Below are 57,671 nucleotides of genomic sequence, written 5' to 3' on the forward strand. Positions count from 1 at the left end.
CCGCGGCAAAGTCATCACCTCCCGCTGGCCCGAACCCACCCACGCCTCCGGCGCCTCCTACAACTTCCCCTCCAACTGAGAAAGATACTGCTGTCATGACTGACGTCGAGAACAAGCTCATTATCGGCACTGCCCCCGACTCTTGGGGCGTGTGGTTTGCCGATGACCCCCAGCAGACTCCGTGGGAACGGTTCCTGGATGAGGTGGCTGAATCCGGCTACAAATGGATTGAGCTGGGTCCCTACGGCTACCTGCCGAACGACCCCACCCGCCTGGCAGAAGAGCTCAAGCAGCGCGATCTCAAGGTCACTGCCGGAACGGTGTTCACGGCCTTCCACCGTGGTGCCAAGCAGTACGACGAAGCCTGGGAACCGGCACGCAAGGTGGCCGAACTGACTGCGGCCATGGGTGGTGAACACATTGTGGTTATCCCCGCGATGTGGCGGGACGACGTCACGGGCGAGGCCGTAGAGAACGGAGAACTGACCGACGAGCAGTGGGCTGATCTCTTCGCAGGCCACAACCGGATGGGCAAGGTCCTGTTGGAGGACTTTGGGCTGCACCAGCAGTTCCACTCCCACGCTGACTCGCACGTTGGCGCGCAACAGGACATCGAAACCCTCTTGGCCGCAACGGATCCGCAATACCTGAACCTATGCCTGGACACGGGCCACGCGGAGTACTGTGGCGCTTCAAGCCTGGAGCTCATCAAGAATTACCCGGACAGGATCGGCTACCTGCACCTCAAGCAGATCAACCCCGAGATCCTTGCGGAGGTCAACGAGAAGAACATGACCTGGGCTGCTGCCAACCTCGCCGGCGTCATGACCGAGCCGCCGAACGGCCTCCCGGACCTGCGCGCTGTTATTGAAGCTGTGGAAGGCCTCAACCGGCCGATCTTCGGCATCGTTGAGCAGGACATGTACCCGGTAGCGTTCGATGTACCGATGCCCATCGCCAAGCGAACACGCAACTACCTGCTTTCCTGCGGCTCCCGCACGCGGGTCCAGTAGCTCCCGCACGCTGGTCCAGTAACTAGAACCAACCTCACGAAGGATAGAAAAGTGACAAAGATTCTCCGCGTTGCCGTCATCGGCGCAGGCCGCATGGGTGCCGACCACATCAAGCGCCTGAGCACCCGCATCCACGGCGCTGAAGTAGCCGCCGTCGTCGATGTTGATCTTGCCCGCGCGCAGGCTGCCATTGAAGGAATCGACGGCGCTGCGGCGCTGTCCAGTGCCGATGAGGCGCTGAACAATGGAGACGTTAACGCCGTCCTGATCGCCACGCCGGGCTTCCTGCACGAGGAAATCCTGTACAAGGCGTTGGAGAAGGACTTCCCGATCCTCTGTGAGAAGCCGCTGACACCGGATGCGGAAAGCGCGTGGAAGGTTGTCCAGGCTGAACTGGCATTGGGCCACAAGCGCATTCAGGTGGGTTTCATGCGCCGCTTTGATGCCGAGTACTCGGCACTGGGTTCGATCATCCGCAACAGTGAATTGGGGGAACTGTTGATGCTGCACCACCAGCACCGCAACCCAAGCACGCCTGAAGGCTTCACCAACGAGATGCTGATCAACGACTCCGTGGTCCATGAGTTCGACGCCATCCGTTACTTCACCGGCGAGGAAATTACCTCGGTGCAGGTTCGCTTGGGTAAGCCCACGCGCAACGCCCCCAATGGCCAGCACGACCCCCAGCATGTGCTGCTTGAAACTGAATCGGGCGTGTTGGCCGACGTCGAGATTTACGTCAACGCCAAGTTCGGCTACCAGGTTGCCACTCAGGCGTCCTTCGAGGATGGCATCGTGAGCATCGGCGGTGACAGCGGCCCGTACATCCAGTCCGCTGGTAAGTGGGGCGGCAGCGTCACTCCGGGCTTTGAGGAGCGCTTCGGAGCAGCGTACGACGTCGAGATCCAGGCGTGGGTTGATGCCGCCCTTCGCGGCGAAATCGGCGGTCCCACCGCCTGGGACGGTTATGCCACCGCTGCTTGCTGCGAGGCCGGAGTCGAGGCACAGAAATCGGGCGAGAAGGTCAAGGTGCAGTTGAACACCAAGCCTGATCTCTACAAGTAGGGGCACTGACATGAAGATTGCCCTTGACCCCACTCCGTTCCACCACAGCCACACGCTGCTCGAGTTCCCGCGCGTGGCAGCAGATCTTGGCTACAAGTACCTGCAGATGACGCCTCACGCGGACCTCATCCCGTTCTTCTACCACCCGAAGGCTGATGACGAGCTTGTGGGCAAGCTGAAGGCAGCGTGCAAGGACGCCGGCGTCGAAATCGCCTCCGTCCTGCCCGTCCTGCGGTGGTCCGGACCCGATGAGGACGCCCGGGAAGCTGCGGTCCGCTACTGGAAGCGGGCCATCCAGATCGCGGTAGACCTCGGCGTTCAGACCATGAACACGGAGTTCAGCGGCCGTCCGGAGAAGGCTGAGGAGTCTGAACGCGCCTTCTACCGCTCGGTGGAGGAACTGCTGCCGATCATCGAACGCGAAGATATGGATGTGCTCATCGATCCGCACCCGGACGACTTCGTGGAAGACGGACTGGCTGCGCTGCGCGTGATCCGGGGCGTGAACTCCCCGAACATCGGCATGGTTTACGTTGCCTCCCACACCTTCCATATGGGCAACAAGCCGTTGGAGATCATGCGGGCGGCCGGCGACAAGCTCCGCCTGGTGCACGTCTCTGACACGATGAACCACCACGCCTCACACGGACTCAGGTACATCACCAACCCGCCGGGCAACGCTGTCCGCGTCCACCAGCACCTCAAGATCGGTGACGGGGATGTGAACTGGGACGAGTTCTTCGGCGGCTTGAAGGAGATCGGATTCCTGGACAAGGAGAACACCGTCATGGTTTCTTCGGTGTTCGCAGAGGACGAGAATGCCGAGGACGTTTCCAGGTACCAGCTCAAGACGATGAACGATTACATCGCCCAAGCCAAATAGCGCTCAACACCAAGAATGCCCCTGTGACCGAGAGTCACAGGGGCATTCTGTTGGTTATGCGTCAGGCCGTAAACGGAAGCCTCGGGTCCACGTCCTGGTCCTCCCAGGTCTGGCGGACCCAGCCGTGGTGGGGGTCATCGCTGATGAGCCAGTCGCGTACGCGTCCGGGGCCTGCCATGACGTTCAGGTAGTAGAGGTCATAGCCCGGGGCTGCCATCGCCGGTCCGTGCCAGCCGTAGGGGACCAGGACCACGTCACCGGTGCGGACCTCCGCTGAGACATCGATGGGCCGGTCATCGGAGGCGTAGACACGGGCGTAGCCTATTGCGTCTGAGTCCACAGGGGCAGGGGGGTCCGGGGCGACGCGCGTTTCGAAGTAGTAGATCTCCTCCAGGCTTGTCTCGCCTTCCTTCTCCTCGTCGTGCTTGTGGGGAGGGTAGGAGGACCAATTGCCGGCGGGTGTGATGACCTCGCAAACAATGAAGCGATCAGCTTCCAGCGCCGCCGGTGTGCCGAAGTTGTGGACCTGCCGGGAGCAGTTGCCCGCCCCACGCAGCTCTACGGGGGTCTCGGCTGCCGTGACCAGGCGGGTAGGGTAGCCGGCCTTCGCCGGTGCGGTTGCGACCGCCACCCTTCCGCCGTCGTGCGAACTGATGGTGACGGCCCTGTTGATACCCGTGTACAGGACGTCACTTGGCCCGTGGAAAACCGAATGCCGGCCCGCGAGGCTGTACGCGTCGTCGTCGACCGTTACGGTAAACGAACCACTCAGCGGAACCACAATGCGTTCCTCCCCAGTGGCAGGAAGCTCAACGGCGGCACCAGGTCCCAGCGTCGCAACCTTCAGTCCCGTATGGGCCCAGCCGTCGATCGCGAGGGTGGAATCGGAAGTGCCGAGCGAGATGTCCCATTTGCCGTCAGTGGCTGTTCCCAGCGGGTAGACCCAGTTGGCCATAAGTTTGTGTCCTTGCGTTAGCGCTGTACGAGTGTCATTTCAAAGCTGTAGGAATCGGCGCGGTAGACGTGGTGGCCCGTTTCAACCATGCGTCCGGTGTCGTCCACCGCAGTGCGTTCCATGGTGACCAGGGCCGAACCAACTTCGGCCTCGAGGAGGGGAGCCTGGTAGTCATTGGCGATCATGGCGCCGATGCGCTGGGATGCCAATCGGAAATTCACGCCGCCGCGTCGAAGGATGGAATAGAGTCCCTCGCTGGAGAGCTGGGCTTCGTCCATGCTGGTGATGTCGTCACGGACCCAGTTCTCCATGAGCGCCAGGGGCTTGCCGCCAACTTTGCGGAGGCGGGTGAAGTGGTAGACCTTGGACCCGGCCGGCAGCTGAAGCGCGGTGAGTGTGGCGGCATCGGCCTCCACGTGGGAGAAGCTAAGCACATCCGTGGTGGGCTTCTTGCCGTTATTACTGAGGTCATCGAAAAGGCTTGAGAGCTCCAGCGGCCGCCGGACCTGGCTTGAAACCACCTGCGTGCCAACGCCGCGCTTACGGACCAGGAGGCCCGAGCGGACCAGTTCGTCCATGGCCTTTCGCATGGTGGGGCGGGACAGGTTGAGCTGTGCAGCAAGGTCGATTTCGTTGTCCAACCGGCTGCCCGGTTCCAGGACGCCGCTGTGGATGGCGGCTTCGATTCCCTGGACCACTTGGTGATAGAGCGGCACCGGGGACGAACGGTCGATGCTGAGGCTGAGTTGGTTCGCCACTGGTTTCTCCTAGCCTGCGGAAGCCCGGCCAGGGAAACACTAGCCCGGTCGGATGGATGAGTATGTCCGCTCATGTTCTCTTGATAGGACATACTGCTTTTTTCTGATAATAGCAGGCGTGCTGGGCTGGTCAAGGAAGTTACTTCCAGGCATGCGGTGGGGGAATCTACTCGAGGAACTTACGTCAAAACATTCTAATGTCAGGACAAAGTATTGACAAAGTGTGAGGCGAGTCACCATGATCGAGGTAGCAGGCGATCCGGGCGCGAGTCCCCGGACGCCCGAAGCTGACATCAAAGGAGATAACGGTGGCAAAATTCTCGTGGCGCAAAGCGGCGGTCGTCGCAGCAGTGGTTCCATTGGTGGCCCTGAGCGCCTGTTCGAGCCAGGGCGGCAAACCGGCAGATTCCGGGGGAGGTGCAGGCGCCGGTCAGGCAGCCAGCACCGCACGCATCAAGGTGGCCCTCATTACCCACGCAGCGGCTGGGGACACCTTCTGGGATATCGTCCGCAAGGGCGCAGAGGAAGCATCGAGCAAGGACAACGTAGAACTCCTGTACACCAGCGATCCCGAAGCCGGACGCCAGGCCCAGCTTGTCCAGCAGGCCATCGATCAGAAGGTGGACGGCATTGCTGTCACACTGGCAACCCCGGACGCCTTGAAGGATGTCCTGAAAAAGGCCACCGCTGCGGGTATCCCCGTTGTGAGCCTCAACGCGGGTGAATCCGTTTCCAGCCAGCTGGGCGCTTTCACGCACTTCGGATCGAATGAGCAGCTTGCAGGCGAGGCGGTGGGCACCCGGCTCGCTGCAGAAGGCTACAAGCACCCCGTTTGCGTCATCCAGCAGCAGGGCCATGTGGGCCTGGAAGCACGCTGCGCCGGTGTGAAGGCCAAGGTGCCGGCAACGGAGATCCTCTACGTCGATGGCAAGGACATGACCGCGGTCCAGTCAACGGCCACAGCGAAACTCCAGGCGTCCAAAGATGCCGATGTGATCATCGGTCTCGGCGCCCCCATCACCCTCACCCTGCTCAAGTCCGTCACCGACGCCAGCAGTTCGGCCAAGGTGGCCAGCTTCGACCTCAATGCCGATCTCGCCCAAAAGATCGTAGACGGCCAAGTGATCTTCACGGTTGACCAGCAGCCATGGCTTCAGGGCTACATGTCCGTTGATGCCCTGTGGCAGGCAAAGCGCGGCGGCTTTAAGATCGGCGGCGGCCAGCCCGTCCTGACCGGCCCGACCATCGTGGACAAGGCCAACGCCGCCGATGTCCTCAAATTCGCCCAGCAAGGCGTCCGCTAGATCCAGGCATCCGGCTGCGCGGCGGGGAACCGCCGCGCAGCCTGACCAACAAGGAGTCATTCCTATGGCAAATACAACAACTCTGCCGCCGGCGGGGGCTTCGGCCCCTGGCGACGAACGGGTCGGACGCCGTAGTCCGGTCCAAAAGTTCCTGGCGAGGCCCGAAGTCGGTGCACTGGTCGGAGCGGTTGTCCTTTTCATCTTCTTCGCGTCTGTTTCCCAGACGTTTACGCAGCCGAACGCGCTCGCCACCGTGCTCTACGGTTCCTCGACCATTGGCATCATGGCGGTAGGGGTTTCCCTGCTGATGATCGGCGGTGAGTTCGACCTCTCCACGGGTGTGGCCGTGATCTCCTCCGCACTGACCGCCTCGCTCTTCAGCTGGAACTTCTCACTGAATGCATGGGTTGGTGTCACTTTGGCACTGGTTGTCTCGCTGGGCATTGGATTCATCAACGGCTGGATTCTCGTCAAGACCAAACTTCCGAGCTTCATCGTCACCCTGGCGACCTTCCTCATGCTGACCGGCCTCAATCTGGCACTGACCCGCCTTATCGGTGGCAGCGTCTCCTCGCCGTCGATCTCCAAGCTGGACGGGTTCGAATCGGCACGAGCGGTATTCGCCTCCTCCGTCAGCATCGGCGGCGTTGAAGTCAAGATCACCGTATTCTTCTGGATCATCCTTGTGGCAGTGGCATCGTGGATCCTGTTGCGCACCCGCGTTGGCAACTGGATCTTCGCAGTTGGCGGTGATGCCAATGCTGCCCGCGCAGTTGGCGTCCCGGTGACCAAGACCAAGATCGGCCTCTTCATGGCTGTTGGTTTCTGCGGCTGGATCCTGGGCATGCACAACCTCTTTGCCTTCGATGCTGTGCAGTCCGGTGAAGGTGTTGGCAACGAGTTCCTCTACATCATTGCTGCCGTCATCGGTGGTTGCCTCCTGACAGGCGGCTACGGCTCGGCCGTGGGTGGCGCTATCGGTGCCTTCATCTTTGGCATGGCCAACAAGGGCATCGTGTACGCACAATGGAATCCAGACTGGTTCAAGTTCTTCCTGGGCTTGATGCTCCTGCTGGCCACCATCGTGAACCTGATCGTCAAGCGCCGGGCAGAGCTCAAGTAAGGGGCCGGAACAATGAACGCACAACAGATCGACCAGCAGACATTGCTGAAAAACGAGAAGGACCCGTTGACGCACACACCCGTGCACCTGCTTTCGCTCGAGGGAGTAGGCAAGCACTACGGCAACATCATCGCCCTGCGCGATGTAACCATGGCCGTGGACAACGGCCGGGTCACCTGCGTCCTGGGCGACAATGGCGCCGGCAAATCAACGCTGATCAAGATCATCGCGGGCCTGCACCAGCACGACGAAGGCACCCTTCAGGTGATGGGTGATGCCCGGAAGTTCAATTCGCCAAGGGACGCCCTCGACGCCGGTATCGCCACCGTGTATCAAGACCTAGCTGTGGTTCCACTGATGCCCATCTGGCGTAACTTCTTCCTTGGCTCGGAACTGACCAGCGGATTCGGTCCGTTCAAGAGCATGGATGTCCAGAAAATGAAGGACGTCACGCTGAAGGAACTGGCCGAGATGGGCATCGACCTCCGCGATGTTGACCAGCCCATCGGTCAGCTCTCGGGCGGCGAGCGCCAGTGTGTCGCCATCGCCCGGGCCGTGTACTTCGGCGCGAAGGTGCTGATCCTGGATGAGCCCACAGCAGCACTTGGCGTGAAGCAGTCCGGCGTGGTGCTTCGGTACATCCTGCAGGCCCGCGACCGCGGCCTCGGCGTTATCTTCATTACCCACAACCCGCACCACGCCTTCCCTGTGGGTGACCGCTTCCTGCTGCTCAAGCGCGGCAAGTCGATCGGCTACTACGACAAGAAGGACATCACCTTGGATGAGCTGACGGCCCAAATGGCCGGCGGCGCAGAACTCGCGGAGTTGGCCCATGAGCTGGAGCAGCTGGGCGGGCATTCCGATGCGCTTGAGGAGGTCAAGGCCGAAGTAGCGGGTGTGGCTGATGCTGCGCCGGAAAGTGCCACGAAGCGGCACTAGGTTTGTTCGGCGGACTTCTGCCCGGAGCGACTAGTGGCTCCGGGCGGAGTCGTGTCCGGCGCCTCTAGCGCCCTCTAGCGAACGGCTCCCTCTAACGAACGGCTCCCTCTAGCGAACGGCCGACGTCGTGCCGCGGAGTACCAGCGTCGGTTCGATGAGCTTGCGCTCCGGCTCCAATGTCGGATCGTCGATACGGGCCAGCAGCCTTCGCGCTGCGTCCGCGCCCACAAGGTCGCTTCGGTTATCGATGGACGTGAGGTCCAGGAAGCGCGACTTGGCCAACGGGGAGTTGTCGTACCCGATCACCGAAACTTCGTTGGGCACGGAAAGTCCACGGGCTTTGATGGCGGCGAACGCGCCTAGCGCCATGGTGTCGTTGGCGGCGAAGATGGCTGTGGTGCCGGGGTGGTGATCCAGGAGCCAGCAGGCGGATCCGTACCCGTCTTCTTCTGACGTTCCTTCACTCTCACCGATCACGACTTCGACGCCGGCAGCCTCCAGCGCGCTTTGGTAACCGGCGCGCCGGTGCAATGACGCGCCGTCGGACCCGGAAAGGTGGCCGATGTGGCTGTGGCCTAACGCCAGCAGGTGGTCCGCTGCCATCATGCCCCCGCGGTCGTCGTCGTTGGTTATCAGGTCCGCACCTGCCGGGACGCCGTTCCGCCATCCCGCAACAACGGTGGGGACCCATGTTCCAGCGAGCATTGGTTCGCTGGGCTCGGCGGCCAGGACCAAGGCGTCCACGTGCATCGCCAGCAGGCCATCCGTGGCTTCCTTGATGCGGTTCGCCCCGGGCCTGGAGTCCGCGAGCGTGACTTGGTAGCCGAGGTCTGAAAGGACGGATTCCATCCCACGGAGGAGGTCTACAAACCAGGGGTTCCGGTAGTCGTCAATGACCAGCCCGATGCTTTTGGTGCGGCTGCTAGCCAGCGTGGTAGCAGCGCGGCTGGGCCTGTAACCCAGTTGGGTGATGGCCTTTTGGATGGCCTCCCGACGCTTCTCACTGATCCTCCCCGGATCCTTGAGGAACAGTGAAACCAACGACGGCGAGACTCCGGCCTGGGTGGCGACGTCGTAGAGGGTGGGGCGGCGGGTCTGTGCGCTGTTCAACGGAATCGGTGTGCCTTTCGTGTCTGTCCTCGAGGATAGTCGCTTAAGGATTGACAGGACATATAGACATAGTTACGCTCAAACCCAGTGCAAAAATTGTAGCGCTACAAAATGTCGTTCAGTGCCTCATGGCATGGTGAAATTTCAAAGGAGAAATCAATGGCTGAAAGCCTCGGCGTCGCCGTCATCGGTGCAGGCATGGCCGGTAAGGCCCATGCTGCCGCGTACCGCACAGCATCTGCCCTCTACAGCCCGGTACTGCCACAGCTCCGCCTCGTCTCCATTGGCGACGTGAATGCCGAATTTGGTTCCCTGGCTGCGCGGCGCTTTGGATACGAGCGCAACGATACGTCCTGGCAGGCAATCGCCGAGGCCGATGACATTGACGTGGTGAGCGTGGTCATCGCCAACTCCCTCCACCGCGAAGTCGTGGAAGGCCTGCTTGCCGCCGGCAAGCACGTGCTGTGCGAGAAGCCGCTCAGCGATACCTTGGAAGACGCCCGCGCCATGGCAGACGCCGCCCGGCAAGCAGAATCACGTGGAACACTTGCCCGCATCGGCTTTACCTTCCGTCGGACTCCGGGCATCGCCTACATCCGCGACCTGATCAAGAGCGGCGTTCTCGGGAACGTCCTGCACTTCAGTGGCCGGTACTGGACCGACTATGGCTTCAGCCCTTCGGCTCCGATGAGCTGGCGATACAAGGGCGGGCCCGGCTCCGGTGCGCTGGCCGACGTCGGAAGTCACCTGACGTATGTCTCCGAATTCCTGTGCGGCGATATCAAGTCCATCAGCGGCGGCCGCCTGACCACTGCCATCGACAAGCGTCCGCTGCCGCTCAGTGCGGTCATGGGCCACGAGCATGTTGCCGTGAGCGACACCTTCGAGGCAGTGGAGAACGACGACTATGCAGCCTTCAATGCGGAGTTCACCAACGGCGCCGGAAGCTTCGAAGTCTCCCGGGTTGCAGCCGGCCATGCCAACGGCCTTCAGTTCGAGGTCTTCTGCGAGAACGGCGCCGCCAAGTTCGATCAGCGCCGCCCCTCCGAGATCCAGCTGTTCCTTAATGATGGATCCGGCAATGAGAACGGTTACCGCCAAGTCTCCCTTGGGCCGGGACACCCTTACATCGCCGGTGGCCTGGCAATGGACGCGCCGGAAGTTGGCTTCGGCCAGAACGATGCCTTCGGCTACCAGGCCCGGGCATTCCTCGAAGAGGTCGCAGGCCTTGGCGAAGAGGCATCCCTGCCCCGCTGTGCCACCTTCGATGAAGGTGTTCGCAACATGGAACTCCTCAGTGCCGTCACTGAATCCGCCCTGAACAACGGAAAGAAGATCACGCTATGAAACTCGGCGTCTACAACGCGATCCTCCACGACCGTCCGCTCCCGGAAGCACTGAAGGTCATTGCCGATCTGGGCCTCACGGGCATCGAGATCAACACCGGCGGGTTCCTGCCCGCCGTGCACGTCCCCACCTTTGACGAGATTCTGGAAAGCGACGCAGCGCGCGACGACTACCTGGAGATCTTCGAGGGCACCGGCGTTTCCATCGCTGGCCTGAACTGCAACGGCAATCCACTGCATCCGAAGCGGGAAATCGGTGAGAAGCATGCCGAAGACATCCGCCGTTCCATTCGCCTCGCCCACCGCCTCGGACAGGACCGGGTGGTAACCATGTCCGGCCTTCCTGGGGGCGAGCCTGGGGCGAGCATCGTCAACTGGGTAGTCAATGCCTGGAACTCCGCCGCCTTGGACGTGCTGGATTACCAGTGGGATGTGGCCTCTGCGTTCTGGAGGGAAATGGACCGCCTCGCCGCTGACCATGGCGTCAAAGTGGCGCTTGAACTGCACCCTCAGAACCTCGTCTTCAACACCGCTGATGTCTACAAGCTCGTCGAGCTCACCGGAGCCACGCATGTTGGGGTAGAACTGGACGCTTCGCACCTGTTCTGGCAGCAGATGGACCCCGTCGCCGTGGTCCGCGAACTTGGCCCTTTGGTGTTCCAGGCGGCCGCGAAGGACGTCCGCGTGAACAAGGACAACGCTGCCCTGTACGGAGTATTGGACAACAGCTTCCGACGACTCTCAGCCGAGGAAAACCGCACCAACCTGGGCGGCGACGAGTGGGCGAACGAATGGCCCAGGAACTCGGCCTGGGACTTTGTGGCCTTGGGCCGTGGACACGATACGGCCTTTTGGACAGAGTTCCTCCGGGCCCTCCATGAGGTTGATCCCGACATGCTGGTGAACATCGAACACGAGGACGTTTCCCTGGGCCGCATCGAAGGACTTGAAGTTGCGGCAAAGGTCCTTAAGGATGCCGACGCGGCACTGAAGGCTTCTACCGCTAGTGCTAATTGACAGGACAAACTGACAAGGTTTAGTGTCGCCTCAAGAATCCCTCTTTAAGACTCAACTTCTGCTGCACTGACGGAGACAGATAATGATGAAGCAAGTGACCCTCGGCCTTGTGGGTGTCGGCCGGATTGGCGTAATGCACGCCAAGAACATCAGCGCGCTCAACCAAGTCCTGAACCCGGAGGGTGTCCAGGTCCAACTCAAGCTGACCGATGTGGCGGAGGAACACGCCCGATCCGTGGCCGCCGAATTTGGGGCGGAATTTGTGGGGTCGGTGGCTGAGCTGATCTCCTCGGGTGTGGATGGACTGGTGATCGCCACCGGCACGGCGACACACCCGGACCTCATCCGCGCCGGCGTAGATGCCGGAATTCCGGTGTTCTGCGAGAAGCCGGTGGCTGTGAATGTTGCCCAGTCCCTGCCTGTCCTGGAGTACATCCGGGAGAAAGGCGGAACCGTGCAGATCGGCCACCAACGCCGATTCGATGCCGGCTATCTGGAAGCCAAGCGGGCCTATGAAGCCGGGGAATTGGGCTGGATCCACTCCGTCCGCGCCCTCACATGCGACATGACCCCGCCGCCTGTCCAGTTCCTGGCAACCTCCGGCGGACTGTTCCGGGATTGCTCCGTGCACGATTTCGACATCCTTCGCTGGCTCACGGGCAAGGAAATCGTGGAGGTCTATGCCAAGGGATCCAACAATGGCGACCCCGCAATCGGTGAGGTGGGCGACGTCGATACAGCCTTGGCGGTAGTTACGTTCGACGACGGCACGGTAGGTACGGTCTCCGCCAGCCGATACAACGGGGCCGGGCATGATGTCCGGCTGGAACTCCAGGGCTCTGATGGCTCGGTGGTGGTGGGCATGGATGAACAGATGGCGGTCCGTTCAGCTGAGCCAGGGGTTGCCTTCCCGTCAGGGATCTCCCATCAGACCTTTGCCGAACGCTTCGACCAGGCATACCGCTCCGAGATGGCTGCGTTTGTGGAGTTGGTCCTCGGCGAACGCAAGAATCCGTGCACACCCGAAGACGCCGTCGCTGCTTCCAAGGTGGCCGACGCCGCCCAGGAATCCCTCGAAACCGGCGTCCCCGTCCGCGTCGCCCCCTGATCTTCTCTCACATCCTGCGGCTTTTTTCCTGATCTTCTCTCACATCCTGCGGGATTATTGGCGTTCCTCTATCCCTTGCTTCAGGAAAGCCACGACGCCGGCACTTGACCTGGGTGCCGACGTCGGGACCTACCGCGCGCGGGACGTGAGAGAAGAACGGTCAGAAAGGGCTTCGATGTGAGAGAAGACCGGTCAGAAAGGGCTTCGATGTGAGAGCAGAACGGCCGAAAAGGGCTTCGATGTGAGAGAGGATCGGACGTAGCTGACGCGGGCCGGATGAGTCTGGGGGAAAACTCCGACCCGCGCCAGGTAGAGGGGGCTGATCAGGCGATGACCTTCATGGCCTGCCAACCCGAGCCGAGGCTAACGGGCGGAACGTTGCTGAGCGTTCCGCTTCCCGATCCGGGATAGAGCCACAAAGTGTCTCCGATGCGGCCTACGACGTCGTTCTTACCGTCGCCGTCAAGGTCCCGTGGTCCGGCCAGCGCAGTGCGGGTTCCCCAGCCCGTCCCGATCTGCGTCCATTGCAACCAGCCCCCGGAACCATTGCCCGGATATAGCCATAATGCGCCTGTATCAGTGCGCCGCGCCAGTACATCTGCCTTGCCATCACTGTTGAAATCGCCAGTGCTGAAGATGGCGTTCATGACGCCCCAACCCCAGCCCACGGTGTAGGGAGTCCGCTGTCCTCCAGCACCATTTCCTTCATACAAACGGAGGTCGCCGTTGCTGCGCCGTCCCATGAAATCGGGAATTCCGTCACCGCTGAAATCCCCTGGGGAGAAGAGCTGTGTCATGGTGCTCCAACCGGTGCTGACCTGCTTCCGTGCGCCAAAGCTGCCAGCGCCGTCGCCGGGGTAGAACCACAGGACGTCCCCGGATCGTGCCAGGAGGTCGGGCTTCCCGTCGCTGTTGAAGTCGCCGGGGGTGATGGTGTCCGTGTTGGATGACCAGGCAGGCGCAGCCAAAGCGAGCTGCCTGGGGGAGAGCCCGCCCGCGCCGTTGCCCGGGTACAGGTACAGGTTGCCGGCGGTGTCAGCCGCCAGGACGTCGGCGCGGCCGTCGCCGTTGAAGTCATGGGCCGACGGCGGTCCGGCTACGGGAACGGTGTACGTCTGGGTACCGACGGACGACGTGTTGCCCGCCGTGTCCACGCCTATGTATTTCAACGTCAGGGTGGAGTTGCCCATCACGATCGGGGTGGAGTACTTGATATTGGAAGCAGATTCGGTGGCCGTGGGGGTGCTGCCGTCGGTAGTGTAGTAAATGGCCGCCCCAGTCTCGTTGGCTGTCAATGTGATCGTGGCGCCGCTGGCCAGTGCCCGTCCGGTGGGATTGGCCGTCACCACTGGAGCCGTCGTGTCCGGCGGAATCGAGTAGGTCTGCGTTGCGACGTCGGAGGTATTTCCAGCCGTGTCCTTCGCGAAGTACTTCAGGGTCATGGGACCTGGCCCATTGAACGTAATTGGCGCGGAATACAGCAGGCCGGCTGTGAGGGGATCTGTGCCGTCTGTCGTGTAGCGGATTTCCGCTGGCTCGTTGGCAGATAGGGTGATCGTGGTGCCCGCAGCGTACGCCCCGCCTACAGGGTTGGCTGTCACCACTGGCTTGGTGATATCCGGGCCCGTGGAGTACGTCTGGGTGGCCACGGCCGATGAATTGTTGGCGCCGTCAACGGCAAAGTACTTCAGCGTCATCGGGCCATTGAGCGGGATCGGACTGGCGTACTTGCTGCTCGCCGTCGTGGGGTTGCTGCCGTCCGTGGTGTAGTAGATCGTCGCCGTCTCATTGGCGGTGAGGGTGATGGACTGGCCCACCGCGTATGTTCCACCCGGAGGCGTCGCAGTGACCACGGGGGCAACGTTGTCCGTTCCCAGGTAGGCCTCGAACTCGGCCAAACCGGCGTTGGTGGTGGTGGAGCTGACTGAGGTGATGTTCATACGCACCGAACTCACGGTCTTCGCAGGGAAGTTGATGGTGAGTCCGGAGCCGTTGTTGGGAAGCGCTGGGACTGTCACCGTGCTTCCATCCGAGAACAGCAGGTTCCCTCCGGTCACTTGGTCAGTGAGGAGCGGCCGGTCGAACAAGGTCACCGAGTTGATGGTCCTTGTAGGGGAGAAATCATACTGAATCCAGCTGCCCGCCTTTTCGCCGGCCGTCACCCATTCACGCTTTGCGTCCATGGGGGCGCCCCACGCATACCCGTCCCGGGCTTTCTCCGGGCTCTGGGCGGTTGCTTTCTGGGATGACGCCGTGACGGTGGTCCCTGCCGACTTAGCGGCGTTGCCCACCCACTCGATGGCTGTGATGTATTGCCGTTTCAGCCACTCATCGTAGGGGGAATCGGGACATCCTTCGCCAGGACTGCTGCAGATATACATGTCGAAATCCGCGAACCGCACGAAGGTGTCCACCTTGGCGGTGAGTTCGGCACCCGTCACATTCTGGGGGTACTCGTCAATCACATATGCGTCGTAGGCCAGGGAGGTATGGGGGCCGGTGTAGCTGCGCGTAGCCAGTTGGGCGAACTTGGCGGTTGCCCAATGGTCGCTGTGGTCGTAGGGACTGTTGAAGTTGCCGGTCCAGTCCTGTGTGCGGAACGTGGTCGGTTGGAAGTTGGCAACCAGCCGATTCAAGGCAGTTTGGAACTGGGACTTTGTGAACGTGGCTGCGTTATCCACGGGCCTGATGGAGGAAAGCCGTCCATCCCAGAGTTTGAGGATGCTCTGGTCGTTGTACGCCGCACTGCCGTCACCGTTCGGGAAACCATCTGGGAGGCGCATGAAGACCACCGAGATGTTGGGTGCGCCATTGAGCGTTTGCATCGTCAGTGGGCGGTTGGGAACCCCTGCATCCGAGGTGGTCCACGAATCAGACACTCCTGCCATCTTGGAGTAGCTGGCCCTGATTCCAGCTTCCAGGCTCTTCCAGTACGCAGCCCCCTCACCGGCCTCGCCCGCGGTGGTGAACACCGTTTGGACGCAGCGTTTGGCCTGGATGTCCCTCATGAAGTCCGGGCTGAGGAAAAGCAGGTCATCGTCCGTGTGAGCCACTATCTGCATGGCCCCGCCGGTTCCTGCGCACGGCGGAACGGCCGCCGACGCAGGGGCGATGGAAAATGCGACGAGTCCCGCGAAGGCCAAAGCCGGAGCAAGGATCAAGCCCAGGAAGCTGAAGAAATGGGGTTGCCGATCCGGACGGCGGACGTATTTTGGACGGTCCACAACCATGCCCCTTTGAGCAGATGTTGGGCCCCCCAGCCGGCAAACTTACGACGCCCACGGGACGTCATTCGAATGGAGTTATGCGCTTGCCGGGCTTTCAGCTGAGCTGAAAGCGATGCAGTGAGCGTTACTGTACTCCTCCGGGGCCCGCCTGGGTAGGGTTCCGGCACACTTCCACGAACGCTTTAAAGGGCGCCAGTCGCTGGTTATCGGGAAGCTGGGACGCTTCCGGATGCCATTGCACCGAGGCAACCCAACGGGAAGGATCTTCAAGCGCTTCCACCGTGCCGTCGTCGGCGATCGCCGTGACCACCAGGCCTTCACCCACCCTGGCCACCGCCTGGTGATGCCCCGAGGCGATCTTGATGGAGGTCCCTTCCGGGGCGCCATAGAGCGCAGCGGTCTTCGATCCTGGTGCAAGTACAACGTCATGCCATGCCCACTCACTGGCCGTGGGATCGTCGGGATTCAATCCGTTGTGGTTGACGGCCGACGGTGCCATGTCCTGGATCAACGTCCCGCCGTAAAGGACGTTCAACAACTGGTGGCCGCGGCAAATCCCCAGCAGCGGAAGGCCGGCGTCGATCGTGGCCCGGGCGACGTCAATGTCCAGATGGTCCTGTTCCGGGTTGACGTCATACACCGAATCCTCCGGATCCTGGCCATAAAGACGCGGTTCCAGGTCCCCGCCACCGGGCAGCAGCACGCCGTCGAGCGTTTTCATGACGGAGGCCAGACGCCCGGCGCTATCAGCGGAAACGGGGGTCAGCAACACGGGCTGCGCGCCCGCTTCACGGAGCAAATCCACAATAAGGGTGAACAGTTGGTTGGCTTCGCCCACGCGGGCGTCAGGATTGTCCGAGCTGCTAAGGCGAACCGGAACTCCGATACGCGGCCGGGCGCCAGCGCCGCCCTCATCTGAAGTCTTCATGCTTCATCATGCAACGGAACATCGCCTTGCGCGTAAACGGGACTCAAGCCGTTGGGCACTACTACGCTGATGCCATGAATCCCTCCGGTGCCTTGAACCCAAGTCCACGGACGCTCGACGTCGAAAGCATCGTCCATTTCGACAAACTGGTTACCTCCGGGGCGGGATCCATGCACGGCTGGCATGCGCAGTCGCTGGACCTTCGCGGACGTTCGCGCGAACTGAAAATGATGGACCCGCAGGGCGCGATCTTCCTGGGATGCACTTTCGACGACGGCATCGAGGAGAGCCTGCGAAGCCGCGGCGCGCTCATCTTTCCCAAGATGCGCGGCGTGCCCTTCAACCCGTATCGCGGCACCCTCTACACGGCCAGCGAACTCTACGAGGACATTTCCACTACCGAGTATGAAGCCACCCTGGACGCGAGAATTTACCAGTGGAGCATCCTTCCGGGAAAGCGGGCAAGCCTTGACGCAACGCTCGCCGCAGCCCTCCACGACCACGCGATCGGCGACGCCCTGGACGAACTGCTGCAAGACGGTGACCTGGCAGGTACCAAACTCGTGGGCGTCATGGGCGGACACGCCGCGCAGCGCGGAACCAAGGAATTCGCCGACGCCGCGCGGCTGGGTCGCTTGCTGGCGCAAGCCGGATTCACAGTGGCAACCGGCGGTGGCCCCGGCGCGATGGAAGCGGCCAACATGGGCGCCTACCTCAGCGGACTGCCCGACGCCGATTCCACCGCAGCGCTGGAAACGCTGGCTTCCATACCGGGGTTCAGGCCCTCGGTGACGGCTTGGGCGCGGCGAGCAGCCGCCGTCGTCGAACGTTACCCAGAAGGCGCAGCGACGCTGGGCATACCCACCTGGTTCTACGGCCACGAACCACCAAACCTGTTCGCCACCCACATCGCCAAGTACTTCGCCAACGCGATCCGGGAAGCGATCCTCCTCGAGCTATGCAACGGCGGGATCGTGTTCCTGCCCGGTTCTGCCGGAACCGTGCAGGAGATCTTCCAGGACGCCTGCGAAAACTATTACGGAGCCCCCGAAACCATCACTCCCATGGTCCTGGTAGGCCGCGACCATTGGGAACACACCTACCCGGCATGGGCGATGCTGCGGAGCCTCGCGGCCGGGAGGCCCATGGCAGACAGGATTTTCCTGGTGGATACTGTGGAGGACGCGCTCGCAGTGGTGGCCGCGGGCTAGAAGTCCTTGCTGCGCGGGCTAGAAGTCTTTGCTGCAGGGACCCGAGCCGAGCTGGGCAAGGCCCGTCTTGTCCCCGGCGGCGTATTCGCGAACCCACGAGGCTTGGTCGTACATCAGCTGGCGGGGGTCATCCACATGGTCCAAACCTAGAACGTGTCCGAGTTCGTGCATGATCACGGCCGTGCCCACTTCCTTGCCCTGGGGTGAGTCCATGATCCCGGCAAACTGCGGTGCATCCAACGATACCGAGCCGGTCACGTAGGCCTTATAGCCGTTGCTGAGGCCGATGGAGGAACTTCCGCCCAAGCCCACTGTTTGTCCGGTCAGCCGCGGCACCTGCTCCGGCGTGGTCCAGGCAATCAGCACAGGCGCCCAGCGGTCACCGTAGGTGGTGGGCTGGTAGCCGGCCCTGTTGCTCGTGGGGATTTCGGACGTCGGACCGTCATAAATGAACTGCAGTCCGGAGGCGAGGCTGGCCTGCCGAACGGCGTCCTCCACCATGGAATACCAGCTCGTTGGGGCCAGATCTGCGTTGACCACGTAGTGGATCGGCCTGCAAGGGGAGTATGCCAGGGGAGTTCCGTCCTCCTTGACGGCCAGGAATTTGTAGGAAGTGCTGGTCCGCTGCAACGGCGCCGGCGTGCCCAGGGGTGCGTCGGCTTCCTCGAAGCCGGGCAGCGGATCCTGACGTTGGCCAAAGGGAACCAGCCCGGGCCGCGGCGCTTGGCTCTGCGTCGTGGAATCGGACCAGAACTGTTGCAGCTCGCCGCTGAAATATGCGCCGGCGCAGACCAAACCGAGAACGCCGAACAGGAACAGGATGGCCGCGATGCTGCTGTGCTTGATGGGGGGCCGGGGCGGCGGCTTGGCGTGCTGCTGGTAAGGCGGCGGGGGATAGGGGTCTGGCCACTCTGGCGACCCATAAGGTTCCATCGAACCCCCTCACGGGACGGCCCACTCGGACGGTGGGGCGCCGCCGTCGGCCGCTTCCGTCAGGATAGAGCCCATGGGGCCGCGAGTCCATGGCGATTCATGAGAAGCCGCGTTGCTTCAGATGTCCTTGCGGCAAGGAGCCGAGGCCAGGAGGTGAAGACCGTTCAGGTCGCCAGCAGCCAATCCGTCAGGAGCGCCGATCTCCGGGTACATCAGCTGAACCGGATCATCGACATGATCCAGACCCATGACGTGCCCCAGTTCGTGCTGCATGACTGCCAGCACGTAGTCCGAACCGCCTTCCTCGGCCAGAAGCTCAGCCACTTGCGGGGTGTCGAGCTCCAGGCTGCCCGTGATGTAGCTCTTGGGACCATTGTTGAGTGAGTACATGGTGCTGCCGCCCGTACCGATGACGGTGTCAGCCAGCGCCGGAGCCGTCTCGGGCGTGGTCCACGAAATCAGCAAGGGTGCCCACCGGTCACCGTACTTGGACGGTTGGTACGGTTCGCGTTTTGCGGTAGGCAACTCATCGGTGCTGCCATCGTTGATGAACTGGATTCCGGATGCCGCGGAGATATTGGCGATTGCGGTGGCAAGCAGGGCATCCGTACCCTCCGGTGCGGTAGCGGCATTCACGACGTAGTGCAGGGGACGGCACGGTGAGTACCCAACCGGAGTGCCGTCGTCGTTGGTTGCCAGGAACTTGTACGAATCGCTGGCGCTGGCTGGGGGCGGCGGCGATGCCAGCGGGGCGTCCGCCTCGTCGATTCCTGGAGGCGGCGCGTCCAGGGCCCGGGCCGGGGTCTGCTGGATCGGCGCGCTTTTGGGCGAATTGGGCAGGGCCACACCCGGAAACAGCCCGATGATTCGCGGATCGCCGTGGAGCAAACCGCTGACAAGGACAGCCACGACGGCGGCGACACCAGCCATGAGGACGCCGCGAAGAATTCGCAGCATTGTGCCCGCACGACGGTGTTTTGGCGCGCGCAACGGCGGCTGCTCCGAATCCACGGTTCTCCATTCCCTACGCCCCGGTCACGCGGGGCTGCGCGGAGGACGAACCAACATTACCGCCTAGACGATCAACGTTCCGAACGCGAGGCCAAGCCCATAAGTGGCGGCCGCGGCACCCAGGCCGATCGCCAGCTGCCGGAAGCCACGGCTCAGCGGTGAGGTCCCGGACAACAGCCCGACGACGGCGCCAGTCGCCAGGAGCGCGATGCCTACCAGAACACCGGCTACTGTCAGTGCCGCCACACCCGTCATGCCGAAAATAAACGGAAGGATCGGCACGATCGCACCCGAGGCGAAAAAGCAGAAGCTGGACATCGCAGCGCCCCAGGCAGAGCCGACTGTTTCGTGGTCATCGGCGGGCTGCTCCTTCTCGGGTTGCAAGGAGAGGCTGGGATCGCAGTCGCAGCTGAAGAGTCCCATGCGCTCGGCGGCGCGGTGCTCGGCGGCCTCGCGGGTCATGCCGCGGGCCAAGTACACCAGCACGAGCTCATTGTGTTCGATGTCCAAAGAAGGGGCCGCTGTGAGGGTAGCCTGCGTGGGCAGCGTGGCGTTAAGCAACTCCCGTTGCGAGCGGACCGAAACGTACTCGCCGGCACCCATGGACAGGGCCCCGGCCAGCAATCCGGCAACACCGCTCATAAGGACCACCGGGCTGGGAACGCCCGTTGCGGCCATGCCCATGACCAGTGAAAGGTTGCTCACCAGGCCGTCGTTGGCCCCAAAAACAGCGGCGCGGAAGGTACCGGAGAGCCTGTTGCGTCCACGGGTGGCCAGGCCCCTGACAACTTCTTCGTGGATTTGTTCGTCGGCAACCATGGCCGGAGTCGCGGCAGGTTCTGCACCGTAGGGGGAACGGCCTTCCGCTCGCTGGGCCAGGGCGAGCACGAACACCGAGCCGAAGTGCCGGGCCAGGAAGCCAAGTAGCTGGCTCCGGGTGGACGCCCCCTTCGGCATTCCAGCGTGCTCTCCGAGGAGCTTCAGCCAGTGTGCCTCATGCCTTCCTTCTGCCTCGGCCAAGGCGAGCAGGATCTGGCGTTCTTCGCCGTCACGACGTTGGGCGAGTTCCCGGTAGACGGCGGCTTCGGCTCGCTCGTCGGCCAGGTATTGACGCCAGCGCCTGATGTCCGCGGACGTGGGCGGGACCGGTTGGGGCGGTGTTCCGGATCCGGGGGCGGGGTCCGGAGCGGGGCTCGACGAACCGTGGGATTCCTGGTGCTTCTGCACTTTTTCTCCTGTGCTGGGTGGGGTAGTTGCGGCCCCATTGCACGCCCACTGTACCGCTTATTGGCGCGGATTTTTGGCCGGTATTCCTTAGTTGGAATGTTCGGCATGCCTTAATTTGCGAAGCTGCAATCCTCTGCTTCGAGCCTTTCCTTGGGTCCATGTTGGCCGCTGCCTTGACCCTCTTCAGGCACAGTGCTCAGATGGAAGGACAGGGGCGGGGGCCCTCCCCGCACTCGGTCAGCAGGCTGCTTGCCAGCCCACCAGACGGAGGTTGCAGCATGGACACCACCGAACCGCACGCCAACCACCCGGAACGGGAGACCATCGAGTCAGACCCCGCCTACGACTACAGCGAAGACCAGGAAGTCGACGAACCCTGGGTGGAGGAAATCGACGTCCCTGAAGACGACGAGCGGGTTGTCCCCCTGGATGAAACCGAAGAATTCCGCGGGGAAGAAGACGAAGAATTCTAGGACTCTTTTCTTCTAGGCAGGGCCCTCCTCATCCAAGGTGAAATGCCGCTCCAGTCCGGCCGGACGCCCCAGCGCTGCAACAGTCACCGTCAAAGTCCTCGACGATGCACACCACCGCGATGGACGCACAGCCTGGGCAAGAGCACGCGCCAACAGCTGCGCTTCAGGGTGCCGGAACCGGGTCAGGCCACCGTTCAGGAACAGGGTCACAGTCCCACGGACAAGGTCGACGCCGGGAATCACCGGAACGGTGGGCGTCTCGGATTTGGTGGGGGTCGTTTGAGTTGGGCTGACTACACCTTGGTACGGCAAGGACTGCTCCTTTAGGGAGTGCTCTTGCCCGCTCGGTTGTCTCTGGTCCGGGGCGGGCCGCTTCCTCATCCGAACCACCCGTGAACATGGGGTTGGTGTGTGGCCAGTCGGAGCTTTGCGCCACCTCTCTTGAAGCTGGGACCACTGTACTGGAGGAGTGCTGTCCTGAAGAACTGCGGGTGGGTTGTTGTGGGGCCCGGTGTGCGTGCCAAGGGGTGTGGATGGGGCGCAGAGTGGGCCTCGCAGCGCGCGAAGCGGGACGGCAAATGCAACGGCGACGCCGCCCCGGAAAGGGGCGGCGCCGCCGTCGAACATTACTCGGGGCTGGGCGTCAGCTAGCTGGCGTTGTGGCTGCTGACCGGGTGGGCCTCCAGCGGCAGTTCTTCCGAGACTGCCCCGGCCACGCGCTTGTCCCAGGCGGCCCGGACTTCGGGTTCGGTGGGCGGCGTGAGGAGGGAGATCACGACATAGGCCACGAACGAGGCCGCCAGGCCGTAGTAGATGGGTTCGTTGGCGTAGACGCCATCGACGCTCGGAATGACTCCAATCGCGAACAGAATCAACAGTGCCAGGGTCAATACAGAGCCCACTGCCATGGACCATGCAGCGGCGATACCGGTTCCGCGCTTCCACACCAGGCCGCCGAGAATCGCGACGAGGAGGCCGCCCACCAGGATGTCGTAGGCAATGGTGAGGGCAACAACCACGTCCTGCGCGGCCATGGAGATCACCACTGCAACGATGCCCAGGCCCAGAACCCAGTAGCGGTTGGCTTTGACGTCGTGCTCAGGGTTTTCGGTGTCGTCGGTGTTGATGCTCTTGCCGAACCAGCTGGCGACGAACGGAACAACATCTGCGCGAGCCACCGTGGCGGCGGCGATCAGGGCACCTGAAGCGGTGGACATCATGGCTGCAACAGCTGCGGCCATGACCAGGCCGCCAATGCCGATGGGCAGGATGTGCGTTGCCACTTCGGCGTACACCACGTCCTTGCCGAGGTTGGCGACATCGATGTTGGGGAGCGCCACCCGGGCGGCCAGGCCGATCAAGGCACCGGCTACACCGTAAAGGATGCAGTAAACGCCGGCGGTCGCTCCACCCCAGCGTGCAACCTTTGGAGTCTTGGCCGTGAAGACGCGCTGCCAGATGTCTTGGCCGATCAGGAGTCCAAGGGTGTAAACGACGAAGTACGTGATGATCGTCTGGACACCGATGCCGTCGATCTGGAAGAAGCTCGCACCGACGCGCTCACGGATACCATCGAGTCCTCCGGCCGCGTTCATGACGAAGGGGAGCATCAGGAAGAAGATGCCTACGGTCTTGATGATGAACTGGACCTGGTCGGCCAGCGTGATGGACCACATGCCACCGATGGTCGAGTAAACAAGCACAATTGCACCGCCGACGGCGATCGCCATCCAGCGTTCCCAGTCGAAGAGGACTACGAAGATGGTGGCGTATGCGCCGGTGGACGTGGCACAGAGCATGAGGGTGTAGGCGAGCATCACGATTCCGGAGGTCTGCGTGGCCTTGCTGCCGTAGCGAAGGCTCAGCATTTGGGAAACCGTATAGATCTTCAGGCGCTGGATGGTGCCAGCAAAGAGCAAGCTCAGCAGGAGGACGCCGGAGCCGATTGCGACTACCAGCCACATCCCTGAGATGCCGAACTTGTAGCCCAAGCCGACGCCGCCGACCGTGGATGCGCCACCAAGGACAACCGCGGCCATGGTGCCTGTGTAAAGGAAGGGTCCCAGGCGGCGGCCTGCCACCAGGAAGTCGCTGTTGTTCTTGGTGCGGGACTTGCCCCACCAGCCGAATGCAAGCATTGCAAGCAGGTACACCACCACAATGGCGATGTTTATGAACGATGAGTCCATGAGTGGCTCCTTGGAGCTGGTGCACGGAGTTTGGGGGTTTCGACGATACTCCTGGGAAGTGCCGAAGTCTCCGTGCTGATGATGGGAGATTGGGGATCGTGTTGTGCCTCACAGACAACACTTGTTGCCTATGAGGATATGTTGTGATGGGAGTAACAGTCAAGGGGCTTTGGTCATCCTCGGGCTGTTAAGGGCTCCGGAGGCCCGCGGTCCCGCTACTATTGCTGCAATGACAGGGCCCAATGACAGGCCTGAAAGGTTCGTGAATGAAGGCTCTCCCCGTTGAACCAAGCAACGTTCCCGTTGCGATTGGTTCCAGAATCCGCGCAGCCCGCCAGGCGCAGCGGCTCACCATCGAGCAAGTGGCGGACGCGACAGGCCTAACCAAAGGCTTCCTCAGCCGTGTCGAACGCGACCTGACCTCGCCGTCGGTCGCTTCACTTGTAACCCTTTGCCAGGTCTTGTCCGTGTCGGTAGGAGACTTGTTTGCCGCTCCGGAAACGCACCTGACCAGGCGCGACGACGGCCCCCGGATTTCCCTGGGTGGCCAGGGCATTGTGGAGCGCTTGTTAACAGCCCGATCGGAGCGGCGGCTGCAGATCCTTCAGGCCACCATCGAACCGCGGGGTCGTGGTGAAAACGAGCTCTACGCCGTTGACTGCGATGTTGACGTCCTCCATGTGGTGAAGGGACGCATCAAACTGATCCTGACCAACGAGGAGTACGACCTCGAAGAAGGGGACACCCTCTCCTTCCCAGGCAGGGAACCCCATACGTGGGTCAATCCCACGGACGAAACCGTCGAGGTCCTCTGGGTTCTGGTGCCCGCAGCGAGCCGCTAGACCTTCCCGCTGCTCCGCGGTCCGTCCCAGTTGCCCGCCGTTTGCCGTTCGGATTTGGTGAGTGGGCCCTGGAATCCCGTGGCCTGGCCGGGTTCACTGCGTAACGAACCGGGGAGGAGCGTCGCGTGGGAGGCTGAGGACTGCCCGAATTTCTGCAAGCACGCGCTCCGGTTCAAACCAGATGACCTCCGGCGGATACCTCAGCACCAAGAATCCGTTGACCATGGAGGCATTATTCCGTGCAAGGTCATTCCGTAGGGATTTCCTGCTTGAGTGATACGCGAAACCGTCCACTTCCACGATGAGGAAGTCCTCAATGAGAAAGTCGACGCGCCCGATTCCAGGGATCGCTACTTGGGAGTTGAAGGCGATGCCATGAGTGCGAAACAGGTGCTGTGCATCGACCTCCACAATGGACTCCGCACTCAGGTCCAGCTCATTGAGGGCGTCGAGAACAGGCCGCGACCTGTCTCCCCGTAACTGCTCCTTCAGTAGTTCCAATGGCACACCGTGCAAGCGAATCGCCGATGTTGCGATTGCCGTTGATGCGGGTGGTTCCAAGCACGCCATTGCGTGCAGCACGACGTCCTCGACGGCGGCAATGGGGAGAGTGGGATGGGGATCGAACCTGTTGGTTCTGTGTCTGACGAAGCCGAGACCGTGCCCGTGGTTGCAGGCCAAATGGTGGAGATCGGGTGTCTTCCGTAGCCACAGCCCATAAGGCGGGGCGGCGCTGGCGCAGGAGACGTGGGCGTTGTGACGGAGGGCCGCTGCCAACTCTGGTTTGTGTTCCCCAAGCATGAAGACGCCCCGCCGAGGCTGTCGTGCCCCTTGGCTTGAAAGGCGTGCGAGATCCGCGCGCGAGTAGCCTGCGGCCAGCAGTTGCCTGGTTCGGGCAACTCCGCCGATTTTCTGGAGGTACTGGAGGGCATCCATCGGGCCAGTTCACATGCTTCCCGTGTCCCGTGAAATGACCAATTTGCCGTATGTGGGCAACGCCGGATGGACGCCCTCTCCCAGTTCGTGCTCCGAGCCGCCGCGCTCCTCCCCGGTTGCCCCGGATCTCAAACCACCGCCCAAGCGAGGGGCCTGGAAATCCAGGGTTTGCCCGGGGCGTGCCTGGGACAAAAGGGGACGAAGTGGGGAGGAACGAGGCTGGGCGAGAGACCAACCGGGGAGGGGCGCGGCGGCAGGCCGGGAAGCCACGCGGGGCAATCAGCCCACGTGGACCCACGGACGGCGGGTGATGTCCGGCTCAGCCTCACGCAGTACCTCGCGGGTGACCGGCGCGATCTCGCCCTCGCCGAAGAACAGGAACCTGCTGAGGTTGGAGATCGGGTTGCCCTCGGTCCAGCGGAAGTAGATGTGTGGCATGAAACCCGTAACGTCGCGGATGTGAAGCAAGACGGCGGCAAGGGTGTTGGGTACGTTGTTGCTGTGGACTTCCAGGATCTTGAAGCCATGCCGTTTCTTGCCCACTACCTGGAGCTCCTGCTCGAAATCTGAGCTGTCTTCAACAATGATCTCGATGAACACCGCATCGCAATCCAGGGGCAGGTGGTTGGCCTGCTGCGCGTGCTGGAGCTTCTCCCGGTACCGCCCAGCGCTGAGGTGTTTAGGCTCGTGGGCGATGATCCGGACCGGTCCGTCGACGTTGTTCGCAGTGAATTCGAGTGCGGTCTGGTCCATCTTGATATGCGTGGCACGGAGCTCAAAGGCACGCCGGATCCGCGAAATAAAGCTCACTGCCATGATGCCCAGAATGAACAGTGCGGCGATCTTCAGGCCGTCCGGACGCTCGATTGAGTTGACCACGGTGGTGTAGACGAAGACCAAGGAAACCAGCCCGAAGCCGATGAACTGTGCCCGTTGTTTCTTTCGCCGGGCGGAGAGTGTCACAGCGATGGAGGCGGAGGTGATCAGGACGAGTACGCCCGTGGCATAGGCGCCTCCCTGCGCGTTGACGTCGGCTTGGAAAATAATCGTCACGATGAAGGCGATGAGCGTGAAGACCAGGACGAGTGGTCGCAATGCGCGGACCCACGCTGGAGCCATTCCGTAGCGCGGGAGGTACCTGGGGACCAGGTTCAGGAGGCCTGCCATGGCCGAGGCTCCGGCAAACCACAGAATAGCGATGGTACTGACGTCGTACACCGTGCCAAATCCGTCGCCCAGGAACTTGTGGGCGAGGAAAGCCAGGGCCCGCCCATCAGCCTTGCCGCCGGGTTCGAATTCCGCGGCTGGGATCAGCATGACGGTGGTGAAGCTGGATGTTATGAGGAACGAGCTCATGATGATGGCGGCGGTGGTCAGGAGCTTGTGGGCGCCCTTGATCCGACCGGATGGCTTGGCTTCAGTGTCGGAGGGGTCTCCCTTGATCTGCGGCATGACTGCGACGCCGGTCTCGAACCCGGAGAGGCCAAGGGCCAGTCGTGGGAACACCAGCAGCGCAAGGGCAATCATCAGGATGGGATCACCGTGGGATGTGTTCAGTGCGGTCCACCAGTCCGAGATGACCCGGGACTCCGTGAAGACATGGCTGATGGAGACGATGACGACCACAAGGTTCAGTGCCAGGAAGGCGCCAACCAGGACGACGGCCACGTTGATGGCTTCCTTGAATCCGCGCAGGAAGACGATGCCCAGTCCTGCAATGAGGGCCAGCGTGATGACAACCTGCTGGCCTTCCAGGAAGTGCGGAGCAAAGGGGTTCTCAATGAGGTGGGCGGTCGCGTCGGCGGCGGAGAGGGTAATGGTGATCATGAAATCCGTGGCCGCAAAGCCGAGGAGTGCCAGGACGAACAACTTGCCACCCCATCGAGGAAGCAAGCGCTCGAGCATGGCAATGGAACCCTCGCCCCGAGGACTTTCCCTGGCAACGCGACGGTATACAGGCAGTGCGCCAGCCAGGGTGACGAAGACCAGCAGCAGCGTGGCCAGTGGCGACAGTAATCCGGCAGCCAGGGCCGCGATCGCTGGCTGATAGCCCAGTGTTGAGAAGTAATCCAGGCCCGTAAGGCACATGACCTTCCACCAGGCCTGCGGTTTGTGGGCTTCCGCAGGCTTTCCGTGGGGACCCTGCCGCTTGCCCGAGGTATCCGGCATTCCTTCAAGCAGCCATGTTTTGAGGTGGAATGCGCTTTTGTGCCGGTCGGCAGGGTCGGCCGGCGGCCTCGTCAGGGTGGTCACGTTGTCCTTCCGGGCAGCAGTGTGCTGCTCATGCAAGGAGCGTATGGCCGCCTCCCGCGCCTGGACCCCGGTTTTTATGGAATCTTTACGCCTGATGTGACCGGCATCTCATGGGGGCTCGACCCTCAAGAGAACTTGTAAACAGCTGATGCTTATTAGGAAACTTTGAGTGTATGATGGGTGTCACACAGTTACTGATTCATCTCGACCTATCCACTAAGGAGTGGCGCATTTTGGAAGAGCTCCGTATTGAGGCCAACGGGAACCTTGGCCCCATCGATTCGTCCCGCATCCCGCGCTACGCCGGTGCTGCCACCTACGCCCGCCTGCCCCGCCTTGACCAGGTCTCCAAGGCTGACGTCACCGTTGTTGGCGTGCCCTTTGACTCCGGCGTTTCCTACCGCCCCGGCGCCCGCTTTGGCGCGAACCATGTGCGTGAGGCCAGCCGCCTGCTGCGCCCGTACAACCCTGCCTGGGATGTCAGCCCGTTCGAGAACATCCAGGTGGCGGATGCCGGTGACATGGCGGTAAACCCGTTCAACATCAACGAGGCCATCGAGACCATCCAGCAGAACGCCCTGGACCTTACGGCCAACGGCAGCAAGCTCGTCACCCTGGGCGGCGACCACACCATCGCCCTTCCGCTCCTGAGGGCAGCAGCAGAGCGCGCCGGTGAGCCAGTGGCCATGCTCCACTTCGACGCACACCTGGACACCTGGGACACCTACTTCGGGGCGGAGTACACGCACGGAACGCCGTTCCGCCGCGCAGTGGAAGAAGGCATCCTGGACACGGAGGCCATCAGCCACGTGGGTACCCGCGGTCCGCTGTATGGCAAGAAGGACCTCGACGACGACCACCGCTTTGGCTTCGGAATCGTCACCTCCGCTGACGTCTACTACCAGGGCGTCCTGGAGACGGTGGCCAAGATCCGCGACCGCATCGGAAACCGTCCGCTGTACATTTCCGTGGACATCGACGTCCTGGATCCGGCACACGCCCCCGGCACCGGTACACCTGAAGCAGGCGGCATCACCAGCCGCGAACTGCTTGAGATCATCCGTGGATTCCGTGGCATGAACCTCGTCGGTGCGGACATTGTGGAAGTTGCCCCTGCGTATGACCACGCGGAAATCACGGGCGTGGCCGGCAGCCACGTTGCTTATGAACTGGTAACCCTCATGGCGGACAATGCCGTGGAAGGTGACCGCCACGGTGCTCCCAACGGCTACGCCCAGCAGGCCCTCGGTGCACGCATCGTAGAACTCGCCCAGGCAACCGGCACCGCGGGAGAGACGCGATGATCGATTTCGATCCAGGCACTGCCGCGCCAACGCGCGGTACCGATCAGCGCAACGGTGGGGACCTCGTCGTCGAGACCCTTGAAGCGTTGGGTGCGAAGACCGTGTTTGGTATCCCCGGGCAGCACGCTTTGGGTCTCTTCGACGCCATGGGCCGCGGGAACCTGCACTTCGTGTCTTCGCGCGTGGAGAACAACTCGGCGTTTGCGGCCGACGGTTACTCCCGCGCCACCGGCGAAGTAGGCGTGCTGTTCCTGTCCACCGGTCCGGGTGCGCTCACCTCCCTTGCTGGTTTGCAGGAGGCTTATGCCACCGGCGTTCCGATGGTGGTTATTGCCAGCCAGATTCCGCTTGAGGGCTTGGGCGCGCGCCGCAAGGGCATGCTGCACCAGTTGGATGACCAGAAGGCTTCGGCTGCGAACGTCACCAAGAGCCAGCGCCTGATCCAGCATGCCTCGGGGATCCCGTCGGCCATCCAGGACGCCTGGACCGAGGCGATTTCCTCGCCGCAGGGTCCGGTGTGGATCGAGATTCCGCAGAACGTCCTGCTGGATCCGATCATGGTCCCGCCGGTGGAGGACGCGCTCGCCGAGGCAGCAGACAACCCGCCGCGCGTCGAGCTGATCCGCGAGGCCGTGAAGTGGCTTTCGACGGCGGAACGTCCGGCGATCATCGCAGGCGGCGGTACGCGCCGTGGCCGGGCTGAGAAGTCGCTGCTCTCCATTGCCGAGCAGCTGCGTGCTCCCGTCATTTGCACCCCTGGCGGCAATGGTGCGTTCCCGTGGAAGCACGAGTTGTCGTTGCAGTCGTGGATCGAGGACCGGTACATGACCGATGTCCTGGAAGACGCCGACGTGCTTATAGTGATCGGTTCATCCCTCGGTGAAGTGACGTCCAACTACTTCACGTTCGAACCCCGCGGCCGCATCATCCAGATCGACGCCGAACCGCGCGTCCTCGAATCCAACCGGCCAGGCTTGGGCATCCGGGCCGACGCCGGCCAAGCCCTGGCAGCCTTGGACGAGGCACTGGCAGCAGCTGGTGCCGCGGACACTGTGAAGCGATCCTGGCACGGCACCAGCCCGGAGGACGTGGTCAAGGAATCCCTGGCCAAGGTCAAGGCACGCCTGGAATCCCAGGACCTGGCCAAGGAACTGAAGTTCATGGCCGATATCCGTGAAGCCGTCCCCGCGGACATGCAAACCTTCTGGGACATGACCATCTCCGCGTACTGGGGATGGAGCTGCTGGGACGCCCGCGAAGGCCAGTTCCATTCCGCGCAGGGTGCTGGTGGCCTCGGCTACGGCTTCCCGGCGGCAATCGGAGGTGCCGTCGGCCTGGAAACCGCCGGCAAGCCCGGCAGGGTGCTCGCTGTTTCCGGTGACGGTTCCTCGATGTACTCCATCTCCGAACTTGCCACGGCGAAGCAGCACAATATCCCGGTCACCTGGCTGATCGTGGACGACGGCGGCTACGGCATCCTCCGCGAATACATGGTGGGTGCTTTCGGCAAGGCCACGGCCACTGAGCTGGCACGCCCGGACTTCGTGAAGCTGGCAGAGTCGTTCGGTGTTCCGGCTCGGCGGGTTTCCCCGGAGGAAGTAGGGGACGCGCTCAAGGAGTCATTCGAGGCGGATGGCCCCAACGTCGTCGTGGTTGAGACGCTGCTGAAGATGTTCGGTCCCACCCACCTGGACGACTAAACGGATCACTAAACAACCAAATCAATCAGCCCCCGTACGGAACGCCGTGCGGGGGCTGACTGCCTTGTAGGGCCTGCCCTGCGCCCCAAAACCTTGGATTCGGACGCGAAGCAGGCCCCGCAACAACTGCGTGTTCAATCTTCTTTAGTTTCCCAAAGCAATCAATATGAGTTATAGTTGCTCTAGGCAAACAAAAAAGGGGTGTTTTCCATGTCCGTCGGTTCTGCCACAGCAACCGATCTTGTGCATCAAATATTCGATCTCCAGCGCACCCTGCGCTGCGTGGTGACCGCCCACATGGCGCGCGTTCCCGACGTCGGGATGGCTGTCCAAGGCGTCATGCGCTTCATCGGCGAGGGGGAGACCCGGGCAACGGCACTAGCTGCGCGCTTGGGTGTCAGTGCTCCGGTCCTGAGCAGGCATGTCGCCGAACTCGAGGAACTTGGCTTCGTCGCAAGGCGGCCTGATCCTGCGGACGGCAGGGCCCAGCTGCTTGCCCTAACGGAGGATGGCGCGGCGAAGCTGCGCGAGGTCGAAGAACAACGCAGTGTGAGGCTGCGGGATTACCTGGCGGATTGGAGCGAGGCTGACGCCCTCGAGGCCTCCCAGGTCATCAACAAACTCACGACCTCCCTCAAGGACTCAATCCGGGCAACGGCGGCCGGCTCCACTACAACGACTCACACAGCTTAGGAGCCACGCATGGCCACACCAGTTCAGAATGCCGCCTCGGGGCAGGCCGTCGGGCGCAATACGCCGGGAATCGACACAGCCGCCGCACCCATGACGCATCGGCAAATCATGGAAGCCCTCACGGGACTCCTCGCGGCCTTCTTCACGGCGATCCTCAGTAGCACGATTGTCGCCAACGCGCTGCCAACCATCATGTCCGAACTCAAGGGCACGCAGACCGATTTCGCCTGGGTCATCACCGCCGCTTTGCTGGCGAACGCGGCCACGACGCCGATCTGGGGAAAGCTTGCTGACCTCTTCGACAAGAAGCTCCTGGTCCAGCTGAGCATCATTATTTTCGTGGCGGGCTCCGTCATGGCCGGCCTGTCCGAGACGATTCCGCTGCTGCTTACCGCGCGTGTCATTCAAGGCATCGCGTTGGGTGGCCTCACCGCCCTGGCCCAGGCAATCATCGGTTCCATGATTCCGCCGCGGGATCGTGGCAAGTACTCCGGCTACATGGGTGCCGTGATGGCAGTGGGCACTGCCGGGGGCCCGCTGCTGGGTGGCTTCATTGTGGACAGCCCGCTCGGCTGGCGCTGGACGTTCTTCGTCTGCGTACCACTGGCTGTGGTTGCGCTCATCCTGCTTCAGGTGACCCTGAAGATCCAGCACGTCAAGCGTCCCGCCAAGATCGACTGGCTCGGCTCCATCCTCCTGACTTCGGGCGTGAGCCTGCTCCTGATCTGGGTTTCCTTCGCCGGCAACCCGGACTACTACGATTGGTTCTCCTGGCAGTCAGCGCTCATGGTGGGCGGTGGCGTAGCGCTGCTGGCGCTCCTGGTGCTGGTGGAAACCAAAGTCGCCCAGCCGATCATTCCGCTCAAAATCATCTCCGAGCGCACCACGGCACTTGCCATCATCGCGTCGATCGCGGTCGGTATCGCCATGTTTGGTTCGTCCACGTTCCTGGGCCAGTACTTCCAGGTGGCCCGTGGAGCCACGCCGACTGAGGCAGGGCTGCTCACGTTGCCAATGATCGCCGGCAACCTTATTGGTTCTGTGGCATCGGGCATCCTGATCAGCCGCTTTGGGAAATGGAAGCGGTTCCTGATCGGCGGCTCCGTGCTCCTGATCGGCGGCCTCGCTTTCGCCGGCACGATGGACCACACCACGGAACTCTGGATCGTCGCCATCTACACCGGTGTGTTCGGCCTCGGCCTGGGCATGCTGATGCAGAACCTGGTACTCGCCGTGCAGAACACAGTCCAGGCCAAGGACATCGGTACCGCCAGTGCGTCCGTTGCATTCTTCCGCTCTGTGGGTGGGGCAATCGGCGTGTCGGTCCTTGGGGCCATCATGTCCAACCACGTGAAGGACCTGGCAGTTGAAGGGATGGCCGCCGCCGGTATTCCGGTCCAGGGTGGTGGGTCCGGTGCCAGCATGGACCTGGCCGATATGCCAGCGCCCATCGCGGACATCATGCGCGCCGCATACGGCGACGCCACCGCCCAGATCTTCCTGATCTCCGCGATCATCAGTGTGGTGGCGCTCCTGGCTGTGCTGTTCATCAAGGAACGCCCGCTGCGGCGCACTGTTGACGCGGCGCCGGAGAAGGAAACCGTCCCGGCCGCGTCCGGTGATGCTGCCAAGCCTCTGGATACAGCGTCTCTGGCTGCAGCGTCTCTGGATGCAGTTTCTTTGGATACCGCCGACGCCCCTGCCGCTCAGCCGGGAACGTTCGACGACGGCGCAAGCCGCCTTAATGCCGGGCGTCGCCTTCCAGGTCGCGTCCAGGAGAGAGGCGAGGGTCCGGGCACGGACTCGGGATCCGATCTTGACCTCGAATTCGCCCGGATCCTGACCCAGGAACGCTCCCAGCCAACGGCGGACGTCAAGGAATTGCAGGAACAACTGTCCCGCACCCAGTACGTCTTGGCCGAACAGCAATTGCAGCTGAGTCGGGCCAACGTTGAGCTGCAGGCCCGTTTGCGGGAGCTGCAGAAGGTCGGGGAGCAGCAGGCCCGCACTGCCAGCGAACTGTCCGCCCTCCGCAAGGAGATCAAGCGCGAACGCAGGCAGCAGGAGCGAATGGCCTTGCTCCTCCTCCAAGGCGTCCAAGCGCGGGAGGCACGGCCGGACCACGGCAAGCACGCGGGCTAGTACAGCTAGACATCACGGATCCTGCCCTCGTTCGAAACTCCCGGCGTTCTACGCGCGGTGTGGCGAACAACGGCGGGACCAAAAGCGCCGGCTGGGTGACCAGCCGGCGTTTTCGTTGCGTGCAGCGGCTGATCCGGCTGCGGTGCCTGCGCCAGCGGGAGCACATCCGACACGCGAAATACTCCGCTGGGATGATCTTTTCCCTAGGTTGTTTCGCCGAGGCAACGGATTTCGTAGAGTAGGGAGGCTAATACTGTCAGCCCTTGCTGCAACACTTCTCTTACTTCATTCACGCACTCTTTCTAAGGACCCGTGGGCATGCTTGTCACCCTTATACGGCGCTACTCCAAGCCGTATTTGCCGCAGATAGTGGCCGTCCTCATATTCCAGTTGGCGTCCACTATTGCCACGCTCTACCTCCCAAGCCTCAACGCCAAAATCATTGACGAGGGAGTATCCCGCGGCGACACCGATTTCATTTGGCGCACCGGCGCAATGATGCTCGCCGTTGCCCTCGGCCAGGTGCTCACCGCTATCGCTGCGGTGTACTTTGGTGCGCGGACAGCGATGGCGATCGGTCGTGACCTCCGGCGCAGTGTCTACCGTCAAGTGAGCAGTTTTTCCGCACAAGACGTGAACCGTTTCGGTGCTCCTACGCTGATCACACGAGGCACCAACGATGTCCAGCAGGTTCAGATGCTGGTGCTGATGGGCCTGAACTTCATGGTCTCAACACCCATCATGTGCGTGGGTGGCATCATTATGGCCCTCCGCGAGGACCTGAGTTTGTCGTGGCTGGTCTGGGTTTCGGTACCCATTCTGGTGGCAGTGGTGGGCTACCTCGTGGTCCGGTTGATGCCGCTGTTCCGGTCAATGCAGACCAAGATTGATGCCATCAACGGTGTGCTCCGTGAGCAAATTATTGGTATCCGGGTCGTCCGTGCCTTTGTGCGCGAACCTTACGAGGCCAAGCGCTTCGGTGATGCCAACCAGGACCTCACCGCGGTCTCGGTGAAGATCGGCAATCTCTTTGTCCTGATGTTCCCGGCCATCGGCATGATCCTGCACTTGTCTACTGCCGCGGTGCTGTGGTTCGGCGGTCAGCGTGTGGACTCCGGCGACATGCAGGTGGGATCCCTTACGGCCTTCCTTCAGTACCTGTTGCAGATTCTGATGGCGGTCATGATGGGCACGTTCATGGCCATGATGATTCCCCGTGCTTCCGTTTGTGCAGACCGCATCGGCGAGGTATTGGACGTAGAGCCTTCCATCCACAATCCGGTTTCCCCTGTGGTTCCGTCCGAGAAGAAGGGACGCGTGGAGTTCCGCGATGTCACCTTCAAATACCCCGGGGCCGAGGCTCCTGTGCTGAGCAACATTTCCTTTACGGCGGAGCCGGGCAAGACCCTGGCCATCATCGGTTCCACAGGCGCAGGCAAGACCACCCTGGTCTCCTTGCTGCCGCGGCTTTACGACGTCGCCTCAGGCAGTGTCCTGCTCGACGGCGTCCCTGTCACCGAGCTGGATGCCTCGGAGATCACCAGCCGTGTCTCAGCCGTGCCGCAGAAGCCGTACCTTTTCTCCGGGACCATCGAGCACAACCTGCGCTTTGGCAAGCCCGAGGCTACCGACGAGGAACTGTGGGAGGCGCTGGAAACGGCGCAGGCCAGGGGCTTTGTTGAGGAAAAGTCATCAGGGCTGGACCGTCGCATAGCCCAGGGCGGCACCAACGTTTCCGGTGGCCAGCGGCAGCGCCTTTCCATTGCCAGGGCCCTGGTGACCAAGCCGAATGTCTATCTCTTTGACGATTCCTTCTCCGCTTTGGACGTCGCCACAGATGCCAGGCTCCGTAAAGCGTTGAAGGCCAAGACCCGGGACGCAACGGTCATCATCGTCGCCCAGCGTGTCTCCACCATTGCGGACGCGGACGAGATCCTGGTCCTGGATAACGGCCGCATCGTGGATCGCGGAACGCATGATGAACTCCTGGAGACCTCGCCGACGTACCAGGAAATCGTTGAATCCCAGCTGAGTGTAGAGGAAGTCGCATGAGCGAGCAGGACCAGCAGAAGAAGCGTGGCTGGGCTGCCAAGGTAGAAGCCGCAAAGAATGCCAAGGCTACGGCGGAGGCAGAAGCGGCAACCGAGGTGCTTGACGATGACGTGGTGGATGAGGAGTACGTCCCGTCCGAAGCCGATGGCGGTATGTTCGGCAATCTTCCAGCCAAGAAAGCCAAGGAGTTCTGGCCATCCGCCAAGCGTCTCATGGGCCTGTTGAAGCCTGAGAGTCTCGGCGTTTACATCGTGATCGGCCTTGTGGTGGTCTCGGTGGTCCTGAACGTGATTGCGCCCAAGATTCTGGGCAGTGCGATGGACGTAATCTTCGGCGGCGTCATGGGCAAACAGCTCCCGCCGGGCGTCTCGCAGGAACAGTTCGTAGAGCTCATGCGTCAGCAAGGCCAAGAGAACTTTGCGGACATGGTCTCCAAGATGGAACTCACCAACGGGATCAATTTCCCCAAGCTGACGTTCCTCATTTCGATCGTCCTCCTGATGTACTTTGTGGCCAACATGTTCCTGTGGGCACAGGGCTGGCTGCTCAACAGGATTGTCATGCGAGTCATCAAGCAGCTCCGTAATGACGTCCAGGCAAAGCTCAACAGGCTCCCGCTGAACTACTTCGACACCCGGCAGCGAGGCGACATCCTTTCCCGCGTCACCAACGACGTCGACAATGTCCAGCAGGGCCTCCAGCAAGCGTTCGCACAGTTGGTGAGCTCCGTGCTCACCGTTGTGGGAATCACCGTGATGATGTTCATCGTGTCCTGGGAACTGGCACTGATCGCGTTGATCGCCTTGCCGCTTTCCGGAGTCATGGCCGGCTTCATTGGTGCCAAGAGCCAGAAGCTCTTCGCTGCGCAGTGGAAGAACACCGGCTCGCTGAATGGACAGATCGAGGAGTCCTTCTCCGGGCATGACCTCGTCAAGGTATTCGGGCGCGATGCTGACATGCTGGTGCGCTTCGATGAACGCAACGAGGCCTTGTACAAGGCGTCCTTCGGCGCCCAGTTTGTTTCGGGTGTCATTTTCCCGGCCATGAACTTCGTGTCCTACCTGTCCTACGTCGGCATTGCGGTGGTGGGTGGCCTGCGGGTTGCTTCGGGCTCCATGAGCCTTGGCGATGCCACGGCCTTCATCCAGTACTCGCGTGAATTCACCCAGCCTCTGGGCCAGATTGCCGGCATGGCGAACATGCTGCAGTCCGGTGTCGCCTCGGCCGAGCGCGTCTTTGAGTTCCTCGACGCCGACGACGAAGTTGAAGAGACCGGTACCCGCCACCTGCCAGCCAAGACCGACGGCCACGTGGAGTTCGAGCATGTCTCGTTCAGCTACGTGGAGGATAAGCCCCTCATCGAGGATCTCTCCTTCAGTGCGGAGCCTGGCCACACGGTGGCGATCGTCGGGCCTACGGGTGCTGGAAAGACCACCCTGGTGAACCTTGTCATGCGGTTCTACGAGCTCAATGCCGGACGCATCACCCTGGACGGCGTCGACATCAAGGATCTCAGCCGCTCCGAGCTCCGGTCCAAGGTGGGCATGGTGTTGCAGGATGCCTGGCTGTTCGGCGGAACCATCTACGACAACATCAAGTACGGCAACCTGGATGCCACCGAGGAACAAATCATGGAGGCTGCCAAGGCCACCTACGTGGACCGCTTCGTGAGAGCCCTTCCGGACGGTTATCAGACGATCATCGACGAAGAAGGCAACAACGTCAGCGCCGGTGAGAAGCAGCTCATCACCATCGCACGTGCGTTCGTTTCCGATCCGTCGCTGTTGATCCTTGACGAAGCTACGAGCTCGGTCGATACCCGTACCGAGCTGCTGCTGCAGAAGGCAATGGCCGCGCTCCGCACCGACCGGACCAGTTTCGTGATCGCCCACCGTTTGTCCACCATCCGCGATGCTGACACCATACTTGTCATGGAGAACGGGCAAATCGTGGAGCAGGGCAACCACAGCCAGCTGTTTGCGCTCCAAGGTGCCTACTACCGCCTGTACATGTCCCAGTTTGCCGGTGAGGAAGAGACTGCCGTGGATGACTCGACGGCGGTGCACAGCTGAGCGCGAATTCCCTGAGCACCGGGTTGCACTCCCGGGATTCCGTGGACCCCCAGCGCATCGAGGTACTCGTACCTATGCGCTGGGGCGACATGGACGCGTACGGGCATATCAACAACGTGCAGATCGTACGCATGCTGGAAGAAGCCCGAATCGCGGCTTTCGGACCACCACGGGGTGCCGGCCTTCCGGGCATGGAACCGCCGGCGGCCCTCTTCAATGACGTTGAAGAGGGCACCATGACGTTGGTTGTGGAGCACAAAGTCCGTTACGTGAGGACTTTGGAATACCGCAACATCCCGGCCTTGGTGGAGATTTGGGTTGGCGCCATCAAGGGTGCCAGCTTTGATCTTCACTACGTCATCAAGGACCCCGTTACAAAGGAAGACTGTGTCAAAGCCACTACGCACCTGGCCTTCGTGGCAGAAGCGACCGGCAGGGTCCTCAGGCTGACTCCGGACCAGAAGGAAAAGCTGGAGCGTTACCGCGCGTAGAGTTTCACCATGAAACTTGAAATCGCCGTGGTGAGCGCGACGGGTGCCGGTACGGCCGCATCCGAAGGTGCCGATCGGATTGAGCTCTGCAGCAGCCTGGAACTTGGTGGCATCACGCCAAGCCAGGGACTACTTGAGGCCAGCATGGAACATGTTGACGGACGCCTGGAGATCCACGCTCTGGTGCGGTGCCGCCCCGGCGATTTCCACTACTCCGCCTCGGATGTGGACACGATGGTGCACGAGGTACGCCACTTGCTGGCTCAGGGCGCCCACGGAGTAGTGGTGGGCGCCCTGACCGCGGAGGGCGACGTCGACGTTCATGCGGTTCAACGCCTGGTGGATTCTGCCCGGGACGCCAGCCCGGATGCGCAGTTGACCTTCCACCGCGCGATCGACCAATCACGGGATCCCATGGCCGCCCTTGATCATTTGCTGGAGCTCGGCTTCAGCAGGGTACTTACGTCGGGCCACGAGGCCACAGCAGGTGCAGGCCTTCCCACCCTGTCCGAGATGGTGGAGCGGGCCGGGGGAGCCCTGGAGATCATGGCAGGAGGCGGCTTGCAGCTTGGCGATATCCCGGCGATGCACGCAGCCGGCCTCTCGGCAGTTCATATGTCCGCCAAGAGAACCGTCTCTACGCTGGGTCAACGAACCATTTCCCTTGGCACGCAGGACGGTGCCGACCCCACCGCTTATACCGTTACTGACCGGGAAACGGTCCGCATGGCGCGAGCGGAGATCAACGCGCTGGAACTCGGTGCTCCTCCGGCATAGTTTCCACCGCTGGGGTCAGCCTCCCCACATTGCCTGGTTCAGGGGAGTTACCGTCATGCTTTCGAGCCGTGCGGTTCCTCCTTCTGCGAAAACCGAGATGTTGGTCGCCCCAGCGCTTGGAAAGACCTGGTCCGTGATGGTGGTCAGGCCGTCCTGGGCGAAGAGCTCCACGGATGCACGATCAACGTACAGGCGCAGGCGTAGCCGGCCGTCGATCAACTCCACGCGCGGGTCCTCTACTGAACTGAAGGCTGGATGGAATCCCTCGTTGCCCGAGTTGGTCCTGTCGATGGAGAGCCGCTTCGTGGAGGGAACGTAGCCAATCCGGGTTGCTTCGGTTCCGTTATCGAGGACTTTCACGCCAAACGCCGATGCCGTCCCCGGAGAGAATTCGGCGTCAACCTGGACCACGTCACCGGTGATGGGGAGTGTGGTTGTTCCGGGCGTGATGTCCTGGGCCGGCGCAGTATATGCGGCCGCCGTGTTCTTCAACGCCTCGGCCTGGGACACCACCTGCTGCCGCAGCCGCGGACCCGCGGACGTCTGGGTTAGTACCACTTCTCGCGGCAACGCCATGGTTCCGCGCCATGTGGTGGTGGGAGTGTCCTGACCGTAGTCCCAGTTGTTCATCCAGCCCAGCATGATCCGCTTGCCGCCTGGAGCATTGTTGAAGGACACCGTGGCGTAGTAGTCCCTGCCCCAGTCCAGCCAATCGTGCTGCTCGAGGTAGGAGGCATCCGAGGAAACGAATTCGTCGGCGAGGATGTGTCCCCAGCCGCCGCGGTTGTTGTCCACGATCTTGATGGTCGCCTGGCTGCCTTTGTAGGCGCTGACGTCCCAGGCTTTCCACTCCAGATTTTCGGAGTCATTGCCGGTGGCGGTACGAACTGTCTGACCATTGACCACAAGGTTCACGGTGGTTTCGGCGCTCCTGGGCTTCGCCGGCTCTGAACCCAACACCATGTTGTCCAGTGTCAGATGGCCCCATGGGCCGGTTGCGTTGTCCACAACCCGGATGCGGGCGATCTGGCCGTACCATGGGGAAACGTCCCAGTTCTGCCAGTTCAGGTCGCCCGCATTCGAGCCAGTTGAGGTACGAACCGGCACGCCTCCCACCAGCAGTTCAACCTGGAGTTCCCCGTTGGTTCGGCTGCCGCCGCCTAGGAGGAAGCCGATGTTGGTGTTGGTCAGGTAGAACTCGGGGGACGTGATGGTGCCGACGTTGTTGTCCTGGTACGGGCCGCCTTCGAAAGTGTTGATCCGTTTTCCGATGGCGAATTCACCGCCCGACGACGAGGGGTTCAGTGCCGTCTGGAAGTCGCCGGTAAGCTGCCAGCCGGCTTGCGTGAGTGTCCCGGGGTAGTCGAAGCCGTCGAATAGCAGGTACCCCGAAGGGGCTTGGTTTCCCGATTGCTTTCCGATTTCCTGGGGGTGCTTTCCGCCGCCGGCGAGGAAGTTGAGGTAGTCCTTGTCCAACGTAAACGGTGCTGATTCCATAGTGCCCACGGGTGCATCGCCACCGTGGAAGCCGTTGACGAACCCGGTGCCGATGGTGCCAGTAACCGCCATTTGCCCTGAAAGAGTTCCCGAGGCGGGGGCGCTTCCCCAAGGCCCGGAACTGTTTGACGGATCGTTCTGGACGTTCCAGCCGCTGTAATTGCCACCATTGAAGCCGGCAAGAAGGTTTCCCGGAGGAAGCTGGCTGGCGGGATCGATATTCTCGGCGGTGAAGGAAGTGCCGTTGAAGGTTCCTACGAAGTATTGTCCGCCGCTGCCGCCGGCCACGGCTCCGGGGTTGATATTCACCGAGAGGACCCACTTGACGTTGTTTGGATCTCCGTCGACGGCGAGGGGGAACAGATCAGGGCATTCCCACTGTCCTCCGGTCGCATTTGCCGGACCGAAGTCATCCAGATAGTTCCATTGCTTCAGGTCGTTGCTCTTATAGAAGAGGACACGGTGTTCGTCAGCTTCAACCGCTGCCATGACCCAGTAGTCCGGACCGGTGGGGGAGCCGTACCAGAAGACCTTGGGGTCGCGGAAGCTGGACGTGTTCCTGTTCAGGACCGGATTGTTGCCGTACTTGGTCCAGGTCTGCCCGTCATCGGTGCTGAAGGCCAGTGACTGTGCTTGTTTACCGGCGAGGGTTGGGTGGGCCGCGGTGTAATTGCTCGTATAGATGGCCACCAACGGCGGATTTTGGAGGGTCCCGAGTCCGCTGGTGTTCTGGGTGTCCACCACGACGGATCCCGAAAAGATTTCCTCGATCACCTGGCCGGATCCGTTGAAACCCCGTGGGATAGCGAGTGGTTGTTCCTCCCAATGGATCAGGTCGGTGGAGGATGCGTGGCCCCAGCTCATGTCTCCCCACCGTGTTCCGTTGGGGTTGTACTGGTAATACATGTGGTATTTGCCGTTGTGGAACACGAGTCCATTGGGATCGTTCATCCAGTTCGCTTCCGGCGTGTAGTGCAGGTATGGCCGGTATTGCTGGGTGGCCGGATCCGGGTCGGTGGCCTGCGCGGTGGCGGCAACGGAGAATGAGGCAGCGGTGAGTGCCACGGCCGCCCCGATCGACATTAGGGCTTTGGCGCGTCTTGTCATCGTTGACAGACCTTTCGTCAAGGGCTTGCGTTTCAGGATGACGACGGCGGACCCGCCTTGTGGTGCGACGCCCGCCGTCGTGCTATTCGCTATTCATATTCATGTCGTGCGGTGACGCCGCGCAGCTATGGCGTTGCCCTGAAGGCGTAGTTGGACGCGTACCGGACCACCTGATTGCTGTCGCCGCTGTCCAGCACCTTGGATCCGGACGTTGATGCATCCAGGACTACGGTGTGCACGGCAATGGCCGAGACGGTGTTGTTGGTGGCGATGTAGTTGTTGTTTCCGGAAGCCACCAGGATGATGGTGGGCGTCTGCCCCGACGGCGTGACCGAACCCGAAGCGACGTCGTAGCTGAAGTGGTTTCCAGTAACCGTGTTGTTGCTGCCCGCAATGTGCACCAGGCCGAACAGATCGTCCAACCCGTTGTTGTAAGGCTTAAGGGGATCGAATGGTTCCATCTGGCGCAGGAAGTGATTTGCTCCAATGAGGTTTTCGGTGCAGCTTCCCTCGAAGTTCACCATGCCGGGGTAGAACGCATGGAAGCGGTTGGACGTAATGGAGGAGCGGGTGCAGTCCTTGAAGTGCACGCTGCTCTTGCCCCGGGGGAAGACGTTGTTGCCCGTGACCAGCAGGCCCATGTGCCCCTCGGCGAAGATCGAGAATCCCACGAAACCGGCACCAATGAGGTTGTCGGTGACCTTCGAGGCCTGGCCCGATCCTGTCAATTCCACGCAGGAGCCACATTCAGCAAGGAAGTTGCTGCTGACGCTCAGGGCATCTGTATCCCTGACAACAAGCCCATGCTCCAGGTACACCATTCCCATGCGCTCCACCCGGCAGGAATCGTTGGCGGAATCGAAGCGGATGCCCGTTTTCCCATTGGTGTAGTCGTTCTCGTTGGAGCCGAAGGAGACGCCATCAAGGCAGAAGTTCTCGAACACCACTGCGCTAATCCGTGGATCACCTGTGCGGTAGACCCGGAAGGCGTCTGTGTTCCCGTCAGTATTTTCCACCCTGACGCGGCTGGCGCCAGGGTTGATCTCGTGCCAGCCCGATGTGTTGCCGGCGTTGTAGCGGATGCTCAACGAGGTGAAGCCATGGCCCGATCCCCGGATGGTCAGGAAGCTGATGTCCACATTCACCCTGGTCTTCAAGGAGTAGTCTCCCGGCGGGATGTAGATGACAGCACCGGGCTTGGACGCCTGGCTGGTCTGCTGGCTCTTGATGTCAGCGATGATGCTGTTGATGATGAGCCCGATGTCGTTGTACGGGGTAGCGGACGGATTCCCTGGAACGCTCCAGGTGGTGACGTCGTAGACGGTGGTCAAAGCTGGTTCTCCTCACATCGTTGGGGGACTGAACTGTGTTGCTTCTCTTCAAGTGCGTCCGGAACCGCCGGCGCCGTGCTCTGCATGCTCGCTCGTGCCTAGCTTGGACGCATGCTGCCACACGCCTCCGGCGGTTCCGGGTGTTTCTACAGACGGGTGCTCCATAGACGGTTGCTTTACAGGACGCCGATAAGGTGGCGGTGCCCCCGCGGCTGAGTGCCGGCGTCGGGCGTTGCGACCACCGGCCCTGGCGCCGCGGCAGCAGCGCTGCCCGTGGCCGCCACAGCAAAGGCAACTGCTGCCGATGCCGTGAAAGCGCGGAGCAGGCTTCGTCGGCTGATGTCCGGGACGGGTTTCATACTTTCTCCAGTGAATAGGGTCACCAAGCGTGGACGCTGGTGAGAGATGGGAAGGGACCGCCCTAAGGGTGGAGACCGGTGGACGGGAAGAACAGGCATCAAGAACACGCGTCGCCCTAAAGAACAGGCGTGAGCGGAAGGGGCACAGCGGGTCCCAAAACCTGCCGCATCAGCCAAAATATGCCAAAACGGTTTATCTGCCTGCGACGATGACTTTAGAGCTGGGCCATCCAGCTCGTCAAGATCCCGCACGAGCCAAAATGTGACGCTTGACATACCCGGGAAAACGCGCCTATGGTGTTGCCAAGTCGTTTTGGCAAAACGATTCTCCACTCCACAAAAATCCTTCAATCCCGTTCCAAGAGAAAGTCGACAGCGATGTCCACTCGAAAGACCATCTCCAGGCTCGTCACACTCGGCGGGCTCTGCACTGCCGTCGCACTCGCAGCTACGGGTTGCGGTGCCGGGGGCCCCGCACCCACATCCGGAAGCGCGTCCAGCACCGTCAACGTCCTGGTGGAAGCCGGCGGCCACGCCGAGCTCACGGGCGTTGCCGAGCAATGCAAGAAGGACACCGGCCTCAACGTCAACTTCGTCGAACTGCCTTATGACGGCATGTTCAACCGGCTCTCCAGCGAGTTCTCCTCCGGCAACGTTTCCTTCGACGTCGCCGCATTGGACTCCGTCTGGCTCCCCAGCTTCAAGGATGCAGTCCAGCCCATCGATGAACTGTTCACCGATGAAGCCAAGAAGGATATTTTCCCCGCCCTCGTGAAGGAAGCCAACGTAGACGGCCACTTCATCGGAATGCCTGCCTGGACCAACGCAGAGATCATCCTGTACCGCAAGGATCTCTTCGAGGACGCCAAGAACAAGGCAGATTTCAAGGCAAAGTACGGTTATGAACTGACAGCCCCCACCACGTGGAAGCAGTACCAGGACATTTCCGAATTCTTCACCAAGGACGGCATGTACGGCACGGATGTGAAGGGCGCCGTGGAAACGGAATGGCTTGCCCACGTCCTGCAGGCCGGCTCGCCGATGGTCCTTGATGCGAACAACAACGTGATCATCGATAACGCTGCCCACAAGGAAGCCCTCGACTTCTACGTCAGCCTCACCAAGTCCGCCCCTCCGGGCGCTGCACAGGTTGACTGGGCCGCGGCACAGAACCTGTTCAACCAGGGCAAGACCGCCATGACCCGCTTCTGGGCCCACGCTTACCGGCAGATCCCCAAGGACTCTCCCGTAGCGGGCAAGGTGGGAGCCGCAGCGATGATTGGCGGCAGCGCCGGCGTCGCGGGTGTTCCGGGCCCGTGGTACCTGTCCGTACCCAAGGCCACCAAGAACGCTGATGCCGCCAAGAAGTTCATCAAGTGCGCTTACGACAACAACAGCATGGGTGTGGAATCAAGCCTGGGACTCGCCTCGCGCATCTCAGCGTTTGAGAAGTACCAGAACCAGCCGGGCTACGAGAGCTTCAAACCGCTGATCGAAACGCTCAACGGCAAGGCAACCGCAACGCGTCCGGCAACAGCCAAGTGGCAGCAGATCGTGGATACCGTTCTGGTTCCGCTCCTGCAGAAGGCTGTAGCCGGCGGTGACTCCGCCACCCTCCTGGCTGACGCCAAGAAGCAGATCCAGGACCTCCTCAAGTAAAGACTCCGCGGCTGGCACCGGCAGACTCGGCCGGTGCCGCCCGCGGTCCCAACAAACAGAAGAGAAAATCGTGCGTATCTCCGATCGCCGCTTCGCCCTATACCTGATGACCCCAGCGGCGCTGTTCCTGGCCGTGTTTGTGGCCTACCCGCTGTTCCGCCTGATCGCAGACAGCTTCTTCAAGATTTCGCCCATCGCGGGCGGCCCGCGGGACTTCGTCGGTTTCCAAAACTATGCGGCAGCGTTCGCCTCTGAAGCCTTTATGGGTGCCGGCTGGCGGACCCTGGCTTACACCGTGGTGGTAGTGACCCTCGAATTCGCACTCGGCCTTGGGATGGCCTTGTTGTTCACCACTCTCGGACGCAAGTCCCAGGTTTGGCGGACTGTCTTCCTTTACCCGCTGATGATTGCGCCGATCGTGGCCGGCCTGCTCTGGAAGTTCCTGATGATCGATAACTTCGGCCTCATCGGGACCCTCCTGCACCAAGCGGGCATCCTCTCCAACCCCAACCAGATCGGCTGGCTCTCGGACCCGAACATCGTGCTGTTCTCGGTAGCCGTCCCCGATATCTGGCTCACGACGTCCTTCATGTGCCTGGTGCTGTTCGCCGGCCTCCAAAACATCCCCGGCGACCTCATCGAGGCAGCCCGCCTGGACGGCGCCAAGGCACCGGCGCTCCTGTTCCAGATCATTCTTCCGCTCCTCCGCCCGGTAATCGCCGTGGCACTGGTGGTCCGCGGAATCGATGCCGCCCGGGCCTTTGACACCATCCTCATTCAAACCAACGGCGGCCCGCAGTCCGCCTCCGAAACCATGAGCCTGCTGATCTACCGGACCATGATCCGCTTCGGCGATCCCGGCCTGGCCAGCGCCATGGGCACTATCTACCTGCTGGCGATGCTCGCCGTCGCATTCTTCGCGGTGGCCACCATCTGGCGGCCAGGAAAGGACAACTGATGCGCGTCGCCGAACGAACAAAGCCCGACGGCGGGAAGGCGCCTACAGTGAGTGCCAGGAGTTCCGTTTCAACCGCCACGCATGTTGCCCCGCGCAGGCGCCGCGGCGTCAACCGTGAAGGCCTTGAGGCTGGACGCCGCAGCACCAGGACCATCCTGTGGATCCTGCTCGCTGCAGCCATGGTGCTGTACGGGTTCCCGTTCCTGTACCTGCTGTTTACGTCCTTCAAGACCCCGATCGACACCATCGCCGTTCCACCTACCATCCTTCCCAAAGAATGGACCCTGGAGAATTACGCGAACGCCCTTGGCCGTAGCGGTGTGTTGGCTTCATTCATCAACAGCATCCAGACCGCGATCATCAGCACCCTGCTGTCCTTGGTACTGGCTGTCCCAGCGGCTTATGGCATCACGCGCTACAAGACTCCGAGCGGCAGGGTGTTCATCATGGCCGCACTGGTCACCCGCATGGTGCCGCCGGTAGCAATCGGCATTCCGCTGGCATCCATGATGGCTTCGGCTGGTTTGGCGGATACCCCGATCGCGTTGTCCATTGCGCACACCACCATTTCCTTGCCGCTTTCCATCTGGCTGATGTCCAGCTTCTTCGAGGCTGTTCCCCGCGACCTGGAAGAGGCAGCAACGGTGGATGGCTGCAGCAGGCTCGGCGCGCTCTGGAGGGTAGTGATCCCGGTGGTTTCCGGAGGCATCGCCGTCACCGCGATCTTCGCCTTCCTTGCATCATGGAATGAGTTCCTCTTCGCACTCCTGATGACCGCCATCCGCTCCCAGACGACTCCAGTGGTCATCGCGAATTTCCAGACCCAATTCGGCCTGGACTGGGGATCCATGACGGCGCTGGCTGCCGTGTACTCCATCCCGGTCATCCTTCTCACCCTTCTCCTGCAGCGCAAGATCGTCGCAGGCATGACGCTCGGCGCCGTCAAGGGCTAAGAACCGTCAAGGGCCGGGAAACCACACCACAAAAAGGGCAGAAGCTATGTCAAGCAACAACTACTACGACGTCACTACGTGGCCGGTCGGCAACCCGTCCGAGGACGTCGGTGAAGTCATCAACAGCATCATCGCCGACATCAAGGCCCGGCAAGCAGCCACCGATGTGAACAACGGAGGAAAGCCGGGAGCGGTGATCTACCTGCCACCCGGGGACTACCACCTTCGTACGCAGGTGGTGATCGATATCAGCTTCCTCAGGATCCAGGGCTCGGGACACGGCTTTACGTCGTCAAGCATCCGGTTCAACGTTCCCGAAGACGAGTGGCCCGACCTGCATGAGCTGTGGCCCGGAGGAAGTCGCATTATTGTCGATCTTCCGCTCGGTGTTGACGGGGAAGCCTCCGACGAAGCCAAGGGAGCAGCCTTCTACATTGAGCGAAGCGGGAGCCCCCGGATCAGCTCGGTGGAGTTTTCCAACTTCTGCATCGACGGCTTGCACTTCACCCCGGACGGCTCGGAGCTGCCACCGGAAAACACTTATGTGAATGGCAAGACCGGCATCTATGTGGCGAGCGCCAATGACTCATTCCGCGTTACGGGGATGGGGTTCATCTACCTTGAGAACGCCCTCACGATCCATAACGCCGACGCGCTTTCCATCCACGACAACTTCATTGCTGAGTGTGGAAGCTGCATCGAGTTGCGCGGTTGGGGACAGGCGTCAAAGATCACCGACAATTTGATCGGAGCAGGTTTCAAAGGCCACTCGATCTATGCCAGGAACCATGGCGGGCTCCTGATAACCGCGAACAACATCTTCCCCAGGGGTGCGAGCAGCATCCATTTGGACGGCGTCACGCGTTCCAGCGTCACCAATAACCGTCTGCATTCGTTCTACCCCGGGATGGTGGTCCTCGCAGCGAACAGTTCCGAGAACCTCGTGGCAACGAACCACTTCCTGCGGGACCATGAGCCCTGGACGCCGTTCCTGGGAGTCGATAACGGGCTGGACGATCTGTACGGGCTTCTCTGCGTGAGCGGGAGCAACAACTCTGTGGTGGGCAACCACTTCTCCGAGGTCATCGACGCGCAGGGCATCCGTCCCGCAGGTGCGACGCCGGTCATCATCCGGTTGCTGGAGGGGGCTGGAAACTTCGTCTCCAACAACCACGTGGTGGCGATGGACGTTCACTCCGCATCAAGTGACTCCTGCTTCTCCGCCCAGGTGGATGCCCTGCTGACCACGGGTGTTTCCGACGGGCTCGCCGTCACGGCCGTCCTGGTCGATCCCGGATCTGCCCGGAACACGATCCTTGATTCCGGAACTGACGCCCAGGTTATTGCAGACAGGGCTGTAAACGCCTTGAGGGCCACACCGACAGTCGGTTTCCAGGCGGCACATGCTGATTCGATCGCAGGATCAGCACCAACATCATGAGGACGTGGGGGACCAATGACCAATAGATCAGTGGGTATCAAGGATGTGGCGGCAGAGGCCGGGGTTTCGGTCACCACCGTCTCCCACGTCCTGAACGATGTTGCCTACGCCCGGGTCGGCGCAAGAACCAGGGAGCGCGTCCAGGAAGCCGCACACCGTCTGGGGTACGGCCCTAACCGTCTGGCTCAAGCCCTGCGGACGCAACGTTCAGGGATGATCGGGTTCATCAGCGAGGAAATCGCCACCACGCCTCATGCAGGCAGGATCATCCTGGGCTCGGAGGAAACTGCCAAGCGCCGGGGCTACAACATCATGATCATCAACTCCACCAGCACCAGTTCCCAGGAGTCCAAGGAAAGCCAAGTGGCGGACCTGCTGGACCGGCAAGTGGACGGCATCCTGTACGCCACGATGTATCACCGGAAGCTGGCTGTTCCCAAGAACCTGGCGGGACTTCCTGCGGTCCTGGTGGACTCCGAAGATATCAGTAACACTGTTTCCTCCGTTATCCCCGACGAAGTGGGCGGCGCAAGGTCCGCCGTGCAGACACTGATCGACGCCGGTCACACCCGGATCGGGATGCTCAACAACACCGACGACGTGCCTGCAACCCACTCCCGGTTGCGGGCCTTCAAGGAAACGTTGGCAGACGCCGGGCTTCCGTTCCACGAAGAACTGGTCCAGTCCGAACATTCGGAGATGCCTGGTGGCTACCAGGCGGCGCTGCGTCTGCTGAAACCTGAGAGCCGGCCAACGGCCGTGTTCTGCTACAACGACCGCATGGCCATGGGTGCCTACCGGGCCGCTGCGGAACTTGGTCTCAGGATTCCGGAGGACATCTCCTTCGTCGGTTTCGACAACCAGGAACTCATTGCCGAAAACCTTTACCCTGCGCTGACAACAGTCGCCCTGCCGCACTACGAGATGGGTGCATGGGCAACGGAAAACCTGATCGATGCCATCGAAGGGAAATCCGACCTGCAGCTGTTCGCCACCCACCCCACCGTTCTTCCATGTCCCATGGTTCTTCGCGATTCCGTCGCATCCCTCCCGAAAGACCTCCGATGACTGAAACAACAACGCACCGTGCCGGTCTCGGCGAAGACGCCGCCTCAACGATGCGCCCGATACTTCACTACACGGCCAGGAACACCTGGCTGAACGACCCCAATGGACTGGTTTGGCACGACGGTCTCTACCACCTCTTCTACCAAAACAACCCGTTCGACAACGTCTGGGGCAACATGTCTTGGGGGCATGCCACCTCAACAGACCTGCTGCACTGGACTGAACACCCGGTTGCTATCGCCTGTGACGAGGAAGAAGACGTGTTTTCCGGCAGCATCGTGGTGGACCACGGCAATACCTCGGGATTCGGCACCCAGGAAGAGCCTGCGTTGGTGGCCATCTACACGAGCGCCTTCAAGGAAGGCTCGACGCACCAGGGGACTCAGGCCCAGTCCCTCTCGTTCTCCACGGATGGCGGCATGACCTGGAGCAAATATGCGGGCAATCCCGTGCTTGGCCGCGGCTCGGCGCATTTCCGGGATCCCAAGGTGTTCCGCTACGAGGGAACTGCCGGCGCCTGCTGGGTGATGGTGGCCGTGGAGGCCCAGCATCAGCAGGTTGTCATGTACCGCTCGGCCAACCTGAAGGACTGGGAATACCTGAGTACTTTCGGTCCCGCGAACTCGTCGGAGGGCGAGTGGGAATGCCCGGACTTGTTCCCGCTCCCTGTCGACGGGAACCCGGAGAACGTCAAGTGGGTCCTGGTGGTTAACGTCAATCCTGGTGCCGTGGCCGGTGGCTCGGGAGGGCAGTACTTCGTGGGCCACTTCGATGGCGTGCAGTTCACTGCCGATCCTGATTCGCTCGTTTCACCGGATGCTGACGGATCCACCGATCTCAGGCAATGCCTGTGGCTGGACTGGGGGCGTGACTACTACGCCGCGGTCTCCTTCAGCAACACCCCGGACAACCGCCGCATCATGATCGGCTGGATGAACAACTGGGACTATGCCAACTCCTTGCCCACGGCCCCGTGGCGTTCGGGGATGTCCCTTGCCCGCGAGGTGGAACTCGCGACTGTAGAGGGCCTGCCGCGCCTGGTGCAGCGGCCCGTGCTTCCTCTGGTGCGGCCCCTGGACTCCGGTGTACCAAACAGCACTTTCCAGGACGTGGAACTTCACGATTCCGTGCTGGAACTGCCCGACGCCGTGCCCGGATCAGCCCAGCTGATCGAGGCCGAGATCCTGCCCGGCTCGGCGCGGAGCATTGCGTTCAGGCTTCTATGTGCCCCGGACGGGAGCGCCGCAACGGTTCTCAGCTTTGATCCCGTAACGAGTCAACTCACCCTGGACCGCCGCACTTCCGGAAACACAGCCTTCCACGAAAAGTTTGCGTCGGCAGAGTCGGCGCCAGTGAAGCTCGACGGCGGTGTGCTGAGGCTGCGTATTATCGTGGACCAGTCCGTGGAGGTCTTCGCCCAAGACGGCAGGGTTGTCCTGAGCGATCTTGTTTTTCCCCTCCCCGGGAGCCTGGGCACCGACCTCCGCGTGGAAGGCGGCACGGCCACTGTCCTGAAACTGGTTGTCAGCTTATTGTCCTAAGGACAGGGCTGGTTCGAGTCCGGATGGGAGAGTTCTAGCGCTGGCTTCCCGCTCCGAGGAGACTGTGGGTGTGGACGTTGATTCCTCACGAACGGATACCGACATGGCTGCCATTTCACCTTCCAACCTCACTGTCACCACCATTTCCCTCACGATGGCAGATATTGGCCCACTGAACCCCTTGCCCGTAGTGGCCGCGGAGCTCGATCAGCCTTACACCGTGGGGGAGGGCGTGCCGGACGAACTCCAGGCGGCGGCCCGCTACGGAGTAGTGCCCAACGTGTTCCCATACCTCATGCAGGATGGCTATACCCGGGAGCCGGCACCCAAGGAGCTGCCCGCCGTCGTGCTTGAGAACAGCAAGCTCAGGGCGACGGTCATGCCGTCCCTGGGCGGCCGTATCTGGGAATTGTTCGACAAAGTGACGGGAAAGCAGCTCCTCCACACGCACGGGGCACCCCAGTTGGCCAACATCGCGCTGCGAAAGGCGTGGTTCGCGGGCGGTCTGGAGTGGAACATCGGCACGCGAGGCCACTCACCCACCAGTTGCGATCCACTGCACACCGCGATCGTCCACACCCTGGACGGCAAGCACATCCTTCGCGTGTGGGAGTTCGAGCGGCTCCGGGAAGTGGTCTTCCAAGTGGACATATGGTTGCCTGCCGAATCGGCGGTGCTCTTTGCGGCGGTGCGTATCCGTAACCCCAATGACCATGACGTTCCCATGTACTGGTGGAGCAACGCGGCCATTCCGGAGACGGACCGCACCCGGGTGATCGCTCCGGCTGACGAAGCATTTGGCAGCGACTACGCCACGGACATCACCCGCGTCCGGCCCACGGACCACAACGGCTACGACGGCACGTGGTTGGTCAACAGCCCACATGCCGCCGATTTCTTCTTTGATATTGATCCATCCGAACGTCGCTGGGTTGTGGCTGCGGACGACGACGGCGATGGGTTGGCGATGCTGTCCACCGGCCGGTTGAGGGGCAAGAAGCTTTTCGTCTGGGGACAAGGCCAGGGCGGTAAACGGTGGCAGCAGTGGTTGAGCCCGGGTGCCGGCCCTTACGCCGAGATCCAGGCCGGTCTGGCGAGAACCCAGTTTGAGCATTTGTCCATGCCGGCGGGTGCGGAATGGTCCTGGGTGGAAGCGTACGGAAACGGGCATCTGGACCCGGACACATCCCACGGATCAGATTGGGAGGCGGCCGTGGCCCATGCCAGCCAGCGGCTCGAGGAGCTCCTGGCGCACGAGGAGTTGGAAGCAATGCTGCCCGCCGCCATCACCGATGCTGACGTCCCGCCGTCCACCATGGTGCTCCACGGCAGTGGCTGGGGAGTGGTGGAACGGGCGCGGCGCCGAAGGGCAGGCAAGGGCTGGATTGATGAGAGCGGCACCCCGTTCGTAGATGAAAGCATCACAGCGGAGCAGGAACCATGGCTGGAACGGCTGAAGGGAAAAGCGTTCGACGGCGCGCCCAGCTTTGTTGCCGGAGCTGACTGGGAGGAGCGGCTGGAGGGACAGGAAAGTCCTGAGGCGCGCTTCCATGTGGCCACCATGAGGCATGCCCGGCAAGATCTGGAGGGAGCCAAGGCGGCCTACCGCGAGGTGCTTGCTGCCGGGGGCGTTCAGCCGCGGACTTTGGCGCTCGCACATCGCGGATTGGGACTGGCGTTACTGGCCGACGGCGCGGATCGCGAGGGCCTGGAGGAACTCAGGAGCGGGGTGCAGGCTGACTCCTCCAATACGGCATTACTGACCGAGGCCGTGACACTCAGCATCCGCCATGACCAACCGGCCCAGGCGCTGGAACTGCTGGAGTCCGCGCCGAAGGAGGGCGCCGCCGTCGGGCGTTTGAGGTTCCTCAAGGCCCTGGCATTGGCCCGCGTGGGCAAGGCGGGCGATGCTGCCGCCATCCTGCGCGAGGGCGTGGAAATACCGGACCTCCGCGAGGGAGAGGATGCCATCGCGGCGCTCTGGGAAGAAGTCTGTCCGGGCGAAGCAGTGCCCTTCAACTACCAATTTGGAATGCACTAAGGGACTGGGACGCCAACTGGGTAGACCCTCACGCTTCGGGCAGCAGGACCACTTCGAAGTAGGCGCGCAAGGCTTTTGCCACGTCTATGGTGTCCGGGGCCAACAGCCATTGGGTTTGAAGCCCGTCCCACAGGGCAACCAGGGACATGGCTGCCCACGCCGGATCGACGCCGGGCCTGAGCTTGCCCTCCTGTGCCAAGGCCGAGAAAGAGCGGGTATAGCTTTCACGTAAGCGTTCGAAGCGTTCGGTGAAGTAATCACGGCCGGGATGGGCATTCGTGATCGATTCCGCGCAGAGCACTGTGTAGAGCTCGATGACTCCGGGAATCTTCTCGTTGTGGAGTGCTGTGCGAATCACCGCGTCCTCAAACGACTCTTCCCGGGCGGAGGGATTCGCGCTTTTGGTCAGCTCGTCGCGCCACTCCAGGACGGCCATCAGGAGATCGCTCTTGGAGGGGAAATAATGCAGCAGGCTTGTCTGGCTCATGCCCGCTTGGTTGGCAACGTCCTGCAGCGAGCCTCCCAGATACCCCTTCGCGGCAAACACGGCGTGGGCGGAGTCGAGGATCAGCCGTCGCTTTTCTTTCGCCTTGGCATAGGGTCCCCGCTTGGCGCTAGCCGTGTCCTTTGTGGTCATGGCAAGCCAGTGTACAGCGGGCGGGGACCGCAATTCTGAAATTCGAGTATCTACTCGAAATTTGTGTTAGCGTGGTCACACCCAACCCTGCAGTGGACGCTTGAAGGAGCCACGTGGAATCGACATCTTTGGCCTTGTTTGCCGGCACTTCCTACATCACGCATCCTGGCCCGGGCTCCGGCAATCGGCTGCCAGCCCGTTCCTGGCTGCGGAGTGACGCACCCACGATCCCGCTCAACGGCTTGTGGAGATTCCGTCTTCTGCCCGGCGCGCCGGGAACGCCAGGCGGCAGGGGAGTCCTGCCTGCTGGCGAGCAGGTGGAGGGAGTCGCTGACGAAGCCCTGGATGATTCCGGCTGGGATGAGATCCCTGTTCCTTCCCATTGGGTCCTGGAAGGAGCGGGCCGTTATGGCCGCCCCATCTACACGAACGTCCAGTTCCCCTTTCCCACGGATGCACCGCATGTGCCTGATGAGAATCCAACGGGCGACTACAGGCGGACCTTCACCATTCCTGCGGACTGGGCCACTGCGGAGAGTATCGTCCTGCGCTTTGATGGAGTGGAATCCCGCTACAAATTGTGGATCAACGGAACAGTGATCGGTGTCGGCGCGGGAAGCCGGCTGGCCCAGGAGTTCGACGTCACCGAGGCAGTCCGTCCCGGGGAAAACGTCCTGGCTGTCCGCGTCCATCAGTGGTCTGCTTCGAGCTACGTCGAGGACCAGGACCAATGGTGGATGCCGGGCATCTTCCGCGACGTCACGCTTCAGGCCCGTCCTCAAGCGGGTATCGACGACGTCTGGTTGCGGACCCCATTTGAGGGCACCGGCCACTCCGGTTCAGGCGTCATCGACGCCGAAATTGCGGCCGCTCCCGCTGCCTATCCTGTGCGGCTCCGCGTTCCCGAACTTGATGTAGACGTCACGTGGGAAAGTCCGGCGGACGTCGCCCCGGTGGCGATTGCCGCCGTCGAACCCTGGTCCGCGGAAGTCCCGCGGCTGTACGCGGCGACGATCTCAAGCCAAGGCGAGACGGTCTCGTTGAAGATCGGCTTCCGAACGGTGGAAATCAAGGGCGACCAGTTCCTGGTGAACGGGCGGCGGGTAGTGTTCCATGGCGTCAACCGGCACGAGACGCACCCGGACCGTGGCCGCGTCTTTGACGAAGATTTTGCCCGGGCCGATCTGGCCATGATGAAGCAGTTCAACGTCAATGCCATCCGCACCAGCCACTACCCGCCGCACCCGCGCCTGCTGGATCTCGCTGATGAGATGGGATTTTGGGTGATCCTGGAGTGCGATCTTGAAACGCACGGCTTTGAGCGGCATGGCTGGGCCGGAAATCCCAGTGACGATCCTGCCTGGCGCGAGGCGTTGGTTGACAGGATGGAGCGCACCGTTGAGCGGGACAAGAACCACCCCTCAATCGTCATGTGGTCCTTGGGCAACGAGGCAGGAACCGGCGCAAACCTCGCGGCCATGTCCGCCTGGACCCACGCGCGCGACTCCAGCCGTCCAGTCCACTACGAGGGCGACTACACGGGCGCGTACACCGACGTCTACTCGCGCATGTACTCTTCCATCCCCGAAACCGAAGCCATTGGCCGCAACGATTCCGGCTCGCTCCTGCTTGGCTGCTCCGCCGCGGAATCGGCGCGCCAACGCAGTAAACCGTTCCTGCTGTGCGAGTACGTGCATGCAATGGGCAACGGTCCCGGTGCGATCGACCAATATGAGGACCTGGTGGACCGCTATCCGCGGTTGCATGGAGGGTTCGTGTGGGAATGGCGGGACCACGGGATCCGCACCACCACCGCTGACGGCACGGAGTTCTTCGCCTACGGGGGCGACTTCGGCGAGGTTGTCCACGACGGCAACTTCGTCATGGACGGCATGGTTCTTTCGGATTCGACGCCCAGCCCGGGATTGTTCGAGTACAAACAGATCGTGGCGCCCCTCCGTTTGGGCTTCGAAGTAGCCGGCACCGACGACGTGAGGCACCCAATGCTCACAGTCGCCAACCTGCGGCACTCGGCGGACGCGTCCGACGTCGTCCTTCGCTGGCGCACCGAAACGGACGGCGAGCCGAACGCGTCCGGAACGTTCGACGTCGTCACCGCCAGTGGCGGTCAACTCGCCGCTGGTGACTCCACAGTCATGGAGTTGCCGGAGTCAGCGCTAAGGGCTCTCACTAAGGTGGAGGCTGGCGAACAGTGGCTCACCGTCGAGGTTGCCCTGCGCAAGGACACCGCGTGGGCTCCGGCCGGCCATGTCATCTCCACTGCGCAGTTGGATTTAACTGCGCCTGCCGCCAGGCGTCCCCTTAAGGCTCCGCGCCCTCTGTCGTCGGCTGCTCGCGGGGAGACCGGGACGGCCGGGGCACTATCCCTGGGACCGGCCCAGTTCGAGGATGGGCGGCTCGTTGCCCTGGGTGGACTGCCGGTATCCGGGCCGCGTCTGGAGTTATGGCGGGCACCAACGGACAACGACCAAGGTTCGGGTTTCGGCAGTTACGACCTCGCAGATCCGTGGCTCAACAATGGCGCCGGGGTTCCAGCTCTGTCCAACCAGAGTGTATGGCTCAAGGCGGGTCTGGACAGACTGACGGCCCGCGTCCAGAAAGTGGTGCAGGCCGACGACGGCGTGTTCGTCACCACCCGCTATGCCGCTGCGGACAACGCACATTCTGTTTCCGTGGACGAGCAGTGGCAGGTATCCGGGGGAGAGCTGTGGCTGCGCCTGGACATTGTGCCCAGCTCGGGCTGGAACATGGTGTGGCCTCGCCTGGGCGTGCGGTTTGACCTGCCCAAGTCAGTGGACGGAGCCTCCTGGTTCGGGACAGGACCGCGGGAATCGTATCCGGACAGCATGCGTGCTGCCTTGGTGGGCCGCTACTCGGCGGCAATCGACGAGCTCGGCGTGAACTACGCGCGGCCGCAGGAGACAGGGCACAGGAGTGCGGTCCGATCCCTGGAGCTGCGCAACGGTACGGATCCTTGGGTGACGTTCCATGCACTTCCAGATTCGAGGGATCGGCTGCCTGGCTTCACGTTGTCCCGGCATACGGCGCAGCAGGTCTCGGGCGCGGCCCATCGGCACGAATTGCCGCAGAGCCGGAACAGCTTCCTCTACCTTGACGCCGCACAACACGGGCTGGGCTCGCGGGCATGCGGACCCGACGTGTGGCCCGATTTCGCCCTTAAACCCGAAGCCCGCACGCTGGTGTTCAGGATCGCGGCTGCCGGCTAGCAGGAACCCAGCCCGGCCTTCGTCTGCTTGCGGGCAAGGCCGGGCACGCTCAGGGTGTTGCGGTGGGCGTGGCCGTGGGTGTGGGAGTGGCCGTCACGGTTGCCGTAGGAGCGGGCTCGGTAGTTGGGGTCCCTGTGATGGTTGCGGTGGGAGCGACCGTGGCTGTTGGAGTCGGCGACGCCGTGGGGTCGGATGTGGTGGTTGGTGATGCCGTGGGTTCGGCGGTAGGAGTCGGGCTGGCCGTTGGCGTCGGCGTGGGCGTAGCCGTCACAGTTGGTGTGGGCGTAGTGGTCGGAGTTGCCGTGGGTTCGGCGGTCGGGCTGGCCGTTGGCGTCGGCGTAGTGCTCACAGTGGGGGTGGGCTCAGCCGTTGCAGTGGGCGTGGGTGTAGCAGTTGGGGTCGGCGTGGGAGTAGCCGTCGGGGTCGCCGTAGGTGAGGGAGTGGGCTGCGCAGCCGGCTCGGGGGCTGGCGCCCCCGGCTCGCCAAGCGCGATCCCGAGCGACCACACCGGAACCTCGCCAACCGGCGTCGTTCCAGTTGTTGGTGAGAAGCTTGTGAGCCTGAGTAGATCCACGGACGATTCTGTATCCAGTGGAATCAGGCTCCACGATGATGGATCCACCAGCACGCCATTCACAATTGTTTCAAAGTGAAGGTGGCATCCGGTGGACGAACCAGTGGAGCCGACCAATCCGATGACTTCTCCGGCTTCAACTACCTGCCCTTTGCGCACGGCGCTCGCCTGCAAG

Annotated in this window: 45 protein-coding genes and 1 riboswitch (1 of these 46 running past the window's edge); of the genes, 28 read left to right on the top strand and 17 right to left on the bottom strand. The window is 62.1% G+C overall.

Going from position 1 to position 57,671, the window contains the following annotated elements:
- Positions 1 to 95: 95 nt before the first annotated feature.
- From ACFX4T_RS17380 to ACFX4T_RS17390, 3 genes are read left to right on the top strand one after another with little or no spacing between them, the layout of a single operon-like run.
- Positions 96 to 1,013: a sugar phosphate isomerase/epimerase gene (locus tag ACFX4T_RS17380; protein ID WP_216926073.1), complete on the top strand. Its 918-nt coding sequence runs from the start codon at positions 96 to 98 to the stop codon at positions 1,011 to 1,013.
- Positions 1,014 to 1,064: 51 nt separating this feature from the next.
- A complete protein-coding gene (locus tag ACFX4T_RS17385; RefSeq protein ID WP_216926074.1) occupies positions 1,065 to 2,078 on the top strand; it encodes a Gfo/Idh/MocA family protein in 1,014 nt (337 codons plus the stop codon).
- A 10-nt stretch (positions 2,079 to 2,088) separates the two neighbouring features.
- The gene (locus tag ACFX4T_RS17390; RefSeq protein WP_377652918.1) at positions 2,089 to 2,961 is read left to right on the top strand and encodes a sugar phosphate isomerase/epimerase family protein; all 873 of its coding nucleotides are present in this window, start codon (positions 2,089 to 2,091) and stop codon (positions 2,959 to 2,961) included.
- Between the two features lie 61 nt (positions 2,962 to 3,022).
- On the opposite strand, the gene iolB is transcribed toward ACFX4T_RS17390, so the two are convergent.
- A complete protein-coding gene (gene iolB, locus ACFX4T_RS17395) occupies positions 3,023 to 3,916 on the bottom strand; it encodes a 5-deoxy-glucuronate isomerase (RefSeq protein ID WP_377652920.1) in 894 nt (297 codons plus the stop codon).
- Between the two features lie 17 nt (positions 3,917 to 3,933).
- Positions 3,934 to 4,674, bottom strand: a complete 741-nt coding sequence (locus tag ACFX4T_RS17400; protein WP_216926077.1) for a GntR family transcriptional regulator — start codon at positions 4,672 to 4,674, stop codon at positions 3,934 to 3,936.
- A gap of 308 nt (positions 4,675 to 4,982) precedes the next feature.
- On the opposite strand from ACFX4T_RS17400, the gene ACFX4T_RS17405 reads away from it, so the two are divergent.
- The 3 genes from ACFX4T_RS17405 (at position 4,983) to ACFX4T_RS17415 (ending at position 8,040) form a co-directional block, all read left to right on the top strand.
- Positions 4,983 to 5,978, top strand: a complete 996-nt coding sequence (locus ACFX4T_RS17405) for a substrate-binding domain-containing protein (RefSeq protein WP_216926078.1) — start codon at positions 4,983 to 4,985, stop codon at positions 5,976 to 5,978.
- 64 nt (positions 5,979 to 6,042) lie between these two features.
- Positions 6,043 to 7,101, top strand: coding sequence for an ABC transporter permease (locus tag ACFX4T_RS17410; protein ID WP_216926079.1), 1,059 nt, complete (start codon positions 6,043 to 6,045; stop codon positions 7,099 to 7,101).
- Between the two features lie 12 nt (positions 7,102 to 7,113).
- Complete coding sequence (locus ACFX4T_RS17415) at positions 7,114 to 8,040, top strand: ATP-binding cassette domain-containing protein (protein WP_377652923.1); 927 nt, start codon at positions 7,114 to 7,116, stop codon at positions 8,038 to 8,040.
- 108 nt (positions 8,041 to 8,148) lie between these two features.
- On the opposite strand, the gene ACFX4T_RS17420 is transcribed toward ACFX4T_RS17415, so the two are convergent.
- Complete coding sequence (locus ACFX4T_RS17420; protein WP_377652925.1) at positions 8,149 to 9,150, bottom strand: LacI family DNA-binding transcriptional regulator; 1,002 nt, start codon at positions 9,148 to 9,150, stop codon at positions 8,149 to 8,151.
- Positions 9,151 to 9,309: 159 nt separating this feature from the next.
- Between ACFX4T_RS17420 and ACFX4T_RS17425 the strand changes: the two genes are divergently transcribed.
- The 3 genes from ACFX4T_RS17425 (at position 9,310) to ACFX4T_RS17435 (ending at position 12,621) form a co-directional block, all read left to right on the top strand.
- A complete protein-coding gene (locus ACFX4T_RS17425) occupies positions 9,310 to 10,497 on the top strand; it encodes a Gfo/Idh/MocA family protein (protein ID WP_377652927.1) in 1,188 nt (395 codons plus the stop codon).
- On the top strand, positions 10,494 to 11,513 hold the full coding sequence (locus tag ACFX4T_RS17430; protein ID WP_377652929.1) for a sugar phosphate isomerase/epimerase family protein: 1,020 nt from the start codon (positions 10,494 to 10,496) through the stop codon (positions 11,511 to 11,513). The genes ACFX4T_RS17425 and ACFX4T_RS17430 overlap by 4 nt, the downstream gene beginning before the upstream one ends.
- Before the next feature lie 85 nt (positions 11,514 to 11,598).
- Positions 11,599 to 12,621 (top strand): Gfo/Idh/MocA family oxidoreductase, encoded by a 1,023-nt coding sequence (locus ACFX4T_RS17435; protein WP_377653077.1) that lies wholly within the window; start codon positions 11,599 to 11,601, stop codon positions 12,619 to 12,621.
- A gap of 323 nt (positions 12,622 to 12,944) precedes the next feature.
- Here the strand turns inward: ACFX4T_RS17435 and ACFX4T_RS17440 are convergent, their stop codons facing one another.
- Both ACFX4T_RS17440 and ACFX4T_RS17445 read right to left on the bottom strand, forming a co-directional pair.
- Positions 12,945 to 15,845, bottom strand: a complete 2,901-nt coding sequence (locus tag ACFX4T_RS17440; protein ID WP_377652931.1) for a chitobiase/beta-hexosaminidase C-terminal domain-containing protein — start codon at positions 15,843 to 15,845, stop codon at positions 12,945 to 12,947.
- A 127-nt stretch (positions 15,846 to 15,972) separates the two neighbouring features.
- Complete coding sequence (locus tag ACFX4T_RS17445; protein ID WP_377652933.1) at positions 15,973 to 16,776, bottom strand: gamma-glutamyl-gamma-aminobutyrate hydrolase family protein; 804 nt, start codon at positions 16,774 to 16,776, stop codon at positions 15,973 to 15,975.
- A 74-nt stretch (positions 16,777 to 16,850) separates the two neighbouring features.
- Between ACFX4T_RS17445 and ACFX4T_RS17450 the strand changes: the two genes are divergently transcribed.
- Positions 16,851 to 17,987: an LOG family protein gene (locus tag ACFX4T_RS17450; protein ID WP_377653079.1), complete on the top strand. Its 1,137-nt coding sequence runs from the start codon at positions 16,851 to 16,853 to the stop codon at positions 17,985 to 17,987.
- A gap of 18 nt (positions 17,988 to 18,005) precedes the next feature.
- Here the strand turns inward: ACFX4T_RS17450 and ACFX4T_RS17455 are convergent, their stop codons facing one another.
- The 3 genes from ACFX4T_RS17455 to ACFX4T_RS17465 form a co-directional block, all read right to left on the bottom strand.
- Positions 18,006 to 18,920, bottom strand: coding sequence for a matrixin family metalloprotease (locus ACFX4T_RS17455; protein WP_377652936.1), 915 nt, complete (start codon positions 18,918 to 18,920; stop codon positions 18,006 to 18,008).
- Positions 18,921 to 19,037: 117 nt separating this feature from the next.
- Positions 19,038 to 19,874 (bottom strand): matrixin family metalloprotease, encoded by an 837-nt coding sequence (locus ACFX4T_RS17460; protein ID WP_377653081.1) that lies wholly within the window; start codon positions 19,872 to 19,874, stop codon positions 19,038 to 19,040.
- Positions 19,875 to 19,994: 120 nt separating this feature from the next.
- Positions 19,995 to 21,158, bottom strand: coding sequence for a VIT1/CCC1 transporter family protein (locus ACFX4T_RS17465; protein ID WP_377652939.1), 1,164 nt, complete (start codon positions 21,156 to 21,158; stop codon positions 19,995 to 19,997).
- 278 nt (positions 21,159 to 21,436) lie between these two features.
- On the opposite strand from ACFX4T_RS17465, the gene ACFX4T_RS17470 reads away from it, so the two are divergent.
- A complete protein-coding gene (locus tag ACFX4T_RS17470; RefSeq protein WP_216926087.1) occupies positions 21,437 to 21,631 on the top strand; it encodes a hypothetical protein in 195 nt (64 codons plus the stop codon).
- Between the two features lie 12 nt (positions 21,632 to 21,643).
- Here the strand turns inward: ACFX4T_RS17470 and ACFX4T_RS17475 are convergent, their stop codons facing one another.
- On the bottom strand, positions 21,644 to 21,943 hold the full coding sequence (locus ACFX4T_RS17475) for a hypothetical protein (RefSeq protein WP_216926088.1): 300 nt from the start codon (positions 21,941 to 21,943) through the stop codon (positions 21,644 to 21,646).
- 15 nt (positions 21,944 to 21,958) lie between these two features.
- Positions 21,959 to 22,078: riboswitch (SAM riboswitch) on the bottom strand.
- Between the two features lie 200 nt (positions 22,079 to 22,278).
- Positions 22,279 to 23,820, bottom strand: a complete 1,542-nt coding sequence (locus ACFX4T_RS17480) for a sodium:solute symporter (protein WP_377652941.1) — start codon at positions 23,818 to 23,820, stop codon at positions 22,279 to 22,281.
- A 266-nt stretch (positions 23,821 to 24,086) separates the two neighbouring features.
- Between ACFX4T_RS17480 and ACFX4T_RS17485 the strand changes: the two genes are divergently transcribed.
- Positions 24,087 to 24,662, top strand: coding sequence for a helix-turn-helix domain-containing protein (locus ACFX4T_RS17485; protein WP_017197669.1), 576 nt, complete (start codon positions 24,087 to 24,089; stop codon positions 24,660 to 24,662).
- Between the two features lie 93 nt (positions 24,663 to 24,755).
- Here the strand turns inward: ACFX4T_RS17485 and ACFX4T_RS17490 are convergent, their stop codons facing one another.
- Both ACFX4T_RS17490 and ACFX4T_RS17495 read right to left on the bottom strand, forming a co-directional pair.
- Positions 24,756 to 25,598, bottom strand: a complete 843-nt coding sequence (locus ACFX4T_RS17490; RefSeq protein ID WP_377652944.1) for a DUF559 domain-containing protein — start codon at positions 25,596 to 25,598, stop codon at positions 24,756 to 24,758.
- A 279-nt stretch (positions 25,599 to 25,877) separates the two neighbouring features.
- Positions 25,878 to 27,851, bottom strand: a complete 1,974-nt coding sequence (locus ACFX4T_RS17495) for an amino acid transporter (RefSeq protein WP_377652946.1) — start codon at positions 27,849 to 27,851, stop codon at positions 25,878 to 25,880.
- Positions 27,852 to 28,084: 233 nt separating this feature from the next.
- On the opposite strand from ACFX4T_RS17495, the gene speB reads away from it, so the two are divergent.
- From speB to ACFX4T_RS17535, 8 genes are all read left to right on the top strand, one after another.
- On the top strand, positions 28,085 to 29,155 hold the full coding sequence (gene speB, locus ACFX4T_RS17500) for an agmatinase (protein ID WP_377652949.1): 1,071 nt from the start codon (positions 28,085 to 28,087) through the stop codon (positions 29,153 to 29,155).
- Positions 29,152 to 30,855: a thiamine pyrophosphate-binding protein gene (locus ACFX4T_RS17505; protein ID WP_377652952.1), complete on the top strand. Its 1,704-nt coding sequence runs from the start codon at positions 29,152 to 29,154 to the stop codon at positions 30,853 to 30,855. Before speB ends, ACFX4T_RS17505 begins: the two co-directional genes overlap by 4 nt.
- Before the next feature lie 210 nt (positions 30,856 to 31,065).
- The gene (locus ACFX4T_RS17510) at positions 31,066 to 31,548 is read left to right on the top strand and encodes a MarR family winged helix-turn-helix transcriptional regulator (RefSeq protein ID WP_216926094.1); all 483 of its coding nucleotides are present in this window, start codon (positions 31,066 to 31,068) and stop codon (positions 31,546 to 31,548) included.
- Between the two features lie 9 nt (positions 31,549 to 31,557).
- On the top strand, positions 31,558 to 33,690 hold the full coding sequence (locus ACFX4T_RS17515) for an MFS transporter (RefSeq protein WP_377652954.1): 2,133 nt from the start codon (positions 31,558 to 31,560) through the stop codon (positions 33,688 to 33,690).
- A 318-nt stretch (positions 33,691 to 34,008) separates the two neighbouring features.
- Positions 34,009 to 35,742 carry an ABC transporter ATP-binding protein gene (locus ACFX4T_RS17520; RefSeq protein ID WP_377652956.1) on the top strand — a complete coding sequence of 578 codons (1,734 nt, stop codon included), beginning with the start codon at positions 34,009 to 34,011 and terminating at the stop codon, positions 35,740 to 35,742.
- The gene (locus ACFX4T_RS17525) at positions 35,739 to 37,814 is read left to right on the top strand and encodes an ABC transporter ATP-binding protein (RefSeq protein WP_377652958.1); all 2,076 of its coding nucleotides are present in this window, start codon (positions 35,739 to 35,741) and stop codon (positions 37,812 to 37,814) included. Before ACFX4T_RS17520 ends, ACFX4T_RS17525 begins: the two co-directional genes overlap by 4 nt.
- A 74-nt stretch (positions 37,815 to 37,888) precedes the next feature.
- The gene (locus ACFX4T_RS17530) at positions 37,889 to 38,305 is read left to right on the top strand and encodes a thioesterase family protein (protein WP_216926178.1); all 417 of its coding nucleotides are present in this window, start codon (positions 37,889 to 37,891) and stop codon (positions 38,303 to 38,305) included.
- Between the two features lie 9 nt (positions 38,306 to 38,314).
- Positions 38,315 to 39,082: a copper homeostasis protein CutC gene (locus tag ACFX4T_RS17535; RefSeq protein WP_377652960.1), complete on the top strand. Its 768-nt coding sequence runs from the start codon at positions 38,315 to 38,317 to the stop codon at positions 39,080 to 39,082.
- Positions 39,083 to 39,097: 15 nt separating this feature from the next.
- Here the strand turns inward: ACFX4T_RS17535 and ACFX4T_RS17540 are convergent, their stop codons facing one another.
- The 3 genes from ACFX4T_RS17540 to ACFX4T_RS17550 all read right to left on the bottom strand — a co-directional run bounded on the left by ACFX4T_RS17540 (position 39,098) and on the right by ACFX4T_RS17550 (position 43,376).
- Positions 39,098 to 41,686, bottom strand: coding sequence for a GH32 C-terminal domain-containing protein (locus ACFX4T_RS17540; protein ID WP_377652962.1), 2,589 nt, complete (start codon positions 41,684 to 41,686; stop codon positions 39,098 to 39,100).
- A gap of 125 nt (positions 41,687 to 41,811) precedes the next feature.
- Complete coding sequence (locus ACFX4T_RS17545) at positions 41,812 to 43,017, bottom strand: NosD domain-containing protein (protein ID WP_223948146.1); 1,206 nt, start codon at positions 43,015 to 43,017, stop codon at positions 41,812 to 41,814.
- A 176-nt stretch (positions 43,018 to 43,193) separates the two neighbouring features.
- Positions 43,194 to 43,376, bottom strand: a complete 183-nt coding sequence (locus tag ACFX4T_RS17550; protein WP_223948148.1) for a hypothetical protein — start codon at positions 43,374 to 43,376, stop codon at positions 43,194 to 43,196.
- 378 nt (positions 43,377 to 43,754) lie between these two features.
- Between ACFX4T_RS17550 and ACFX4T_RS17555 the strand changes: the two genes are divergently transcribed.
- From ACFX4T_RS17555 to ACFX4T_RS17585, 7 genes are all read left to right on the top strand, one after another.
- Complete coding sequence (locus ACFX4T_RS17555) at positions 43,755 to 45,035, top strand: ABC transporter substrate-binding protein (protein ID WP_377652965.1); 1,281 nt, start codon at positions 43,755 to 43,757, stop codon at positions 45,033 to 45,035.
- 70 nt (positions 45,036 to 45,105) lie between these two features.
- Positions 45,106 to 45,993 carry a carbohydrate ABC transporter permease gene (locus ACFX4T_RS17560; RefSeq protein WP_223948149.1) on the top strand — a complete coding sequence of 296 codons (888 nt, stop codon included), beginning with the start codon at positions 45,106 to 45,108 and terminating at the stop codon, positions 45,991 to 45,993.
- Complete coding sequence (locus ACFX4T_RS17565; protein ID WP_223948151.1) at positions 45,993 to 46,946, top strand: carbohydrate ABC transporter permease; 954 nt, start codon at positions 45,993 to 45,995, stop codon at positions 46,944 to 46,946. Before ACFX4T_RS17560 ends, ACFX4T_RS17565 begins: the two co-directional genes overlap by 1 nt.
- Positions 46,947 to 46,992: 46 nt before the next feature.
- Positions 46,993 to 48,387, top strand: a complete 1,395-nt coding sequence (locus ACFX4T_RS17570) for a right-handed parallel beta-helix repeat-containing protein (RefSeq protein WP_377652967.1) — start codon at positions 46,993 to 46,995, stop codon at positions 48,385 to 48,387.
- 15 nt (positions 48,388 to 48,402) lie between these two features.
- Positions 48,403 to 49,455, top strand: a complete 1,053-nt coding sequence (locus ACFX4T_RS17575; protein WP_216926105.1) for a LacI family DNA-binding transcriptional regulator — start codon at positions 48,403 to 48,405, stop codon at positions 49,453 to 49,455.
- Positions 49,452 to 50,996 (top strand): glycoside hydrolase family 32 protein, encoded by a 1,545-nt coding sequence (locus ACFX4T_RS17580; protein WP_377652969.1) that lies wholly within the window; start codon positions 49,452 to 49,454, stop codon positions 50,994 to 50,996. The genes ACFX4T_RS17575 and ACFX4T_RS17580 overlap by 4 nt, the downstream gene beginning before the upstream one ends.
- Positions 50,997 to 51,099: 103 nt before the next feature.
- Positions 51,100 to 53,037, top strand: coding sequence for a DUF5107 domain-containing protein (locus tag ACFX4T_RS17585; protein WP_377652971.1), 1,938 nt, complete (start codon positions 51,100 to 51,102; stop codon positions 53,035 to 53,037).
- Positions 53,038 to 53,065: 28 nt separating this feature from the next.
- Here the strand turns inward: ACFX4T_RS17585 and ACFX4T_RS17590 are convergent, their stop codons facing one another.
- Complete coding sequence (locus tag ACFX4T_RS17590) at positions 53,066 to 53,674, bottom strand: TetR/AcrR family transcriptional regulator (protein WP_377652973.1); 609 nt, start codon at positions 53,672 to 53,674, stop codon at positions 53,066 to 53,068.
- A gap of 113 nt (positions 53,675 to 53,787) precedes the next feature.
- Here ACFX4T_RS17590 and ACFX4T_RS17595 point away from each other — a divergent pair, with 113 nt between their 5' ends.
- The gene (locus tag ACFX4T_RS17595; RefSeq protein ID WP_377652975.1) at positions 53,788 to 56,922 is read left to right on the top strand and encodes a glycoside hydrolase family 2 TIM barrel-domain containing protein; all 3,135 of its coding nucleotides are present in this window, start codon (positions 53,788 to 53,790) and stop codon (positions 56,920 to 56,922) included.
- Positions 56,923 to 56,971: 49 nt separating this feature from the next.
- Here the strand turns inward: ACFX4T_RS17595 and ACFX4T_RS17600 are convergent, their stop codons facing one another.
- A protein-coding gene (locus tag ACFX4T_RS17600) for a M23 family metallopeptidase (RefSeq protein WP_377652977.1) crosses the window boundary here: on the bottom strand, positions 56,972 to 57,671 show its end. It continues 725 nt past the right edge of the window; 700 of the gene's 1,425 nt are visible here — the last part of the coding sequence; the start codon falls outside the window, past its right edge; the stop codon is at positions 56,972 to 56,974.

It is taken from the genome of Paenarthrobacter sp. YIM B13468 (assembly GCF_042788025.1).
Taxonomy (GTDB): domain Bacteria; phylum Actinomycetota; class Actinomycetes; order Actinomycetales; family Micrococcaceae; genus Arthrobacter; species Arthrobacter aromaticivorans.

What these genes read in the sequence shown, in the direction of transcription:
- ACFX4T_RS17380 (WP_216926073.1), top strand. Translation starts at nt 96, where the DNA reads ATGACTGACGTCGAGAACAAGCTCATTATCGGCACTGCCCCCGACTCT.
- ACFX4T_RS17390 (WP_377652918.1), top strand. Translation starts at nt 2,089, where the DNA reads ATGAAGATTGCCCTTGACCCCACTCCGTTCCACCACAGCCACACGCTG.
- iolB (WP_377652920.1), bottom strand. Translation starts at nt 3,916, where the DNA reads ATGGCCAACTGGGTCTACCCGCTGGGAACAGCCACTGACGGCAAATGG.
- ACFX4T_RS17410 (WP_216926079.1), top strand. Translation starts at nt 6,043, where the DNA reads ATGGCAAATACAACAACTCTGCCGCCGGCGGGGGCTTCGGCCCCTGGC.
- ACFX4T_RS17415 (WP_377652923.1), top strand. Translation starts at nt 7,114, where the DNA reads ATGAACGCACAACAGATCGACCAGCAGACATTGCTGAAAAACGAGAAG.
- ACFX4T_RS17425 (WP_377652927.1), top strand. Translation starts at nt 9,310, where the DNA reads ATGGCTGAAAGCCTCGGCGTCGCCGTCATCGGTGCAGGCATGGCCGGT.
- ACFX4T_RS17430 (WP_377652929.1), top strand. Translation starts at nt 10,494, where the DNA reads ATGAAACTCGGCGTCTACAACGCGATCCTCCACGACCGTCCGCTCCCG.
- ACFX4T_RS17435 (WP_377653077.1), top strand. Translation starts at nt 11,599, where the DNA reads ATGAAGCAAGTGACCCTCGGCCTTGTGGGTGTCGGCCGGATTGGCGTA.
- ACFX4T_RS17445 (WP_377652933.1), bottom strand. Translation starts at nt 16,776, where the DNA reads ATGAAGACTTCAGATGAGGGCGGCGCTGGCGCCCGGCCGCGTATCGGA.
- ACFX4T_RS17450 (WP_377653079.1), top strand. Translation starts at nt 16,851, where the DNA reads ATGAATCCCTCCGGTGCCTTGAACCCAAGTCCACGGACGCTCGACGTC.
- ACFX4T_RS17455 (WP_377652936.1), bottom strand. Translation starts at nt 18,920, where the DNA reads ATGGAACCTTATGGGTCGCCAGAGTGGCCAGACCCCTATCCCCCGCCG.
- ACFX4T_RS17470 (WP_216926087.1), top strand. Translation starts at nt 21,437, where the DNA reads ATGGACACCACCGAACCGCACGCCAACCACCCGGAACGGGAGACCATC.
- ACFX4T_RS17480 (WP_377652941.1), bottom strand. Translation starts at nt 23,820, where the DNA reads ATGGACTCATCGTTCATAAACATCGCCATTGTGGTGGTGTACCTGCTT.
- ACFX4T_RS17485 (WP_017197669.1), top strand. Translation starts at nt 24,087, where the DNA reads ATGAAGGCTCTCCCCGTTGAACCAAGCAACGTTCCCGTTGCGATTGGT.
- ACFX4T_RS17490 (WP_377652944.1), bottom strand. Translation starts at nt 25,598, where the DNA reads ATGGATGCCCTCCAGTACCTCCAGAAAATCGGCGGAGTTGCCCGAACC.
- ACFX4T_RS17505 (WP_377652952.1), top strand. Translation starts at nt 29,152, where the DNA reads ATGATCGATTTCGATCCAGGCACTGCCGCGCCAACGCGCGGTACCGAT.
- ACFX4T_RS17510 (WP_216926094.1), top strand. Translation starts at nt 31,066, where the DNA reads ATGTCCGTCGGTTCTGCCACAGCAACCGATCTTGTGCATCAAATATTC.
- ACFX4T_RS17515 (WP_377652954.1), top strand. Translation starts at nt 31,558, where the DNA reads ATGGCCACACCAGTTCAGAATGCCGCCTCGGGGCAGGCCGTCGGGCGC.
- ACFX4T_RS17520 (WP_377652956.1), top strand. Translation starts at nt 34,009, where the DNA reads ATGCTTGTCACCCTTATACGGCGCTACTCCAAGCCGTATTTGCCGCAG.
- ACFX4T_RS17525 (WP_377652958.1), top strand. Translation starts at nt 35,739, where the DNA reads ATGAGCGAGCAGGACCAGCAGAAGAAGCGTGGCTGGGCTGCCAAGGTA.
- ACFX4T_RS17530 (WP_216926178.1), top strand. Translation starts at nt 37,889, where the DNA reads ATGCGCTGGGGCGACATGGACGCGTACGGGCATATCAACAACGTGCAG.
- ACFX4T_RS17535 (WP_377652960.1), top strand. Translation starts at nt 38,315, where the DNA reads ATGAAACTTGAAATCGCCGTGGTGAGCGCGACGGGTGCCGGTACGGCC.
- ACFX4T_RS17540 (WP_377652962.1), bottom strand. Translation starts at nt 41,686, where the DNA reads ATGACAAGACGCGCCAAAGCCCTAATGTCGATCGGGGCGGCCGTGGCA.
- ACFX4T_RS17550 (WP_223948148.1), bottom strand. Translation starts at nt 43,376, where the DNA reads ATGAAACCCGTCCCGGACATCAGCCGACGAAGCCTGCTCCGCGCTTTC.
- ACFX4T_RS17555 (WP_377652965.1), top strand. Translation starts at nt 43,755, where the DNA reads ATGTCCACTCGAAAGACCATCTCCAGGCTCGTCACACTCGGCGGGCTC.
- ACFX4T_RS17565 (WP_223948151.1), top strand. Translation starts at nt 45,993, where the DNA reads ATGCGCGTCGCCGAACGAACAAAGCCCGACGGCGGGAAGGCGCCTACA.
- ACFX4T_RS17570 (WP_377652967.1), top strand. Translation starts at nt 46,993, where the DNA reads ATGTCAAGCAACAACTACTACGACGTCACTACGTGGCCGGTCGGCAAC.
- ACFX4T_RS17575 (WP_216926105.1), top strand. Translation starts at nt 48,403, where the DNA reads ATGACCAATAGATCAGTGGGTATCAAGGATGTGGCGGCAGAGGCCGGG.
- ACFX4T_RS17580 (WP_377652969.1), top strand. Translation starts at nt 49,452, where the DNA reads ATGACTGAAACAACAACGCACCGTGCCGGTCTCGGCGAAGACGCCGCC.
- ACFX4T_RS17585 (WP_377652971.1), top strand. Translation starts at nt 51,100, where the DNA reads ATGGCTGCCATTTCACCTTCCAACCTCACTGTCACCACCATTTCCCTC.
- ACFX4T_RS17590 (WP_377652973.1), bottom strand. Translation starts at nt 53,674, where the DNA reads ATGACCACAAAGGACACGGCTAGCGCCAAGCGGGGACCCTATGCCAAG.